The 57,671-nt window shown below is 69.4% G+C and carries 47 protein-coding genes and 3 pseudogenes; 26 read left to right on the forward strand and 24 right to left on the reverse strand.

From position 1 onward, the window contains the following. Positions 1 to 250: 250 nt before the first annotated feature. Complete coding sequence (locus KZQ38_RS34370; protein ID WP_219448200.1) at positions 251 to 1,312, forward strand: DUF4192 domain-containing protein; 1,062 nt, start codon at positions 251 to 253, stop codon at positions 1,310 to 1,312. A gap of 176 nt (positions 1,313 to 1,488) precedes the next feature. Here the strand turns inward: KZQ38_RS34370 and KZQ38_RS34375 are convergent, their stop codons facing one another. The 9 genes and pseudogenes from KZQ38_RS34375 to KZQ38_RS37565 all read right to left on the reverse strand — a co-directional run. Further along, positions 1,489 to 1,950, reverse strand: coding sequence for a helix-turn-helix domain-containing protein (locus KZQ38_RS34375; protein WP_219448201.1), 462 nt, complete (start codon positions 1,948 to 1,950; stop codon positions 1,489 to 1,491). A gap of 3,887 nt (positions 1,951 to 5,837) precedes the next feature. Further along, the gene (locus tag KZQ38_RS34380; RefSeq protein ID WP_219448202.1) at positions 5,838 to 7,982 is read right to left on the reverse strand and encodes a thiopeptide-type bacteriocin biosynthesis protein; all 2,145 of its coding nucleotides are present in this window, start codon (positions 7,980 to 7,982) and stop codon (positions 5,838 to 5,840) included. After that, positions 7,964 to 9,187, reverse strand: a complete 1,224-nt coding sequence (locus KZQ38_RS34385) for a lanthionine synthetase C family protein (protein WP_219448203.1) — start codon at positions 9,185 to 9,187, stop codon at positions 7,964 to 7,966. The genes KZQ38_RS34380 and KZQ38_RS34385 overlap by 19 nt, the downstream gene beginning before the upstream one ends. Further along, the gene (locus KZQ38_RS34390; protein WP_219448204.1) at positions 9,184 to 12,240 is read right to left on the reverse strand and encodes a lantibiotic dehydratase; all 3,057 of its coding nucleotides are present in this window, start codon (positions 12,238 to 12,240) and stop codon (positions 9,184 to 9,186) included. Before KZQ38_RS34390 ends, KZQ38_RS34385 begins: the two co-directional genes overlap by 4 nt. Before the next feature lie 76 nt (positions 12,241 to 12,316). Then, on the reverse strand, positions 12,317 to 12,523 hold the full coding sequence (locus KZQ38_RS37380) for an FxLD family lanthipeptide (RefSeq protein ID WP_219448205.1): 207 nt from the start codon (positions 12,521 to 12,523) through the stop codon (positions 12,317 to 12,319). A 9-nt stretch (positions 12,524 to 12,532) separates the two neighbouring features. Further along, positions 12,533 to 13,795 (reverse strand): methyltransferase, FxLD system, encoded by a 1,263-nt coding sequence (gene fxlM, locus KZQ38_RS34400; RefSeq protein ID WP_219448206.1) that lies wholly within the window; start codon positions 13,793 to 13,795, stop codon positions 12,533 to 12,535. A gap of 351 nt (positions 13,796 to 14,146) precedes the next feature. After that, positions 14,147 to 14,497: a hypothetical protein gene (locus tag KZQ38_RS36765; protein ID WP_257902920.1), complete on the reverse strand. Its 351-nt coding sequence runs from the start codon at positions 14,495 to 14,497 to the stop codon at positions 14,147 to 14,149. Between the two features lie 113 nt (positions 14,498 to 14,610). Beyond that, a complete protein-coding gene (locus KZQ38_RS36770) occupies positions 14,611 to 14,802 on the reverse strand; it encodes a hypothetical protein (RefSeq protein ID WP_257902921.1) in 192 nt (63 codons plus the stop codon). 217 nt (positions 14,803 to 15,019) lie between these two features. Then, positions 15,020 to 15,223: pseudogene (locus KZQ38_RS37565) on the reverse strand (DUF4254 domain-containing protein); the annotation flags it as partial. Here KZQ38_RS37565 and KZQ38_RS36775 point away from each other — a divergent pair. Both KZQ38_RS36775 and KZQ38_RS34410 read left to right on the forward strand, forming a co-directional pair. Further along, the gene (locus KZQ38_RS36775; RefSeq protein WP_257902922.1) at positions 15,173 to 15,487 is read left to right on the forward strand and encodes a hypothetical protein; all 315 of its coding nucleotides are present in this window, start codon (positions 15,173 to 15,175) and stop codon (positions 15,485 to 15,487) included. The pseudogene KZQ38_RS37565 and the gene KZQ38_RS36775 sit on opposite strands and share 51 nt — an antisense overlap. Positions 15,488 to 15,551: 64 nt before the next feature. Then, a complete protein-coding gene (locus KZQ38_RS34410; protein ID WP_219448208.1) occupies positions 15,552 to 16,919 on the forward strand; it encodes a helix-turn-helix domain-containing protein in 1,368 nt (455 codons plus the stop codon). Positions 16,920 to 17,056: 137 nt separating this feature from the next. Here the strand turns inward: KZQ38_RS34410 and KZQ38_RS34415 are convergent, their stop codons facing one another. Continuing rightward, positions 17,057 to 17,284, reverse strand: a complete 228-nt coding sequence (locus tag KZQ38_RS34415; RefSeq protein WP_219448209.1) for a hypothetical protein — start codon at positions 17,282 to 17,284, stop codon at positions 17,057 to 17,059. Between the two features lie 184 nt (positions 17,285 to 17,468). Here KZQ38_RS34415 and KZQ38_RS34420 point away from each other — a divergent pair, with 184 nt between their 5' ends. Continuing rightward, entirely contained in the window at positions 17,469 to 17,795 is a 327-nt protein-coding gene (locus KZQ38_RS34420; protein WP_219448210.1) for a hypothetical protein, read from the forward strand. A gap of 573 nt (positions 17,796 to 18,368) precedes the next feature. Here the strand turns inward: KZQ38_RS34420 and KZQ38_RS34425 are convergent. Continuing rightward, positions 18,369 to 18,779 carry a hypothetical protein gene (locus KZQ38_RS34425; RefSeq protein WP_219448211.1) on the reverse strand — a complete coding sequence of 137 codons (411 nt, stop codon included), beginning with the start codon at positions 18,777 to 18,779 and terminating at the stop codon, positions 18,369 to 18,371. A 720-nt stretch (positions 18,780 to 19,499) separates the two neighbouring features. Between KZQ38_RS34425 and KZQ38_RS34430 the strand changes: the two genes are divergently transcribed. From KZQ38_RS34430 to KZQ38_RS34445, 3 genes are all read left to right on the forward strand, one after another. After that, positions 19,500 to 19,922 carry a hypothetical protein gene (locus tag KZQ38_RS34430; RefSeq protein WP_219448212.1) on the forward strand — a complete coding sequence of 141 codons (423 nt, stop codon included), beginning with the start codon at positions 19,500 to 19,502 and terminating at the stop codon, positions 19,920 to 19,922. Positions 19,923 to 19,953: 31 nt separating this feature from the next. After that, entirely contained in the window at positions 19,954 to 20,355 is a 402-nt protein-coding gene (locus KZQ38_RS34435) for a hypothetical protein (protein ID WP_219448213.1), read from the forward strand. A gap of 588 nt (positions 20,356 to 20,943) precedes the next feature. Next, positions 20,944 to 21,126 (forward strand): hypothetical protein, encoded by a 183-nt coding sequence (locus tag KZQ38_RS34445; protein WP_219448214.1) that lies wholly within the window; start codon positions 20,944 to 20,946, stop codon positions 21,124 to 21,126. Positions 21,127 to 21,314: 188 nt separating this feature from the next. On the opposite strand, the gene KZQ38_RS34450 is transcribed toward KZQ38_RS34445, so the two are convergent. The 4 genes from KZQ38_RS34450 to KZQ38_RS34465 all read right to left on the reverse strand — a co-directional run bounded on the left by KZQ38_RS34450 (position 21,315) and on the right by KZQ38_RS34465 (position 24,509). Further along, positions 21,315 to 23,141 (reverse strand): helix-turn-helix transcriptional regulator, encoded by a 1,827-nt coding sequence (locus KZQ38_RS34450; RefSeq protein ID WP_219448215.1) that lies wholly within the window; start codon positions 23,139 to 23,141, stop codon positions 21,315 to 21,317. 243 nt (positions 23,142 to 23,384) lie between these two features. Beyond that, a complete protein-coding gene (locus KZQ38_RS34455) occupies positions 23,385 to 23,831 on the reverse strand; it encodes a hypothetical protein (protein WP_219448216.1) in 447 nt (148 codons plus the stop codon). A gap of 45 nt (positions 23,832 to 23,876) precedes the next feature. Further along, positions 23,877 to 24,080 carry a helix-turn-helix domain-containing protein gene (locus KZQ38_RS34460; RefSeq protein WP_504739576.1) on the reverse strand — a complete coding sequence of 68 codons (204 nt, stop codon included), beginning with the start codon at positions 24,078 to 24,080 and terminating at the stop codon, positions 23,877 to 23,879. A 237-nt stretch (positions 24,081 to 24,317) separates the two neighbouring features. Next, positions 24,318 to 24,509 carry a hypothetical protein gene (locus KZQ38_RS34465; RefSeq protein WP_219448218.1) on the reverse strand — a complete coding sequence of 64 codons (192 nt, stop codon included), beginning with the start codon at positions 24,507 to 24,509 and terminating at the stop codon, positions 24,318 to 24,320. Between the two features lie 1,631 nt (positions 24,510 to 26,140). On the opposite strand from KZQ38_RS34465, the gene KZQ38_RS34470 reads away from it, so the two are divergent. Continuing rightward, positions 26,141 to 26,929, forward strand: a complete 789-nt coding sequence (locus tag KZQ38_RS34470; RefSeq protein ID WP_219448219.1) for a hypothetical protein — start codon at positions 26,141 to 26,143, stop codon at positions 26,927 to 26,929. 201 nt (positions 26,930 to 27,130) lie between these two features. Further along, entirely contained in the window at positions 27,131 to 27,367 is a 237-nt protein-coding gene (locus tag KZQ38_RS34475) for a hypothetical protein (RefSeq protein WP_219448220.1), read from the forward strand. Positions 27,368 to 27,571: 204 nt separating this feature from the next. On the opposite strand, the gene KZQ38_RS34480 is transcribed toward KZQ38_RS34475, so the two are convergent. Continuing rightward, positions 27,572 to 27,751, reverse strand: coding sequence for a hypothetical protein (locus KZQ38_RS34480; RefSeq protein ID WP_219448221.1), 180 nt, complete (start codon positions 27,749 to 27,751; stop codon positions 27,572 to 27,574). Positions 27,752 to 27,913: 162 nt separating this feature from the next. Further along, positions 27,914 to 28,096: a hypothetical protein gene (locus tag KZQ38_RS34485; protein ID WP_219448222.1), complete on the reverse strand. Its 183-nt coding sequence runs from the start codon at positions 28,094 to 28,096 to the stop codon at positions 27,914 to 27,916. A 355-nt stretch (positions 28,097 to 28,451) separates the two neighbouring features. Between KZQ38_RS34485 and KZQ38_RS34490 the strand changes: the two genes are divergently transcribed. Next, positions 28,452 to 29,078, forward strand: coding sequence for a hypothetical protein (locus tag KZQ38_RS34490; protein WP_219448223.1), 627 nt, complete (start codon positions 28,452 to 28,454; stop codon positions 29,076 to 29,078). A 463-nt stretch (positions 29,079 to 29,541) separates the two neighbouring features. Here KZQ38_RS34490 and KZQ38_RS34495 read toward each other — a convergent pair whose 3' ends face one another. Next, positions 29,542 to 31,014, reverse strand: a complete 1,473-nt coding sequence (locus tag KZQ38_RS34495; protein WP_219448224.1) for an RICIN domain-containing protein — start codon at positions 31,012 to 31,014, stop codon at positions 29,542 to 29,544. 243 nt (positions 31,015 to 31,257) lie between these two features. On the opposite strand from KZQ38_RS34495, the gene KZQ38_RS34500 reads away from it, so the two are divergent. The 3 genes from KZQ38_RS34500 (at position 31,258) to KZQ38_RS34510 (ending at position 33,482) form a co-directional block, all read left to right on the forward strand. Beyond that, complete coding sequence (locus KZQ38_RS34500; RefSeq protein ID WP_219448225.1) at positions 31,258 to 31,716, forward strand: hypothetical protein; 459 nt, start codon at positions 31,258 to 31,260, stop codon at positions 31,714 to 31,716. 369 nt (positions 31,717 to 32,085) lie between these two features. Next, positions 32,086 to 32,253: a hypothetical protein gene (locus KZQ38_RS34505; protein WP_219448226.1), complete on the forward strand. Its 168-nt coding sequence runs from the start codon at positions 32,086 to 32,088 to the stop codon at positions 32,251 to 32,253. Between the two features lie 968 nt (positions 32,254 to 33,221). Then, complete coding sequence (locus KZQ38_RS34510) at positions 33,222 to 33,482, forward strand: hypothetical protein (protein ID WP_219448227.1); 261 nt, start codon at positions 33,222 to 33,224, stop codon at positions 33,480 to 33,482. 395 nt (positions 33,483 to 33,877) lie between these two features. On the opposite strand, the gene KZQ38_RS34515 is transcribed toward KZQ38_RS34510, so the two are convergent. Next, complete coding sequence (locus KZQ38_RS34515) at positions 33,878 to 34,318, reverse strand: hypothetical protein (protein WP_219448228.1); 441 nt, start codon at positions 34,316 to 34,318, stop codon at positions 33,878 to 33,880. Positions 34,319 to 34,804: 486 nt separating this feature from the next. Here KZQ38_RS34515 and KZQ38_RS34520 point away from each other — a divergent pair, with 486 nt between their 5' ends. The 3 genes and pseudogenes from KZQ38_RS34520 to KZQ38_RS37575 all read left to right on the forward strand — a co-directional run. Next, positions 34,805 to 35,197 carry a hypothetical protein gene (locus KZQ38_RS34520; RefSeq protein ID WP_219448229.1) on the forward strand — a complete coding sequence of 131 codons (393 nt, stop codon included), beginning with the start codon at positions 34,805 to 34,807 and terminating at the stop codon, positions 35,195 to 35,197. Positions 35,198 to 35,749: 552 nt separating this feature from the next. Beyond that, on the forward strand, positions 35,750 to 35,995 hold the full coding sequence (locus tag KZQ38_RS34525; RefSeq protein WP_219448230.1) for a helix-turn-helix domain-containing protein: 246 nt from the start codon (positions 35,750 to 35,752) through the stop codon (positions 35,993 to 35,995). A 763-nt stretch (positions 35,996 to 36,758) separates the two neighbouring features. After that, positions 36,759 to 37,447: pseudogene (locus KZQ38_RS37575) on the forward strand (nSTAND1 domain-containing NTPase); the annotation flags it as partial. Here the strand turns inward: KZQ38_RS37575 and KZQ38_RS34530 are convergent. Continuing rightward, positions 37,331 to 37,612 (reverse strand): hypothetical protein, encoded by a 282-nt coding sequence (locus tag KZQ38_RS34530; RefSeq protein WP_219448231.1) that lies wholly within the window; start codon positions 37,610 to 37,612, stop codon positions 37,331 to 37,333. The pseudogene KZQ38_RS37575 and the gene KZQ38_RS34530 overlap by 117 nt on opposite strands. Before the next feature lie 54 nt (positions 37,613 to 37,666). On the opposite strand from KZQ38_RS34530, the gene KZQ38_RS34535 reads away from it, so the two are divergent. Next, complete coding sequence (locus tag KZQ38_RS34535) at positions 37,667 to 39,889, forward strand: WD40 repeat domain-containing protein (protein ID WP_219448232.1); 2,223 nt, start codon at positions 37,667 to 37,669, stop codon at positions 39,887 to 39,889. A 228-nt stretch (positions 39,890 to 40,117) separates the two neighbouring features. On the opposite strand, the gene KZQ38_RS34540 is transcribed toward KZQ38_RS34535, so the two are convergent. Then, a complete protein-coding gene (locus tag KZQ38_RS34540; RefSeq protein ID WP_219448233.1) occupies positions 40,118 to 40,768 on the reverse strand; it encodes a 2'-5' RNA ligase family protein in 651 nt (216 codons plus the stop codon). Between the two features lie 3,421 nt (positions 40,769 to 44,189). Here KZQ38_RS34540 and cas3 point away from each other — a divergent pair. From cas3 to KZQ38_RS34580, 8 genes and pseudogenes are all read left to right on the forward strand, one after another. Beyond that, positions 44,190 to 46,916: a CRISPR-associated helicase Cas3' gene (cas3, locus tag KZQ38_RS34545; protein ID WP_308258735.1), complete on the forward strand. Its 2,727-nt coding sequence runs from the start codon at positions 44,190 to 44,192 to the stop codon at positions 46,914 to 46,916. Next, complete coding sequence (gene casA / locus KZQ38_RS34550) at positions 46,903 to 48,567, forward strand: type I-E CRISPR-associated protein Cse1/CasA (RefSeq protein WP_219448235.1); 1,665 nt, start codon at positions 46,903 to 46,905, stop codon at positions 48,565 to 48,567. Before cas3 ends, casA begins: the two co-directional genes overlap by 14 nt. Beyond that, positions 48,564 to 49,241: a type I-E CRISPR-associated protein Cse2/CasB gene (casB, locus tag KZQ38_RS34555; protein ID WP_308258734.1), complete on the forward strand. Its 678-nt coding sequence runs from the start codon at positions 48,564 to 48,566 to the stop codon at positions 49,239 to 49,241. The genes casA and casB overlap by 4 nt, the downstream gene beginning before the upstream one ends. A gap of 31 nt (positions 49,242 to 49,272) precedes the next feature. After that, positions 49,273 to 50,409, forward strand: coding sequence for a type I-E CRISPR-associated protein Cas7/Cse4/CasC (cas7e, locus tag KZQ38_RS34560; protein WP_219448236.1), 1,137 nt, complete (start codon positions 49,273 to 49,275; stop codon positions 50,407 to 50,409). Continuing rightward, on the forward strand, positions 50,406 to 51,170 hold the full coding sequence (gene cas5e, locus KZQ38_RS34565; protein WP_219448237.1) for a type I-E CRISPR-associated protein Cas5/CasD: 765 nt from the start codon (positions 50,406 to 50,408) through the stop codon (positions 51,168 to 51,170). Before cas7e ends, cas5e begins: the two co-directional genes overlap by 4 nt. Beyond that, entirely contained in the window at positions 51,170 to 51,835 is a 666-nt protein-coding gene (gene cas6e / locus KZQ38_RS34570; RefSeq protein ID WP_219448238.1) for a type I-E CRISPR-associated protein Cas6/Cse3/CasE, read from the forward strand. Before cas5e ends, cas6e begins: the two co-directional genes overlap by 1 nt. A gap of 882 nt (positions 51,836 to 52,717) precedes the next feature. Continuing rightward, a pseudogene (locus KZQ38_RS34575) lies at positions 52,718 to 53,581 on the forward strand (IS5 family transposase). A gap of 415 nt (positions 53,582 to 53,996) precedes the next feature. Continuing rightward, on the forward strand, positions 53,997 to 54,167 hold the full coding sequence (locus tag KZQ38_RS34580; RefSeq protein ID WP_219448239.1) for a hypothetical protein: 171 nt from the start codon (positions 53,997 to 53,999) through the stop codon (positions 54,165 to 54,167). Positions 54,168 to 54,322: 155 nt separating this feature from the next. Here KZQ38_RS34580 and arsB read toward each other — a convergent pair whose 3' ends face one another. Both arsB and KZQ38_RS34590 read right to left on the reverse strand, forming a co-directional pair. Continuing rightward, the gene (arsB, locus tag KZQ38_RS34585) at positions 54,323 to 55,399 is read right to left on the reverse strand and encodes an ACR3 family arsenite efflux transporter (RefSeq protein ID WP_219448240.1); all 1,077 of its coding nucleotides are present in this window, start codon (positions 55,397 to 55,399) and stop codon (positions 54,323 to 54,325) included. Further along, a complete protein-coding gene (locus tag KZQ38_RS34590) occupies positions 55,396 to 55,761 on the reverse strand; it encodes an ArsR/SmtB family transcription factor (protein WP_219448241.1) in 366 nt (121 codons plus the stop codon). Before KZQ38_RS34590 ends, arsB begins: the two co-directional genes overlap by 4 nt. A 184-nt stretch (positions 55,762 to 55,945) precedes the next feature. On the opposite strand from KZQ38_RS34590, the gene KZQ38_RS34595 reads away from it, so the two are divergent. After that, positions 55,946 to 56,353 (forward strand): arsenate reductase ArsC, encoded by a 408-nt coding sequence (locus KZQ38_RS34595; RefSeq protein ID WP_219448242.1) that lies wholly within the window; start codon positions 55,946 to 55,948, stop codon positions 56,351 to 56,353. Between the two features lie 625 nt (positions 56,354 to 56,978). Here KZQ38_RS34595 and KZQ38_RS34600 read toward each other — a convergent pair. After that, complete coding sequence (locus tag KZQ38_RS34600; RefSeq protein WP_219448243.1) at positions 56,979 to 57,347, reverse strand: hypothetical protein; 369 nt, start codon at positions 57,345 to 57,347, stop codon at positions 56,979 to 56,981. Positions 57,348 to 57,671 lie beyond the last annotated feature (324 nt).

Consider the following 57,671-nt stretch of genomic DNA (forward strand, 5'->3'; position numbering starts at 1 on the left):
GGGGGGGGGGGGGCCCCCCCCCCCCGGGGGCCCAAGGGGGTGGGGTGGGTGGGGGCGAACCAACAGCGTTCGCCCCCACCCACCCCACCCTGTGATCCGACCCCGGCGGCGAACCACGCCGACCTTCCAGTCCGGCGAAGCCGGAACCACCGAGCGCGTCAACAGGTCCCGCGAGACGGAGTCCACTGCGGATAGAGCGGTGGGTTACGTGTGGCCGCGTGCCGGTGACCGACACGAGAGGTGAACGCTCATGAGCGACACAACCGGGTTCGACGACCACGCCGCGACGTGGCGGCCCGCATTGGACGTGGGGCACGTACTGGCCGCGATCCCGCACCTGATCGGCTTCTACCCCAAGGACTCCCTGGTGCTCGTTATCCTCGACGACCAGGACCTGATCCTGGCAACGTACCGGGTCGACCTCCCGGAAAGTGGGCACCATCGCCGTGTCGTGGGCGAGTTGTACGGGAGGCTGACGCGGGACCGGGCGGCGCGAAAGCTTTTCGTGGTGATCGTCGGAGACGACGAGACGTCCGTGCCGGGCGGGCTCCATGCGCCGCTCGTCCGGGAGATGACGGCCGGTGCCGCCCGTGTCGGGTTCGGTATCCGCGCTGTCGGTGTCCCGGGGATCGCCTCGCAGGCCCGATGGTTCGAGTACGGAGAACACCGAGCCACCGGGCGGGTGCCCGACCCCGACGCGTCTCCGCTGCACCTGGCGATGGTGCTCCAGGGCATGGTCACCCGCGCCGACCGTGAGGACCTGATCGACCTCGTGCGAGCCGACCCGCGGGAGGACCTCGACCGCCGTGCGCGCATGTACCACGACGCACTCGGGTCCGCGTTCGACGAAGACGCGGAGCCAGAGCGGCCGAAGGTGATGGAGCAGCGGTACCGGGCGATCCTCCATCAGGTGGAACGTGCCGCCACCAGGGTCGAGCCGTTGACCGATGCCGAGATCGTCGAGATGGGCGTCGCGCTGACCGACCACGAGGTACGGGACTGGTGCCTGGAACTCGCGCTTGGCGAACACGCCGTCACCGCGGAGCGACTGTGGCTGGAACTCACCCGACGACTGCCCGATGCGGCCTGCGCGGAGGCGGCCTCTCTGGCAGCCATCTCCGCCTACGTACGTGGCGACGGCACACTCGCGCGGATCGCGATCGACCGCGCGCAAAGCACCCAACCCGACGCGGACCATCGCCTCACGAACCTGGTGGACGCTGCCATCACGGTCGGAATGGAACCGGCCCGGATGCGGCTGTTGTGCGAGAAGGCCCAACATCACCGCAGGCACTTCTCCGAACGCTCGTAGTCAGGCTCGGTCAGCATAGGGAGGCGTCTCGTACGTGTGTGGTTCTGCCTGATGGAGTTGTGGAAGTCCACACAAGCGCCTCGCAGTCGACGGACGACACCGAGATCACGGAGCCTCCGCCGGTGCCGGCGACAGTGATCGTTCGAACAGAACCCAACACCTGCCCGGAACTCGGGTCACCCGGCGGGTTGCCCTCGGCCCTTGAGGTGGCACCGTGAGCAGGGGATGAGGGTGCCGGTTCCGTCGTCGACGTACCGCTCGTGCGGCGCTTCACCGTCGCAGCGTCCGCACCAGGCGGGCCAGTCCACACCGCCCCTTTCGATCCTGCGGGGCTTCCGCCGACCGTGGGGGTGAGGAGGTGATGTCGGCAGAGGCGGTGGTGCTGTCGGCGTGGTCGACATCGCGATGGCGTAGCGGTTGCGCCGCCGACCGCCGACCGGCTCGATCGTGATGTGGCCGTCGCGCGCGAGCCGTTTCAGCAGGCGTTGCACCGTGCGCTCGTTCAACCTCGTCTTCTGGGCCAAGTCGGCGATCGACGGCCACGCGTTGCGGCCGTCATCGTCGGCTGAATCAGCGATGGCCAACACGAGAAGCAGTTCCGTACCGGCCACCGGCGCCTTCTCCCACGCCCACGTCATGACACGAATACTCATACGGACCAGTCCCGGGCGTTGACCGAATGGCGAGAGGGTGTGTCGCACGAAGAGAACGGGCACAGTCCTGGCGCGCCGATGAATTGGGTGGCGCACATGAAGTGGTGTTCCCAATGTCGGCTGGGTTCCGGTTTTCGTCGACGTCACTCGTTACACACCTCCGTTTCCCGTTGGGCATCCTCACATCGATCGGAGGGGAAGTCAAAATTTTCGGTTGATGGAACATCGACATCGACATCGACATCGAGCCGAGTGGGACGCAGGTGTTTTCGGTCGGTGGAATTCGCTCGTGCCGAACACCGGTGCGGGCTCATGCCGGCCGCCGCCCACACGGGTTGTCCACACCCCCGGCGGGTTGCCACCCCCGGCAGATCGCCACCGGTGACGCAACTACGCCGGGGCAGGGGTGGTGTAGCTGTGCCGGGGCTGCCCCGGCACAGCTACACCACCCGTTACGTCCTATTCCGTTCTATACCGTCCCCCTGCCGCGCCCGATTCCAGCCTGCTCACCCCGCACACCTGCGAAGTGATCGCGTCCCCAGCCCAGTTGTCCGTCAGCGCCGCTATGACTTGAAGCTGCTCGACCTGCCAGCAAGGGCGGGCCGTCCTTCCGAAGACCGGAGAGGGATCGGCGTGGCCCATTGAGCAGGCACCTTCAGCAGCGCGAACGCGCCTGTGCGAAGCCGGCGGATGCCGAAGACGGTGTCGCCCTTGGCGACTTCGGCCACCAAGGGCCGCTGGTGAGCTGGAGTCGTGGCCTCTGGATAGGAGGTGCGCAGCGTCGAGGACCCGCATTTCCCAGATAAGGCCGCTGAAGACGCTGCTGTCGTCCTGGGCGACAGCGGCCACCCAGGACCATGTTGAACGCTCGCTACCGGACCCGTTCCTCGGGCATCGCGCTCGGGGCGAGGTGAAGCCGTTCTAGCGCAGTTCCTTGCCGGGGTATTCCAGACCATTTGTGCGCGTGTGCCCGAATGCCGGACCATGCGCTCCGCGGTCGTAGGCCGCTGGGACTGCGTGTACGCTTTCCTCGCCAAAGCGCTCCTCAGCCAGCGCATTTGGGATCCGAAACGTCCCCGTGAAGCGTTGTGGCGACTAGATACTCCGCCGCCGGCCTTTCGCGGCAGTGGATCGGCGGAGAGCGCCCGGACTCGGTCCCGGGCATCGGCATGATCGCTGCTGCCATCCGGTCTCCCTCGGGCGGATGGGTCGGGATGCGGTGGGTTGCCACAGCCCCATAGATGCTCTTGTACCGCACATGATCGACGCTCCGTCCGGCTTTGACGGATGCCAGCTCGCACGGAACGTACTAGCCAGCGATTGATTCCATACTGTTCGGAATGGCGATAGATCGCAATCGGGCAATGCCGGATCCAACGATCGGACGGTCGTCGCATTCCACGCCTTCACGGCATTCCCCCAAGTCAGGCCGGTTTCGTAGGCGCGACGGCGATGTCGGCTGCCGCAAGGTGATACAGCGAGCAGTAAGCCCGGACGAGGGAACTTCCGTCGGAAGCGCCAACGGCCGAGAAGCTGGACCACAGGTCATGCCCCCGTGAGCCTCCCGGCCGCCGGCGTCGGATCGTCTACCGCTTGCGCAGTCGTTTGCCCGCTAAGTGGAGACCGAGACCGAGAAGCCCGGTGATCGCGTAAATCACCGGGCTTCCGTCGGTCAGAGCGGGACCCGTCAGGGTCACCACTTCCAGACCGACCGCCAGATGATCAATCGCCTGGACTGCTCGTGCCCGGGACCACCATCGCGGTAGCCGATCCTGGGCATCCTGTTCCTGGTTCAACGAGTGGTCGCCCTGCCCTCCTCGGCCGGAGTGGACCTTGAGGGGTCCTCCACCCCCGACCGGATCCGTGTCGGGGGTGACGCCGCGAGTAGCAGAAGACCAGCTCGAAACCTGGAGCCAGACACCGTGACCGGAGCCCTACCAACGAGCCACGCCGAAACTCGTTGACCCGCTGTCACCCGTCCAAGCCAATAATGGCCTCCCTTATCCATTCGTGAGCGATCAGGCACTACGGCGCCGCAGTTGTTGCCCGGTGCGGCGCGGTGAGGGGGTGACCGCGCCGCGATCGGCGGTGTCCATGGAATCGTTGTTCTTGTCGTCGCACCAGATGGCATCTGGTGACATATCAGCCGAACGAAGGACGCACGTAAGTGTGATCGTGACGATCACAGAGCCGCGTCTGGCACTGGATGCCCTGGTTACCGCAGTGAGACGACCACTCCCACGGCCGCCGCCGCAGCGGTGGCCCGCGCCACCAACGTCGCCGACGCTTCGGCGACCGCTCCGTCGCCACAGGACACCCTGCACCGCCGCTGCCAGTTCGGGTCCGAACGCCACCCCAACCGACACGTCGCCGCACCCCAGCAGCTCCACCGCCTCCGGCACACCGATTGCGGTCGCACCCCACCACCGCTCGCGCAGCGGCACACCCGGTCATGACTACCTGCCATGTCGCGAGGCTAGGACCAGCGGCGACGCCGCTTGTGCCAAAAATGGGTGCACGTGGAAGACCACCCGCCCGAGTGATCACCCTTGTCGCCCGGGAACCCCGACCAGCCCACCGAAGATCACCCACAGCAGACCTCGCCCGTCCACACCACTCCTCACAGCCGCCATGCGGGTGACGCAATCCCTTCCGTGCCTTCACCAGCCGCGACTACGTTGTGGCCGGGCCCGCACCGTGCGCCAGCGCTCACATGTCGCGCGCTCCGGCCAGCCGATCTCCAGGGCCGTCCGGGTGATCAGCGACCGACGACGCGGCGGAACCCGACGTGACGTCGGCACCCGAAGCGGTGGCAGTGCGTGACAGGCCGCGCGAGGCCTCGGCCGAGTCTGACGCTACGGCGACCCTCCCGGACCGCCAGCGATCCCTATGGCCGCGCCCCGGACCCACAGGAGGCCGACAGAAGCGACCCCTCGGCTCTGGTGCCCTGTCACCGGCCCTGTGGCCGGGCAGCCTTGGGAACCGCGCCCGTGGTGAACGATTCGCCCTGGACGGTCGGTGCGCCCGTCCAGTGGCATGGGTCACGGTCTGCCGGGCCACCAGCCTGGTTCTGCCGGGCGGCGGCGTCGAGCCGATCCCAGTTCGGGGGCGTACACGATCAGCGCGACGACCTCGCGAATACCGTTGGGTAGTCCCGCGGCGTCGGGCTCACCGTGGGGTGTCGGTCTCGCGCTCGTCGAGCCCGACCATGGGGTCCTTCGTATCCGGCGGGTTACCGCTCGCCCTCCGACGTCGCCGGACTCGCGTCGCCACCGGCGATCGTATGGCAGCTCAGCGGATGATCGCGGTCATCCACACGGCCCGTCGATCAGCGCCATCAGCTGTCGTGCCGCCACCTGCGAGACGTCGGTCCACCGGGCTGGGACCTGTCATCGGCGGCCGGTGAGTGGACGTCACCGATGGTCGGCACCGACGCGGCCGGTGCGGTCGAGGTCGTCGAGCCAGCCTGAGTCGTCCACCATGGTGCTCATGGGTCCACATCATCCCGGACCCACGCGGCCAGTCCGTCCGCTTTCGTTTACCCACAGAGGTGAAACCAGCGAACTATATCCAATGTGGACGATCTTCAGACCGCTCGCCGGCAGGGACGCCGGGCTTCGCGGTGCGCAGCGGTGATCAGGTCGAGTTGGCGGCACGGTGGCGCGGTGAGGCCGTCCTCGGTGCCGGTACCGGCAGTCGGCGGGCGCGCCCGACGAGGCCAGCTGTGCCCAGGAGACGGAGTCGGCGGATACAGGCCAGGCATGGTCACGATGCCGTCCGGGCCGAGGCCGCCCACGAAAGAGGAATCCCTGGCGCGGGGAACGGTACGCCGAGACCGTAGCCCATCGACCTTCGCGACCCTGGTCTTCGGTTCACGTAAGGGCATGTTCCAGGACGTCGGCAGCTTGGTGGGTAGCGGCATGCAGCCGCCTTCGAAGGTCTTCTGGGATCGTTCCTTGTCGTAGTCCGGCGGATGCAACGAGGTTCTTCAGCGTCGTCACATCGCGTGATGGCGGGGATTGCCTGCAGGCGTCGTCCTCGAGCACTTCGCGGGCCGCGTAGGCGTTGCCGGATCGGTGAGCGTCTTGTGCGGCTTCGGCGCGCAGGAGGTCGGCCTCGGGCCGATGGGTTGCCGCGGCGAGGTGTGCGGCTGCGAGGCTGATCCGGACGCGGAACATCGTCATGACCGGGTCGGCCGCTGCCGTGCGGGCGGTTTGGACGTTGGTGATCAGTGTGTTCGTCGTGGTCGGGTCGTGGTATCCGGCGGTGAGGTTCGTGTACGCGCGTAGGCAGGAGGCGATGGCGCGGTGCCACGGATGGGTGGTCGTGGCGGAGTCGATGAGGCGGAGCGCGTCATCGCGGTGTCCCGCGCGGGCGAGGGCGATGACGCGCGTCTGGCGTGCTTCATGCAGCAGCTCCGGCGTGTCGTCGTAGTGGGAGGCGTGGTCTGCTGCCTTCTTCCAGTCGCCCGCGGCGATGAGCGCGCGGGTTCCGTCTTCCCGCAGTGTTCGGCGTAGCCATGCCTTGACGGTGCCGTGGTCGCCGCCTGGGGCGATGAAGTCGGTGAACGGGATCTCCCGGCCCGCAATGCCAACGGCGGCGCCGGAGTCGACGGCGTGTTCGATCCGGACGAGAGCGTCGTAGGCGTGTTGGGGTTCGCCGGTGCGCTGGGCCAGTCGTGCGAGGTTCACCAGCGGTTGCAGGCCGGCGATGGCGGGGCGGCCGGACAGCGGCCACGACTGGTGGAAGATCTCGAACTGTGTGACACACAGTTCTTCGGCCAGGCTGGGGATGTCGCAGTCGGCGGCGATGAGGGCGGCGAGGTTCCAGGCGGCGGCTGCGGCGTTGATGCGCTTGTCGACGTCGTCGTAGCGGGCGCTGTTGGTCGCGTGTTCTTCGACGAGTCCGACGCGTGCGGGCAGGTCGCCGCAGAACTGGCGGCCTTGGTGGATCAGGGGAAAACGGATGATGGCCTGATCCAGGCTCGGCGTGGGTACCGGGGTTGCCGAGGCGGGGTGCGGGGTCGAGGACGATGGTGTGGTGGGGCCGAGGATCGCGTGGCGGGCGGAGTGGGCGAGGATCGCCTGGGTGCGGGCGGTGAGTCCGAGTCGGTTCCAGTGGAAGATCACGTGGTAGCTGAGGACGTCGCGAAGTCCGCGTGTGAGGCGTCCGGCACGGTTGGCGTCGGCCAGGTCGTGGCCGGTGTCGCGGAAAGCCGCTGCCCAGCCGGATTGCGGGGCCAGTGGTCCTCCTGCGGCGAACAGTGGTCCGTCGGGGGTGGTGTCGGCGAGGGCGAGGGTTCTCAGTGTCCTCGCCATGGCCGCGATTCTGTCGCTGTCGATGTCGGCGGGCAGGGGGCGTTCGGCGCTGACGCGGTCCCAGACGTCGCCGCGTTCGTACCATTCCAGTGCGGCGCCGTCGCGCATCAGCGTTCCGCACAGCAGGATGGACAGTTCCCTGCGTCCCAGCCCGGTTCCTCCTGCCGCCGCGAGTTCCAGAACGCCGCGGCTGTCCGCGGTGAACAGGTGGTGTCCGGCGTCGATGGCGTTCTGGCCGCCGAAGGCGGCGGTCTCGGCTTCGTACAGACCGGGCCACCAAGTGTCGATGTGGCCGGCTGCGGTGAGGTCGTCGAGCGTGGTCGCGAGTTCGCTGAGGGTGTCGTGCCCGTGGGCGGGAAGTATCCGGAGTCGCCAGCAGGGGTGTTTGCGCATGAACCACCACTGGGTGATCGCGCCGCTGTGTTCGGCGCGCGTCAGTGCTGGGAGCAGGTGGCTTGCCGCGGTGTGCTCGGCGCGGGTCCAGTCGTGGAAGCGGATGTAGACCTGGTGCCAGGAGTCGGCCCGGTGTGCGGAGAGGGTGTCGTGCCCGGCCTGCCGGTAGATGGTCGTCGCGGCCGTCAATTCCTCGGGGTCGAGGCCGGACATCTCTGCGGTGGTGTCGAGGTCGTCGCCGGCCAGGACGCGCCAGATGGCGGCTTCGACCGGGGAGGGTGTCCAGGTCAGTCGATGAGCAGGCATGCGTCCCATCCGGAGGTCGGAGCGGTGTCGGTGGCGGCGGTGTGCAGCGCCAGGGCGGTTCCGGCGGTCCCGTTGAGCAGGCCGGGACCGTGGGCATGGGGTCGGGCTGCGGCGGCGAGCAATGCGCCGGCCACGCACGGCACCTGTTCGCGCAGGGCGGGGGTGGCGGCGTCGGCGGCGGCGCGCCAGAGGGTTTGGAAGGTGCCCGCGAGGCCGTGGCAGAGCCCGGCGTCGGTGAGCCGCGCGAGCCGGGTGTCGTTGCTGAGGCACGCCAGCAACGCGCCCTCGTAGTGGTCTTGGAGTGCGTGGTCGCCGAGGGCGATGGCGGCCAGTTGTCCGGCGCGGGCAATACCGGGGGTGCCGTAGCACCAGCTGGGCCGGGTCGGCCCGGTCTGCTGGGTGCGCCCGGTTCGCAGTTCTGTGATGTCGACGTGTTCGGGCCACCATGGCTCGTCGCCATCAAGGCGCTGCCAGTGGTCCAGCCAGTGGCAGATGTCGGTGATCGCCTGGTGGTGGCCGTCGACGGTGATGCCACGGCGAGCCGCTTGGGCGAGCAGCGCCAGCGGTCCGGTGATGCCGTGTGCTGCGCCGAGGTTGGCGTGGCCGCGGTGTCCTGGCGGCGTTGTGCGGTGCGGGTCGTGGCCTACCCACCAGCCGGGCAGGGTTTCGTCGTCGACGGTCAGCGGCCGGGTGAGCGCGACCAGGTAGTTCAGGATCTGTTCCAGTGCGCTGCCGCCGGGATCGCGTCGCAGGAGCAGCGCGCCGAGTCCGGACAGGCCGGAGAAGATGTCGTATTCGGCGAACGTGGCCGGTCGCGCGGCGTCGATGCGGGCCAGGGCGGTGCGGACTCGGCGGTGGGCCAGTCGGGCGACCGGGGCGTCCAGGTCTGCCAGGCCGCTGCGGTAGCGGTCGCTGGTGCCGGCGGCGGCGTCCAGGACGAAGACCAGGGCCGGTGCGCCGAGGAACAGGGCGGCGGAGTCGTGGTCGCTGAGGGGTGTGGCGGCGGTGTGCAGGATGTGGGCGTGCGCGGTTCGCCAGTTGTCGAGTCCTGCCCTGGCTCGTTCGATGTGGGCCAGGGCGATTCCGGCGCTGCCGGTTGCGAGGTTCTGCGCGGCCCAGTCCTGTCCCGGTGTGCTCGGCGGCGGGGTGTGCAGGAGCCGCGCGTGGTGTTCGGCGGCGTGGGCGAGGCTGGCGGGGGTCGTCATCGCGAGGTCCTGCTGTGGGCTTGCTGGCGCAGGGCGAGGATTCGGGCCAGGCGGCCGATGACGGCTTCGGACTCGGGCTGGGTGCCGATGGCGCGCAGGTGGTGAAGGTGTAGCAGCGGCCTCAGCACGGTGATCGGGTCTCGTTGCTCCGACAGTGCTGCGGCATAGTCGGCGATCGCGTGCGTTCGCAGGCTCCAGGCGTGGATCACGGCCTGTCCTGCCTCTGTGCCGGCCAGTGGGTCGAGGCGGTCGGCCAGCGCGGTGGTGTGGTCGCGTAGTTCGGGGTCGAGGTGGCCGCTGGTCTGATCGATTTCGTGCAGTAGCCATGCCCGCCCGCTGATGGGGTCACCCGCCAGGGCGGTGGCGAGGTCGAGGAAGCTCGCCGCGGCGATGGCGTCTGGGGGAAGTCCGGTGACGCGGGCGGCCTTGATTTGGGTGAGGGCGGCGGCGGAGTCGGCGGCGAACGCGTGCAGCGCGGTGTTCAGGGCGGTGCCGTGGCCGTAGCGTCCGGTTGGCGGCTGCCAGTCGGCGAGGGTGAGGCCGGAGGCCAAGCGGACGCGGTGCAGTCGTCCTGCCCAGGTTGCGGCGTTCTCGGCGGCGTCGGCGAACCGCTGTGTGTCGGCAAGGTGCAGGAAGGTCGCGAGATGCTGGCTGGCGCGATGGTCGCTGAGGTCCCGGTGGCGGTGGAACCACCAGGCCGGCGGGTTCGGGCCGAAGGAGTCGAGAAGCGCTGGCAGGTGGTCGGTGATGATCTCGTCGAAGCGGTCGGGATGGGCGTGCAGGCGCAGCGCGAGGATGGACGATGCGGCCGGGAGATGGAGATCGGCGGTATCCACGACGGGCATCGGTGCCGTGACTCGCGGTGCTGTGGGCTTCGGTTGCCTGGTGCGGGACAGGATCAGCAGGATCTCGTGCGCGCGGCCGATCCAGGCCAGTTCGGCTGGGGCGGCGCACTCGCGCAACTCCAGGCGGCCTCCGCGGTTTAAGCGTGCGCGCAACAGCATCCGGTGCGCACGGTGCCGGAGATCGATCGGCTGCACGCGATCGTGGTCGACTACGGCGATGTGGTCGGGAACCCTCCAGCGCGTCAGCCATGTCGACAGCTCGGCGTCCCACAGTTCCCAGGCGGCACCGCGGGCGGGCAGTTGCTCTGCTGTGATCTGCCAGCGGGCCGGTGACAGGATGGTGCGGCGGTAGCGGACGCGCGGCAGGTAGGGCATCGCGCCGGCCGCGCCGAACGCGAAGGCACCATAGGTCGGGAAGCAGGCGGTGGCGACTTCGGACAGGAATCGGGCCAGCGGCGCGGTGTGGTTGGTGGCTTCCAGCGCGCTTGCGACGTGTGGGACGACCCGCTTGCCGGTGGAACTCTGGATCAGGTGGAGGTCCGGGCCGTCGGCGGTCACCGCGAGGTCGGCAAGGTCGATCACGCCTGGACCGGGTGTGCGGTGCTCGGCGATCGGGATCACGGCCGGGGCGAGCATGCTCGTGCGGGCGACGTTCTCGCTGCGGCGCCAGCGCGGGGCGAAGGACAGTTGCGCTGGGACGGTGTCCGGTCCGGTGTCCTCGAAGGTTCGGCGGATCTCGGCGAGGTCGGTCGCGGGAAGCAGATGAGCGGTCCTTGCGGCCATGCTGCTGGCCGGACGCGGGGTACCGGTCAGTTCCAGCACGAACCTCCCGGCTGCCATCTCCTCCGGACTGCCGGCGCGGATGCTGAAGGCCACCTCTGCGCGCCCCGGCAACCGCTGCGGATCGAGCGGTGCGCTAGCCAGGTGTTCGACGAGGTCGGCAGTGAGGACGATCTCGCCGCCGGTCATGCTCGCCTGCTGGACCAAGGTCAGCAGCTTGTCGTCGCGCTCGGACATCTGCCGGGGCCCGCGGTCGCGTCCGGAGCCGATGTAGCCGGCCGGGAGTCCCAGCCCGCTGTCTGCGACCAAGTCAAGGACCGGGACCAGCGCGCCGGTGCCATACCTGGCTCGGAACGCGGTCTGGTATTCCCGCCAAGCAGGGAAGCCGCCCAGGTGGGGCGAAAGTCGGTACAGCACGTCCACGGCGTCCCGGGCCTCGCGCGCCACAGCCTCGGGTAGCACTGCCTCGCAGTCGGCGATCGTGTCGACCAGCAGCGGCGTACGTCCTGTCGGGGCGATCGCCGTCATCCGGTTGGCGACCTCCGGGGGCACGGCAGCAACCGGACCGCCGGTCAGTGCGTCGCGGATCCCGTACAGCTCGGCGACCAGGCGCGCGATCTCGGGGATGTTCTCGGCGTCGGCGGCTTGCAGCACGTCGCATACCGCGTCGAGCGCATTGGGTTCTGTCATCGGGATGTGCAGCGCGGTGATCAGGAACTGCTGGTCGAGCAGGCCGTGCAGGACTGTGTCGACTTGAATGGAGGTGGCCGTCGGGAACCTGTCCGCCAACTGCCGGCGGAGGTCGCCGAAGATGACCGGTGTGGCTGCGGCCTTCAGCGCCACGATCGCGGGACGCGTGGCGCGTACCGAGACCTCGGTGAGCGCTTCGGCGCTCGGGGTGTCGTGGGGCACCATGCCGGGCACGACCAGCCGCCCGCCACGTACGGACGTCGCGTTGTTCGCAACCACTGGCAGCCGCTCCAGAAGCTCTCGGCAGCGGAACAGCCTCGCGCTCACCTCGGCGAGCCAGCCGCTGTCCGCGCGGACCGACAGGCGATGCGCGGCCCCGGTTCGGACCTTGGCCTGGTTGCCGATTCTCGCGGGCCCGATGCCGGCAAGCGGACCCAAAGGTGTCGAGCGCCGTTGCCAACGCAGCAAGTAGGCGGCCAGTGCGGTGGCAGCGCGGCGGACTCGGGAGGCGTCGGGGCCGGAGGCGGCGACGATGGCATCGATCTGGCGGCATAGCGCCGGGCTGACCGCGGTGAGCGCCATACGGATGTCGTCGCGGTCCCACACTCGCTTCATCCACGCCGAGGATGACGCAGCGTCGGAAAGGTCGAGGTCATCCGGCAGGTCCAGGTCGCCGGGGTCGGTGCTGACCCGCAGTAGCCCTACGCCATTCCACTGCCACCCTGCCGCCAACTCCACGATCGTCCCCTCGATCCGATGTCGACCGCACTGCCTCCCTGCCGCCGCGGGACGCCGCGACGGCAGGGAGTGCTGATCAGAACTGGTTGTTGTTCTGCGACGTGCACGCGCTCGCGCCGTTGGAGCAGGTGTTGCCGCACCCGTCGTCGGTGGGGCAGTCGTTGCTGTGCGGCGTCGCCTGGTGCGAGAGCACCGGGCGGATGTCCAGCTCGAACTCGTCCTCGACGGGCACTTCCAGGAGCGCTGTCGCACCGCCGGATGGCTCGATCGCTACTACGGTCACGGTTCTCCTCTACTGGTGATTGGGGTGTTGCAGGGTGTCTTGGCCGAGCGTGTTCGCGGGTCGCGGCCAAGAGATCAAGACCCGGCTGTGGCGCTTGCCGACGACGAAGTCCGCCTCAGGCAACTGCTCGTCGGGGGTCGACGCCGGGTAGACGAGGTACTGCGGCCCTGGGCCGCCGCGGTGGTCGCGGTCCCAGATGCGGAGCTGTTCGGCGACAACCTCGGCCAAGCCGGCGGGATTCGGGCCGTAGGCGTGGACCTCCAACGTGAGATCTTTCCCGCCGAGCCGGCGGGATGCCACGTACGCCAGGTTGGCGTCGTCGATGGCCGCCATGCCGGTGTAAATGCCGCCCAGCGGCCGGGGTGACGCCTCGTTCGCCTTGCTGTCGACCATGATGCGGCAGAATCCGGGAACGGTGGTGGCCAGCCACATCTGCATGGTCGCCCACGGCTCACCAAGGCGAAGCCCTGCCCCGCTGTCCACCACGATCGGGTCGTGGTTCAGCACGCCGTCCAGCCGCGACAGGTCGGTCGGGGACTGCTCGTCGAAGACCAGCCTGACACCCTCGCGCAGCACCAGCTCGGTGCTGTCGTGGGCACCGGCGCCCTGCATCGGCACAAACCCGAACAGCCGGGCCGACTCGCTGACCAGCCGATCACTCTCGCGTACCAGGGCCACGGTGCGCATCAGCCCCATGACCTTCAGCGGAACCACCAGCATGCCGCCGTCCACCAGTTGGTCAATCCAGGCCGGCGGTACGTCCCACGACCCGACAGTGACCAGGATGCGGTCGTAGGGCGCGTGTTCCGGCACTCCGTACTCGGCGTCCGCAAGCACCACGTTGACCCGCGAGTATCCGGCCTGCTCGAGGAACCGGGAGGTCCGGTCGGTGACGAACCGGTCGATGTCGACGGTCGTCACCCGGCCGGTCGGCCCGACCATCTCGGACAGGTAGGCGGCGTTCATCCCGCCGGAGCCGATCTCCAGCACGTTCATCCCGGGCTCGATCCGTGCCTGCTCCAGCATGTGCGCCTGCGCGTCCGGGGCGGACAGCGAACTCAACGCCCGCCCGCGATCGTCCTGCTTCGTCACAAGCCCGTTCCATGGCTCGTAGACCGCTTCGAGATCGGCCTCCGGAGCGAAGAACTCACGCGGAACCGCTCGCATCACGGCCTCGACGCGGGCGGAGACGATCGTTCCTGCCTCCTTGAGTGCATCGACGGTCTGGTTGCGCAGCTGGGTAGCTCGCTCACCGGGCGTCGTTCCAGTCACGAAATGTCCTTAGATGTCGTACTTCATGGTGGTTGCGGGCCGCGCTAAGCAGACGCGAGAGTACATACCGTAGTGGAATGACTACTCCACGCGACGTCCGGGAGTCTGCGGTTCCGATCGCTACGCGTGCGGTTGAGGTGTATGGCGCTTGGCTTGGAACGTGAAAAAAGCTCCTTGACGCTCCGGGCTGTCGGATTCCGTCGAACCGTATCGGCATAATCACGGGCCGCAATCTTGCGGTGGAGCTGCCTCTACCTGTCTTATCGCGGATTTGGCCGTCGAAACTTGCGTCTTTCGCAACCAGTGCTGTGGTCCGGGAGGTGGAGGAACGCCGCGGACGTTCCCCCACCTCTAGCAACCCGCCGACGGTGCGCCCGTTGTCTGGTCGGCGGGGGTGGCGTGTCGGGCCGCGCCGGTCGGGGGCACGGCGGGCTCGACGGCGATCAGGTGCCGGTGGGCGGTGGCCCAGATCCGGCAGCTCGAGGTGCGACCGCGTCGCCACCAGGGGCGGCAGGGGCAGCGGCCCTGGGAGTCGGGCCGGTGCTGCTCGATCAGGTCACGCACGGTGGCCGTCAGCTTCAGGAGTTCGCTGGCCAGGATCGACGCTCGGGTGTGGTCGTCGCCGAGGGCGAGCAGGCGTTCGAGGTAGTCCAGGCGGTCGGTGATGTCGCCGTGCAGGCTGGCGGTCAGGACTTCATCCATCTGCGGCTCCGGGCACGTCCGAGGTCTGCTGGTCAAAGGAGGCGGGGGCGGGCGACCACAGGACCGGGTGAAGGTCCCGCGGCACGAGGTAGCCGACGGGATGTCCAGAACCGTCAGGTCGCGGCCGCGCTGTCGAACGGGCCGCAGGGCCATGGCTGATCCCGACACACCGCACAGCGGGCGTGCTCTTCGGGCGGCGGCAGGTGCGCGGCGAGGGCATCGACAGCGCCGCCGGCTCGGCCCAGCGGGCTGTCGACGGCCACGGCCAGTGCCACGATTGCGCGCCACTGCTCGACCATGGCCATGGCGACTACAGGTCCGCAATTCCCGGCGGGGCGGCGGGCCGCCGACGTCGCCCGTTGCGCAGGTCGACCAGCAGGTCGTCGTAGACGTGGGACAGGGCCGCGACCTCGTCCATCGCGGCGTGCGTGGCAAGCCTGAGCGATGCGCGGCGGGCGCACCCCGGTGCAACTGCTGCCAGTGCGCCCAGGTCATGGCCATGCGGTCGACGGGCCAGCCCAGGGTCTTGCTGTGCAGCAGGGCTGCCGTCGGAGGTTCGGGCACGGTTTCGACAGCCCAGCGGTCGATCTGGTCGATCAGTGTCGCGCGAGCTTGTGCGCAGTCCGCCAGGGCCTGGGAGCAGGCCGCAAGCACGGCGTCGCTTGCCTGCGTCTCGTGGATCGTCCGGAGTGCTTCGGCCCGTTCCTGGTGGCGGCGGGCCAGCATCGTGACCACCACCAGGACGGGGTGGTCGTCGGTCGGGTGGTCGGCGTCGAAGGCTCCCAGGAGTTCACCCCCGGTGGGCAGCAGCAGCGCGTCGTTCGGGTGCGGTGTCGCGGTGACCACGGCGTCCACCTCCGGGTGAAGCGTCACAGCAGGTCAAGCGGTACGTCCTCGACGGTGCCGCACGTCGATGGGCCGATGAAAGACAAGAAGGTCTCGCGCATCGCTGATCTCCCGCCGATCAGCAGGGCTGATCGGCTTGGCTGATCACCGGCGGTACATCGGCCGCGGGTGCCGCTACGGTGACGGTGAACGAGCCGCGAGAGGGCCCATGAACGTCGGCAGCGGCGACGACCGGCCGATCGACCCGGTCGTGTGGCACGGCCGCGAGATGCGCGAGGCCCTCTCCCGGCGTGACATCGGCCGGGTCTACCGGCTCTTACGGCGGGTCGGGGTGTCCCAACGGCAGATCGCCGCCTGCACGGGACAGGGCCAGTCGGAGATTTCGGCGATCACCAACGGGCGCCAGGTCCAGGCATACGACGTGCTGGAGCGCATCGCCGACGGCCTGAAAATCCCCCGGGGGTACCTGGGTTTGGCGTACAGCGACGACGCGGTCGCGCGTGCCTTGTCATCTGGTTCGCACGGTGCGGAGGACGGCTTCATGGAACGGCGTGGTTTTCTCGGTCTGGTCAGCAAGCTGGTCGTGGGCTCGGCGCTCACCCCGGCGGAGTTGGACTTCCTGGCCGTGACGCCCGCGTCGACACCGGTGCCCGAGCACGTCGGCACCACCGACGTGGAGCAGGTGCGCACTGTCAGCGCCAAGCTGCGTGCGCTCGACGTCGCCCATGGCGGCGGTTCCTGCCGCGATGCGATCCTGGCCCACGTTGGGTGGGCCCAGTCGCTGTTGAACGCCCGGTGCGACGACACGGTGCGCGCCCGGCTGCTGTCCGCGGTCGCCGAGATCAAGACGCTGGCCGGGTGGAGTGCCCACGACCTCGGTCTGGCCGACGAGGCCCGCCGCTACCTCGGTCAGGCCGTGCGCGACGCGCAGGACGCCGGCGACCCTGCCCACACCGCGATCGTCCTGCACCACCTGGGCCGCGTGCCGTTGGACAACGGCGACCCGGGCGAGGCGCTGAAGGTGTTCCAACTCGGCGAGATCGCCGCCAAGGACTCCCGCTCGACAGTGGCCGTGGCGTTCCTCCACGCCAACCAGGCCGTCGCCTACGCCCACCAGGGTGATCAGGGGCAGGCGCTCACGGCGTTGCGCCGCGCCGAGGACGAGTACGCCCACGCCGGCCCGCACGAAGCCGATCGTGGGTTCACCCGCTTCTTCGACCAGGTCGCCCTCGACACCGCCGCGGCCCGCGTCCACAGCCAACTCGGCCTCATCGATCCCGGGCACCGCGCGGAGGCCATCACCCGCCTGACCCGCGCCCTGGCCGGCACCTCGGTCGGGCACGGCCGCCAACGCGCGTTCAACCTCGCCTGGCTGGCCACCTGCCTGCTCGCCGAAGGCGACCTCGACACCGGCGTCGAACTCGGAACACAGGCCCTGCACGCCGTGCGCGCCGTGCAGTCGACCAGGCTGCTCGACCACCTCAAGCCGCTGGAAGATCAGGCCGCACGGCACGGCGGCACCGGCGACGTGCAACAACTCCACCACGAGGTCCGACTACTGCGCTCGGTCGCCTGATCCCCGTCGGCCGAACGTCTCCGTACCAGAGCATGTCATGGCCACGTACATGCTGATTCTGTTGGACCAGCGTGGAGGCACGGCGGGGCGGGATCGGTCGATGCGGCCCGGTTCACGACGGGCGCGACCCCGCATCCTCACGACGACTCCGCCTCACCCGCCGGTCTCGTTCCCATCGCGTCCTGTGACGGCTTGACCGACGTCGGCGTCGAGTCGAGGTCGTCGAGTTGTCGCCGGGCACGTTCGGCGTCGGTGTCGCGGCCGTGGTCCCGGTAGAGCCGGAACGCCTCCCGCCAGATCGCGCGGGCTTGGATGTGTTGCCCGAAGGCGGCATGGGAGTGGCCCACGCTGTCGAGGGTGTCCACGACCTGGTGGATGTGACCGTGGGTGCGGAACAGAGAGACGGCTTGGTGGTAGCGGAAACCCCGTTGAACGTCGCGCCGTCGTGACGCAACACCCAACGCCGTTATACCCGCCGACCCGATTCGAACTATTTTTATATTGTTGCGATAAATCCCAACATATCCCACTCGGACACCTGGAGCAACAGTGACCCGATCGAAGCACGTTACCGTTTCCGACACTGCGGCAGACCCCGCGCAGGTGCTGCCCCTCGACGCCGAGGTTTGCGTGGAGTGGACCTTCACGGTCACCTACACCAGCTACATCCGACTCGGCGAACTGCTCGACCTGCTGAACAAGGACGACGACACCATCCCGTGCTTCGACCCGGACGGGCGACTCTTGCTCGACAACGTTGCCGACATGGCCCCTGGGGCGCTGGTGGACGAGCTGATCGAGCGGGAGCCGGAGTCCCACAGCCAGAGTGCCACGGATCTGGTCGGGGCGCACCTGCCAGCATGTGGTCGAAGCTGATCGCACGCGCGGGCTGCCGGGTGTCGCACCGCGATTCGGTGCGACACCCGGCAATCCGTCCCTCTGCCTGGCCGCCACGGGGCTGCCGGCTTCGACCCAGTTCGCCGTCCCTGGCCTGCGGGGTCGTCACCGCGCCACACGCCAAGGGCGGCACAGCGGTCGCCCTCGACTCCGCGGGAGCATCGCACCGACGGGAACAACCGGCCGTCGGACCCGACTCCACCGCCCGGCGCGCCGCCGACCGTCACGGCGTGGACAGCGGCGCCTGAGACAGGTTCGCCGCCGTCAGCACCCCGGTTCGTGTTTTCCTACCGTCGGTGACGCCACCATGACCAATCGCGGCGGGGACGTCGCGCGTACGGTTCCTTTCAGCCACGGCCCCCGGTCAGTTGCTGTCGCACCTTCGCGCGCCACGCGCACTTCACCGACCCGCGAACAAGCCGCCCGTCTGCAGGGCCGGGGCCCCATGACGTGACGCCGATTGCTCTGTCTTTCGAGGGCGTCGCCGCGGTGTGGTCGCGGCGGGTTTCGGGCCGGTTCCCGAGCGGGGCAGGCGGCCGATCGCCGGAGGCCTCACACCCGTGCCCGGACCAGGTAGTAGCCGGCCGTGCCGAACCCCTCGGCGACTCTGCGGTAACTGAACAGGAGCACCGCGCCTGCCCCGGCCCGGAACGCGGCCTGCCCGTCGAAGGTCAGCTCGGGATAGGGCTCGAACGACGTGCCCGACCGCCGCAAGGCCTCCAGGAACTCGTCCCGCCCGATCGCCTCCGACGGTTCCAGCGCGACGCTGTCCACACGCCCATCCGACACGCTCAACGCCAGGTCACCCCAGCGGTACGGATAACCCGACGCCCGCGACCCGAACAACACGATCGCCGGGTGCGGCCGACCCGGACCCAACAACTCCTCCGCCTCCGACAACGACATACCCACCCGCACCCGACCGATACGCCCGGTCGTCACAAGCGCCACCAGAACGTCCACCACAGACCACCTAAAGCCGTAGAAGCGGTCAAGTACGTAACCGACTCCGATCGCCTTGAACAGCAGGCTCGGTCCGGAGACGACGCGACCCGGCGCAAGCACACCGCGGGCGTCGCCTCCCCGTCGCACATCGACGAACGTATACGCCAGCGATGCGACCGCGGCGTGCCCTGGACGCGCGGCGCGTTCCACGCCCCGCAACCGGGCGACAGGCCGTTCTACACGCCGCGCCGGCACAGCTGCCGTCCCTCCTTCTCGGATCGCCACCTGGGTGGCCCTTCAGCGCGTAGCGCGGACCTCGCGGGCGTGTCTGCCGGAGTGTTGGCGCGGTGCGGTGCGGTGGTTCACCAACGGTTGCCGCACGTCGCTGCCGGCTTCCGAGACGTCCCACTCCCCACGCGCGGCAACCTCGACGAGGACAAGGGTCAAAGGTCATCCCCATCGGGCGGCATGGGTGACCGACGTGCACGTCGACCCGCGTCGGTGGTGTCAGTGTGTGAGTTCGAGGGCCAGGTCGAGTCGCGGGTGGGCTGCGGGATCGACGACCACCATCCCGCCAGTCCGGTCCGGACGGGGCGCCGGGCGGATGCGTCACGCTTTCATAGCAGTTAGCACACCATTGATCGCGCGTGCGGGACGGTAGAACCAGCTTCCACGCGGACGGTCGAATAGGCTTCAATTGCAAAGGAAGAAGCCACCCTCACGAAAAGCGAGCCGGACTTGTACTTCGACGAAAATGCCCACGCCGTCCTGCGCGAGATCGGCCTCGACCCGGCCGCGTTCAGGTCCGAGACGCCAGCCGGCACGGTCCTCGGACAGGCTGTCGTCTCCTGCACGCAGACCAAGCGCGACGCCCTCCAGGCGTTGTCGGACATGGCCCGCGCGGCCGACAACGCGCTCAAACTGCGCGACCCGCGCGCGCCTGGCACGGACTTCACCAAGCCCGCCCTCAAGCACGCGACGGCGATGGAGGCGATGGCAAGGCTCAACGGCGTCCTGTCCGCCGGTCGCCACGCCTACAAGCGGGAACAGGGCATCCCCGACGACCGCGACCACTGGCCCGACCCGGTCGGGAGCCCTGCGGGCTCCCGACTTCCCCCGACCGCGAACGCGGGCTGTGGACCCGCGATGACACCCTGCTGACCCGAAACGAGAGGGGTCCCCGGTAAACCCCGTGGTGCGTGACCTGCTCACCATCGGCCGCCAGATGCGGCGCGAGTCCAACATCGGCCTGTGGCCGGGCGACGGCACTGGTGAGCTGATCCGCCGCTACGCCGGCCTGCCGAACGGCAGCGCTGAGTGGAAGGCGATCGAGAACGCGCTGGACCCGCGCAACGACTTTCCCCACAACGGGCTGCGCGACCGGGGCGGCGACCCGGTGGACATGCCGGCCCCGCGCAGCGCGGCCCAGGCGACCTGGGGCTGGGTAGAGGGCCTGAACGGTGGGCCGCTGACCGACACGCAGTGGGCGCGACTGGTCGACGCCGCGCCGTTCTCGGGGGTGCGCGACGCCGTGCTGGAGATCCTGTTCCAGGTCGCGCCGCCCGCCATCGACGACCACGACCAGGACGACTGACCACCTCCGCCTCATCGGGACGGGCATCGGATTGGTGAGACGCGCGTGAACCAGTGGCTTGCGACCCGAGGGCCGAATAGGGTTATTGAAAGTGGAATTCACGGCGAACCCTCACGGAGCACCCCCCTGAAACGAGGGACGAGTCACGAAATAGCGTCACCGCGCAATTTGCCGCGACGAGAACCCCGAGTTGCTCTTCCCCGTGGACAACAGCGGCCCGGCGCTGTTGCCGATCACGGAGGCCAAGACCGTCTGTCGACGCCGCCCGGTAGTAGCCGACTACCCGACCTGGCATTGGACATCGGCGAGGACGCTGCCGGCGTGTAGAGAGCGCGCAAGCACGAGCACCGCTCGGTCAGATGTCGCAACACACGCACCCCCGCCCGCCCAAGCGCCTGACCTGCCTCGCAGGGGAATGCGCGCATCCCGGAAAACCGCCCGGCCTGCACGCATTCTCTCATATCAAGGGCACCGCACCCTGATTGCGCGTGCGGGCCGGTGAAACAGGCATCGGTAGGGGCGACGGAATAGGATGCGAAGCTGCGCCGCCAGATCGAGGAGACCGTCTCTAGCCTGGCCGACCGGCTCGTGCAGGTGCAGAACGAACTCGGCCTCAAGCAGCGGTGGAAGCCCAACCCGCTGGGTGGGGTGCAGCGCGCCGGTGACGACATCGACCGGCTATGCGTCCTCTACGACCAGGCCCGGCAGCGGCTGGAACGTCTACGCCTCCGCTGGAACAGGAAGCACGCGCCGGGTGCGCCGCAGGGCTGACCGCAACGCCGTCGGGCGCACCTTCGGGTCGGGTGCGCCCGACGGCGGCGACCCGATCCGCCGCACCGCGGCGTACACGGCCAGTGCCCGCACGACCTGGTGCTCCGTGTCCCGGGTGCCCGGGATGGTCTTCGTTCGCGGTGGTGGCCTGCGTCGACCGGTGTCGGGTCGTCCGGCGTTGTCGTTGATCACCGGTGGTGGCCTTGTCCGCCGTCCGGTTCGGACGGCTTGCCGGGTGCGGGTGGTGGGGTTGCGTCCGGGGTGTCCGCCGAAGACGTCCCTGGGCGCGGGAGGTAGCCGGTCGGGCGGGCTGCGGGCTGGTGCAGCGCCGCGTACGCCGCGATCGGGGCGGCGATCAGCAGGGTGACCGCCACCGGGATGAGGTCCGTCATCGCTCGCCCGGGGTGCGGGGGGGTGGGGCGCGCGGCGGGCGGGACGCTGCAGGGGGTCCGGCCGTGCGGCGCGTTCCCGGCGCCCTCGCGCCGTGCCCGGTCCGTCGGTGGGACGGGCGCGTCGTCCGGGACGCGGCTCGCTCGCTGCCGGGCGGCGGGGATGTCGGACCTGGGGATGACGTGGCCGTGGCTGCACTCCATGCCGGGGCTGCCGTGCGAGTGCCAGGTGTCGCAGTTGTGGCTGTTCTGGGTTTCGTACCTGGTGGCGGTCGCGGTCGGACGCCGGGTCATCGGGAACCTCCGGTACGGGTCGGTCGGGCGGCCCGCGGGGCTAGTGGTGTCCGTCGGCGGGTCGGGGGCGGACTGGTGCGCACGCGTGGCCTCCTGGGTGTCGGTGGGCCTAGCCCACCACTGCCGCCGCCGCCGAACACGCACAGAATCCGCACATTTCGGCCAGGCCCCGCTCCGCGCCGTTCCGCCCGGGACGACGTACCGCCGCACGCCCGTGCCGCCGGGGGCGACCGCGAACTCGGCGGGCGGCAGCGGGACCTGCGCGGTGCTCGGGACGACGTGCAGCGCGCCCGGCTGGTCCCGGCCCCACGCGGCGAGCAGGGTCCGCTGGTCGTCCGGGACACGCGTCAGCGTCTGCTCGGTGATCACCACCGTCGTCGCCCGGCACGCCCTGATCCGGTCCAGCGCGGCGTCCGGGACGCCGCGCGCCGCATACACCAGCACCGTGCGCGCGTCGCGCAGCCGCTGCGCGCCGGTGTCCCCGTCCCGCCGGTCCGCGAGCGGTGTGCCACGGTCCGGCGCGGCGTCGCGGGGGTGCCGCCGTCCGGTGTTCTCCCGCTCGACGCGCCCGGCCAGGGCGATCAGTGCGTCGTGCTCGTCCGGCGGCAGACCGTACGCGCGGGCCATCCGCGCCACGACGGCGACCGGAGGCACCCGTCCCCCGCTCTCGAACTCGACCACCGCGGTGCCGGTGACGCCTGCCCGGGACGCGACCTGCCGGGTGCCCAGGCGCGCCGTGTGGCGGGCGTCGGCGAGCAGCCAGCGCAGTTCCTCCCGGCCAGCCCGCGCCGGGAGCCCGGCCAGCCGCTCGTAGACGGCCTGGTAGCGGGCCACCTCCGACGCGGACGTCACCAGCAGCTCGTGGTAGCCGAGATCGACCACCACCCACAGCCCGTCGACGACGAACTCCGCCGGCGGCAGCTCGGCGGTCGTCCCGTCGGGCAGGACGCGCACCTCGCCGGATCCGGTCGGCCCGCCACCGCTGAGTTGGTGGCGGTGCCGCCCCGGCACCCGGCCCAGCGCCTGCCCGGTCACCACCAGCGACGTCGCCCGCTTCTCGGTGAACCGGTCGAGCAGCACGCCGGGCACCCCACGCGGCGCGTACATGCGCACCGTCTCCGCCGCGGCCAGCGCGCGCACGGGCGGCCACGTCGACCGGCCGCAGCAGCGCCGGCCGGTCGCGGCCCGCCTCGGGCACGCGCACCACCGCGCCCCCGGCCCCGGCCGCGTCGCGGTCGTGGCGGCGGGCGGGCGGCGGCCGCGGGCGGCCTGTGCGACCAGTTCCGCACGCTCGGCCGCCGACATGCCGTACGCGGTGGTCGGCCGCTCCACGACGTCGCGGGGCGGCCGGACGCGCCCGGCCTCCGCCGCGGCTACGGAGAGCCAGGTCGCCAGGCCCGCCGCGCGCGGCCTGCTCCCGCGTCAGCTCCGTCCGTTCGCGGGCCTTCTCCAACCGCCGACTGAGCGCGGCGAGCACGCCGCGCCGTACCGGTCGCGCCGGGCCCGACTCGGTCTCCGGCGGCCGGGCGAGGGTTTCTCCGTCGGACCCGGCGGACGCGGCGGACGTGCTGGTGCTCATGGAGATCGTCGATCCTCGGCGTGCTCGGGGGGTTCGGGGTGCGCGGTGTGCCCGGGTGTCCCCGGTGGTGGCGGTCGGTCCGGGTCCGGGGTGTCGGCCGCCGGGGTCCGGCCGGTGGGCGCCGCCTGCCGCAGCCGCGCCCACAGGGTCGCGTAGCGGTCCACCTCGGCCGCGGCGGTGAGCACGACGCTCCGATCGGGGAACAGCACCAGCGCGCGGCCCAGGACGACGAAGTCCACGACCGGGAGGGCGGGGTGGGCGGGACGCGCCCGGTCCGGGAGGATCGCCAGGTCGATGCCGGTATCACGGCCCCACACCGCCGGGTCGTCCCGCCCGCCGAACATGGCGCGCGCCGAGGACTCCGGCACGAGCATCCGGTACCGGTCGCGCAGGTGCGGGTCCGGTGGGAACGCCGGCACGCCGCCGATCCCGAACAGCCGCACCACGCCGGCGTCGGGCTCGGAGGGCGTGTCGGTGAACGCGGTGTGTCACCGGATGTCCAGGTGCTCGATCCAGCGCGTCCGGTCCAGCATCAGCCGGCGCGTGGCGGCGGAGATCCCGTGGGCGCGCGCCAGGCGCTCCACGTCCGCGGGGTGGGGTCTCGCGCACGCGGCGGTCTCCAGGGCGTGCGCCACGGCCGGGGGCAGCCCGGCCCGGTCCGCCGCGCGGGCGGTGGTTAGGCCGGTGGCCAGGCGCGCGCAGCAGCAGCAGCGCGGCCAGGTCGACCCGCAGCCGCCGCGCCGTGTCCGCCGCCTCCGCGGCGGCCTCCGTCCGGCGGCCGCGGAGGCGGACGACGTGCGCGTGGCGCAGCACCGCGGCCACGGCCGGGCGGGGCAGGCCCGTGGCGTCGGCCACCACCCGGATCGACGCGCCGTCGAGGTAGCGGCGCACCACCGACGCCCGTTTCCGCTCGTCCGGGCGCTTCCCGGTCACGTGCCCGCCCCCTCGTCGTCGTGCGCCTCGACGGCGGTGCCGGGCGGCCCGAGCACGGTGTACTCGTGGCGGTGCGGCGGCGCGGTGACGGCGGGCAGTGCTCCGGAAGCGCCGATCCCGGAACCGGGGGCGGGGGTGCAGTCGACGCATCCCGCGCAGGGCCGGACCACGGGCGCGCGACCGACCACGGGTGCCGCACCCGCTCGGCGTCCTCCACCGCCCGCCGCGCCTCCGCCACCGCCCGCTCGTGCAGGCCACGCGCCGCCCACGCCTCGGCGCGCGCCGCCCGCGCCGACGCCACCGCCGGATGCCGCGCCGCCGCCGTGATCCCCACCAGCAGCGACAACACCTCGTCCAGCACCGCGTGCGCGCCGCGCACCCGCAACGCCGGCACGCAGCCCTCCCCCACCGCCACCACCACGTCGACCCACCCCCGGTACGCCGCCCACCGCACCGTCACCAGCAGCGCCGGCCACTCGACGTCCACCCACGCCAACGCCTCCGCCGACCCCACCGCACCACTCCACCCCCAGGGCACCCGGCGTCCGTGGCGTCCGTGGCGTCCGACCAGCGGAACCCTGCGGGGTCCAGCGCCGCGCCCGCCGCCCGCGCCCGATCCACCACGAACGCCACGCCCCGCGCCACCGCGTCCGCCCGGTCGCCCCCGCACACCCCGCCGCACACCGCGGGTCCCGGGCCGGGCGGGTTCCACACGAACCTCCGCCCACCCCCGGCGTCCCGCGCCTCGACCAGGTCCCCCGACGCCACCAACGCCGCCAACGCCTCGGCGACCGCGTCGTCCCCGCCGGGCGCCCCAGCACCGCCGCCGCCAACTCCGGCCCGAACGCCATCCCGGCCGACACGTGCCGCCACACCCCCAGCAGCTCCGCCGCCTCCACCTTGACCGCGGTCACACCCCACCACCACCCGCGCGGCGCAACACCCCGCGTCCCACGGCTGGCGACACCGTGCGGCCCTCGCCGCGGGCAGCGTCCCAATCATGATCACCTGGCATGTCGCGAGGCTAGGACAAGCGGCGACGCATCCGGTCCAAAAAGTGACCACATCGGGAAGTCCACCCGGTCGAGTGACGCACCGTCGATCGGAAGCCCCGACCAGCCCACCCGGAGACCACCCACGGCGGGACCAGCACGCCTCCACCATTCCTCACGGCCGCCGTGCGGGTGACGCGATCCCGGCCGCGCGCTCACCCGCCGCGACTTCGGCGCGGCGAGGCCCTCACCGCGCGCGAACACCCATACGTCCGGGTCGCCGGCTGGTGAGGTCGTGTATTCAAGTGTCGCGGGTTCTCCGCAGAGGTGACGGTGTGTGGTCACGGGGGGCGTAGCCGTCCCAGGTGGCGCCGGCATCGCACGGCGCCGTGCCGAAGACCGCGTCCTGCGTCAGGACCGTGTCGAGTCCCGGTGGCCTGGCAAGCCGATGAGGACAGCCCGGCGGTCACGACCGCCCGGTCCCGCCGCGCCCTGGGGCCCGGCTGTGCGTCGGGTCGTGGAGGTGGTCAGCGTGGCTGGCGTCGCCAGGTCGCTCGGCCGGCCGGTTGGAGCGCGGTCCGGTCGACGTAGCGCCGAACGGCACGCGGCGCCGGTCGGGCGAGGATGCCGACCCACGGTTTCCGATAGTGCATCCGTGTTCGACAGGGAGCGGAAACAGGTCACCCACCGCAGTTCGCGACCTACCGTCAGGTGAATACGGGTACGCGAAACGGTGGCGGACACCGCGATCGGATCCCGCGACCGCGTCCTGCGCCCTTGACTTGGCGGCATTGCCCACCGCTGGCCGAAGCTTCGAGGGAACTGCGATGTCCACTCAACTCGATCACGTTGTCGCGCTGGTCAAGACCTACGCGGAGGATCTGGTCGACCGCTCCGGGCGGGCGCTGCCGTGGATCTACTGGCCCTGTGCCGTGCTCTGCGGGCTCGTCCTCGTCCTCGCCCTTCCGTGGGTCGGAATTCCCGGACTCGTGTTCCCCACCATTCTGTACTGGCGGACTCGCGTGGTGGGGCTCCACCAGGTCGCGTCGCCGTTGTACTACACGCCGTTCCTGTCGCTGCTCTTCACCGGGTTCTTCGCGGCGCACCACTACCTGCGCGAGGGGCCCACCGGCGTCGGCGTCGACCCCTGGGTTACGGTGGGTGCTGTGACCTTCGTGGTCACCACCTACGGTTTCGCGCCCATGCTCGAACGCGCCCACGAGGCATTCGAGCAGAAGCTGCAGGATGCTCTCGGCATGGGGCTCACGCCGCTCGCCGCGGACTACGCGGCGTACCGGTTGCTGTTTGTGAAGACCTTCGTGGCGACCACCGTGGTGTTCGGGATAGCCGACCGCATGTGGTCGCCTGTGGTGTTGTTGGTCTGCGTGTTCGCTTTGATCCGACGCAATGCGGGGTCCGCAGCCCTGGCCGCGCTGGTCGTGTTCGTCACCGGCGTGATCAGCTACAAGAACGGCCAATGGGTGTTGGTCGACTGGGTCGGGGTCGTCGCCGTGCTCGGTGCGACGGCACTGTGGATCAAGGCCGCCGCCAATCCGTTCTGGTCGGACGCCGACCTGCGTCGAGGCATCCTGTGGCAGCGTCCCGACGAGGCATGACAGCGAATCGGCGGCCGGTGGTCGATCCGACAGAGGGCGACCACACGAGCGGGAGTGTCACCCGGTCCGGCCATCGTGCGGAACCGGTGCCGGTCGCTACCGTCCCTCCGTGACCGAGCACAACAGCGACACCACCGACGCCGGTACGGGTTCCACGCACCGGCTCCTAAGTGAGAAGTTTTCCGATCCGCGACCGAGCACGTGCAGTTCGCCGACGACACGCCCACCGAACCCACCGAGGCCACCCACATCGGCTGGGCGCAGGCGTCGCTGCTGCGCGCGATCTACCACGAACTGCGCCACGGCCACGACCTGACCGAGCAGAACACCGCGGCGCTCAAGGACCACACCGCCGCCCTGGACGAGCACGCCGACGCGATGGACGGCCTGCGCAAGGGCATGTACTTCGAGGGGGACGCACACAGCCGGAAGCGGTGAGGTGACGTCGCGCGGCGTTGACCGACCGACTCCGGGCCGGGTCGACCGGTCAACGCCTCGTGCCGAACACCGCTTCGTCATGCGTGCGGCACAGCAGGCGCGCCTTGTGCCGGCGGTTGGGCAGCTTCTGCCCCACCACGGCGGGGCGTCCGCAGATCCAGCACCGGCCGCCGCAGCCCTCGATTCGCTGCACCCCCGCCCCCGTCATCGGTCCCGGTGCACCGCCCGGTCCGCGGCAGACTGCGCCCGCTGGGCGAACCCGGACGTGGCCGTGTCGCTGGCGGGGTCGCGGTCGGCGGCCGACTGGATGCGCGAGGCGTCCTCCTTGCCCATCGGCGTTCCCTCCGACCCGTCCTGTCCGGGGCTTCCGGTGTCGACGTCCACGATGCTCACCTCCGACCTCAGGGTCGCCCCGATGCCCGGCATCCGCGCGCCGACGTCACCCGGTCGGGGCCGGGGTTCGAGACGTCAGGCTCGGCATTGGCGAACGAACATGAGCACTTCTGTAGAGGTCTGCGGAGTCGGCCGCCGGCGACGTCGGCCTAGTCAGGTCGCGGCCCAGAACTCCGCCCAGCCCCGGCGCAACGCGTCCTCCGTCCACAGCTCCGGGCCGACGTCGTGCAGTTGCACCACCGGTTCCTCGCCGTCGACTCGGCGCACCGCGTCGACCTCGACGTCCCGGCACCGGTCGATCACCTGCTGCGCGGTGTCACCGGGCTCCGCGACCACCGCGTCGAGGTTGTACTGGCTGGACCAGGTCAGGCGCGCCGCTCGCTCCGTTCGTCGGCCGGATGGTGCGGCACACCGTGCCCGATTTGCGCCGCAGTACGGGTGTCGCCGCGCCGCGATGTCACGTTTTTAACATGGAAGGATTCAACGGGGCGTCGCCAGCCCGCTTCGTCCGGCCGAGATCGGGGGCTGCGCACCGTGGTATCCCCCCAATTTTCGGTCCCGATGGGGACCGACCGTCCTGAGTCCTGTTCACGTCCCAGTGGAGTCGAGTGGAATATTCGACCAACGCGGCCACCGACCGAAAGACGCCCCCACAATGGTCCTTGAACGGTCGACCGGAAGGGGAGCGAACATGACCGACGGGTCGGGTCCCTCCTGGGACAAGACGTCCAAAGTGATCTCCGTGATCGTGGGCGTCATCGGGATCCTGGCTTTCTTCGGCATAACGAAGTGGTCCGACATCAAGCCCTCGCAGCCCAGCACCACTGCCAGAAGTTCGGGCACGACGGCTCCTCCGCGACCGGTCGCCGGAGGGAACGACTCCCCGCCACAGCAGCCGTACAGGCCGACCACCACGACCGAACGCCGACCGCCACCGGCCAGTGCGGGGGACTGCATCGCAATCGACAGCGACGGGGATTTCCTGGGATTGGGAAACTGCGACGGAAGTGCGGGTACATACCTGGTGAAATCGGCGACCTACCAGGGAGAATGCGCCGACCCGGGAACACCTTCCATCACGGTGCACGGATACCTCTTGTGCTTGCGACTCCACCTGGTGGAGGACCGCTGTTATGTGATCCCGGAGGGACGGGGCTGGGTCACCGGCGCGCCAGCGTGTCGCGCACCGGGAACCGTCGCCGTGGTCGACGTCGTCCGAGGGGCCACCACCGGTGCTGAATGCACCCGCAAATACCAATGGAACCGCTGGTACGCGGTCAACGACCCGCAGGTGGTGTACTGCGTCATGGTGTTCTGAGGAACAGCCCGTCATCCGGTCAACCCACCTGCCGCCGGGCCCGGCCGGCGCGTTGGCGGCAGGTGGGCCCGCAGTAGAGCCGAGGCCGCCGAGCGCACCTCCTGCCCGCAGCCCGGAGCGGCGCAGCGGTCCGTCGCCAGGCCAGCTTCGACCAGCAGCCGGTCGGCCAGGGTCGCGTGGGGTGTCGATTCCCGCAACGCGGATCCTCCCGCGAACGCCGAGCCGCCGACCCCGGGAGCCGGCGGCCGCGACGCACCCCGGGGGAGGCGAGGCCGCCACCGGCGACGCCACCCGCCCGGACGCGTCCAGCACCTCGTCACTGGTGATGTAGTCCTCGTCGGCCACCAGGCCGTCGTCGTCGGACTCGTCCAGCGCCGGACCCACCGGCCGGTACCCCACTGGCAGCGCTGCGGCCTGACGCTCCGTGGCCCGTGCTGATGACCGCGGCCCGCCCTGTCCGGGGTCAGTAGCGGCCAGCGCAGTTGACGATCGGTGTCCTGGGGGCGAGTTCCGGGGTGTAGGTGACGCAGATGCGGAAGGCGACGTCGCCGGTGCCGTCGTGGTCGAGGTCGCGGGGCAGGGCGAGGGTGGCGGGGCGGCCGTGTTCGGTGGTGAACCGGGTGGCGCAGGTGTGCCAGCCGCCGGGGCCGGGCAGGGTGGTCCACTGCAGGGACATGGTGAACCGGTCGGGGGTGAAGTTCACCCAGCCCTCGGCCCAGTAGAAGGTCTCCTCGCCGGTGGCGGTGGTCCTGTTGGCACGCAGGAGTTCGACCGCGCCGAACGCCTCCGGCCCGAGGGAGACCTTTCCGCGGGTGCCGGCGGTGGCTTCCTTGCGTATCTGCCACGGGGTTTCGGCCCAGGTCGTGGTCTTCGGGTCGAGTTGCGGTTCGAGGCCCTGGCAGGGCTGGTCCTTGCCGCCGCCGGGGTACTCGGCGGGGTCCGGTCCGACCTGGCCGGGGACGATGCCGCCGGTGGTCGTGGGAGCGCTCGACCCGGTGGGAGTGTCGACCGCGGTGGTCCGCCACTGCTGGAGCGGCGCGCGTGTCGGGTCGCACTCGCGCTGTGTGGCGTCCATACCGGCGTAGGGCCGTGCTCCGGCGACGGTAAGGCACTGGCCGGTCTTGGCGTTGACCCAGCGCACGGTGCCGTTGTCCTGGGGTTCGGGTTTCCAGTGTTGGTGGTGTTCGCCGTTGCAGCCGTACTGCTGCACCGTCGCCCGGTCGGCGTAGCTGCCTTCCAGCACTTCCATGCACGCCAGCAGCCGTCCCGCGGGACGCAGCTGCCAGAAGTCGGGGTTGTCCCGGTAGGGGGCGACCATCTCCCACCTGGTGTCGGCGGTGCCGGTGTCGGCGAGCCGAACGCGGGCCACGGGCGACTCGGGAGTCCGGTCGACAGCCAGGCGCAGTTCCGGGTCGGAGGCGAGGGTGATCGACAGCCGGGCCGGGCCAACCATCGGCACCGCCGGTGGTCCGTCGCCGCCGAGGGCCGACCACGCCACGGTGCCAGCCGCGAGCAGCACCACCACGATCACCGCGGCCAGAAGCCGACGTCGTGCCCGCGACCCTCCCAGTGTCGAGTGGACGCCGGGTCCGGCGGCGGGCGCGGCGGGTTCGGGAGCCGGGCGCAGCAGACGTTCGAGTGCCGCCAGCCACGGCGCCGGGTCCGCGCCGAGCGCGGTGACCAACTCCCGGACGAACACATCCGGATCACGCATCCGGGAGAGGTCCTGGCGGTTCTCCAGCACCCGGTGCATGGTCGAGCCGCTGACCCTCGGCACGCCGTGCTCGTCGCGGGTCCTGCGCTCCAAGGTCCGCTTGTAACCGGGATTGCCGGCCTGCTCCCGCAGTCGCCGCAGCAGACCGACGAACGCGGCGAGATCGGTCGCCTTACCTGGGTCTGGCGGTTCGGTGATCACGGACGAGGCGTCCCCTGCCATCGACACTCCCTCGTCCACACCGACAGCCGGTTCCTCGGTCCCACTTGCCCTGGCTGAGCTGTGTCCCAGCCTGTCCCATCGTCCCGACCAGCCGCAACACCTGATGGTGGGACACCCCGACGGCTTAGAACAGGGTCGTCACGCCGGACCGACAGGGAACACGAAACCCGGCGGACGAACCGAAAGGCCAACACCATGTGGAAACAGACCTCGTCCCTTCGCCCGCGGCGACCCGGGTCGGCCGTGTTGATCCTGGGCGCGTTGACACTGGCCGTCATCGGATCGGGCCAGGCCCAGGCGGCAGGCGGTGGCCGACAGGCCGCCGACCAGCCGGTCGAATCGGTGGCCGCGCAGCCGACCTGGGACAGCAGCCAGCCTCGCGGCGGCTGCGTGCTCAATGTCTGCGGCACCGTGAAGAACCAGTCGGGCAGCACCATCCTGGTCACCACGAACTGGTGCCAGGAACCGGGCCCCGGTATGCCTCCCGGCCCCGGCCCGTGCAGCAACAACGACATCCAGGAACTGAAATCCGGGCACACCACTCCGCAGAAAACCGATTTCGACGGGTACAAGTTGTCGAAGCGCTTGAAGGTGACCTACGACGGAGCCCGACCCTGGGACGTCCATGAGCACTGCAAAGGGCCCGGCTGGCACAAGTTCGAGACCAGCTTCGTCGTAACGGTGTCGAACCGCTCCTGCTGAATCCGGCCAGCACGACCGCCACTCCTGTCCCACCCGGAAGATGCGTGCAGGCACCCCGCCCGGTCATCGCTGATCGGTGCGGGGTGCGAGCCGGGAACGCAAGGCACCCCGAAGCGGTTCCGGCTCACCGGTGGTCGAACCGGGCATGACCGCCACGCCCCGAAGGTGGCCCGAGCGCGAGCCCGTCGGGGTCCCCACCGGCACCTAGTCCGCCATCGCCTACCCGGCGAACAACACCAACACCGTCATCGTTTTCTGGGATCACTTCACCGTGCGCCTGACCTGACCCGCGTGCACCATGACGGCGGCGATGCGGAGGTGCGGCGTTGGCCTGGGACGCTGGGACAGCGATCCCGATCGTGGGATACCGTGGTCATCGCCGTGCGGGACACCGTCCCGGCGGCCGAGGACGCTCGGGTCGTGCTGCGTGATCTGCACGAGGCCGAAGATCCACCGGTGATCGGTGCCCCCGGCATCGTCGAGGTCGCCGAAGGACTTGGCCGGGAACGATCACCGTCGCCCTCGTGCGCGGCGTAGCCGGGGATCCCCGACCGGCCGCTCACCACCACCGCCAAGCGCAGCGCGGCCGTCGCCGCGGGGCTCCAACAGGAGTTCATGATCCATCACCACACCACCGCCCCGATCCGCCGGGAGCACTCCCACCCGGCGCCGCCTAGGGTGCGCGACGGCACCGTGGTGCGGCGGAGTCCGTCCGACGACACGCTGTTCTGACCACTGGACCCGGCAACCGGGACGTGGAGCGGTTCTAGTCCTCGGTCGGCGGACTTGACCGCCTCCACCGACATCACGTCCCGACCGACCTCGCCCCGGCTTACCGTCATGCGGGAAACACGAGCCGATAGGGCACCGGCCACAGGCCGGGAGGGCGAAGCGCGACACCCGCGGACTCACGACAAGCCTCACTCGGGACACGACGGGCCGACGGCCCCGGAACACGACCGGACGATGCTGCGTATTCGGGGTCCCGTGGTGACTACAGGGACCCCTGGACGTTGTCGCCATCGAGTTCGAGGAGTGGGACTCGGAGCAGTCGGACACCACTCGCACGGCACTGGGCGAGTTGCCTGCGATCTCGACGGCCGGCTGACCCGATCGTGGACCTGGTGTCGCTGCCATGCTGACCGCCATGACCACGCCGATGCCGCTACTGCTGTCCCATGTTCCCGACCTCGACCAGGCCGTCGAGGCGGTCACCGGTCTGCACGCCGAGCACGCCCGACTACTCGAACGCATCACCGCGGCCGAGGACGACTACATGCGGAGGATCGCCGCAGCGCACAAGGCGGGACAACTGGACTGGCGGGGCCTGGCCGCCGCCTACGACCAGGTGCGCGAGTGGAGCAGGAACAACGGCCTCGGGTCCTTCGTGGAGCGCTGGACCGGCCCACATCGATTACGACCGCAACGCCCTCACCCGCTTCGCCAGGGCGGTGCCCAACGGCGAGGACGGCAGGAGTTGGACCGGGAACACCGGGTGGGCCGGCATGGAGGAGGCCAAGGACCTGCCGCCGCGCCGCCTCGCGGTCGGGTTCGCGCTGATTGGCAACGGCGGCGTGCCCGTCCACATCGGCTTCACCCAGCAGTTCCGCAACCGCGTGAAGTCCCTGCACCGCGAGGGGCTGGTGTGGGAGTCCTGGGTGGCACACCTGTGCGACGACCGCCAGAGCGCCGTCGAGGTCCGCCGCGATCTGATCAAGAAGTACGGCGAGCCGAACGTGGCGGCCCAAGAGCCCGCGGTGGGGTAGGCGCAACGCGTGGACGGTCGTCGGGACATGATTACGTCCCGCCCGGCACCGCGACCGGAACAACCACGGTGCGCGGGGTGACAAGCGCCTTGACGGTCAAGATCAGACAGGAGTACGGACACGGAGATCCTGGAACCGGCTGACACCACCTACGACGGCTAAGTCGGCGCGGCGGACGCGGACGACAGCGTCATCATCGGCAGCGCCTCCATGCCCTGACCAAGTCATCCGTTCAGGTAGTCCCACACCCTGTGGGACAGATCCTGGCCAGTGCGTTCTTAGCATCGCGGCATGAAGTGGATGGTGGTCACCGCCCTGGATGTAGCAGCCGTGGGCGTCGTGGCGTGGCTGGCAGTGCGGGTCCGGCTGGGTGAGCTGTGACGGGCGAGTATCTGCTACATCGCGCGCTCGACGCCTTCGCCGGTGCCGGCTATCCGGTCTTCACCTACGGCGCAGGGCCTGGTCGACTCGCTGACCCGGGGTAGTGCCGAACGATGGCGCAGACCCGCGCGCTCGCCGCCGAGGCGGGACTTCCGGCCGGTGTAGTGCACACGATCATGGAGCGCGTCGACCATGCCGCCGTTCACGGCGGAACGCTCGACGACCTCCTCGGTTACCTCAACGCCCGCCGGGCCGACGGCCGCGACGACTGGTCCGGCGAACCGGTGCTGCTCATCGCCGCAGCGGCCTGTCCGGAACTCTCCGCCGCGCCCGACCGTTCGACCGAGCCCGCCGTGCCTGTGCTGAAAGCGCCTGCTCGGTGCGCACGTCCGGCGGTGTGGTCGATGGGTCGTCGGGAACGGACGCGGGCCGGTCGTGATGAGGATGCCGGTCATGACGTGCAGTACGGCGCGGGTGGTGTTGGTGGGTCCCCTGGCACGGGGACCCACCGCGCGCGGGTGCTCGTCCGGCCTGGAGGAGAGGTACCCGGTCGGTGTCGGCGGCTCGCGGCCACCGGACCGACGGGGCAACTGTGGGCCTACAACCGTCGGATAACCACATCACGAATCGGCATTTTGGGACAGCTTCTCACCACCCTGACTAGGGCGAACTGTCGCCGACCTGGAAGGGCTAGCCACTAAAGCCGGTGTTCGTGTGTGATGCGCAACACTACGGCCGGTTCGCTTTTGGGACGCCTCCGATTAGGAGTAGCAGTCATGGCCGCTGGATCATGTTGTTGTCGGGCTCCTTCCGGCGGTCGCTTCGCTGAGGCGGGATGGCACTCCCGCCGTACGGCGCATACGACCCCTTTCCCGGAGCTGGTGTACACGACAGCTCGTCCGGCCTGGACGACCCGTTACCGACTGAGAGGTTCAGCATCGATGATGCAGTTCAACATGCGCGCGTACGCGGGCTTCGGGCGCCGCTGCGGGTGCGCACCCGACAGTGCCCGCCTGCGCACCAACGGTGTGGTGTGCGTGCTCGTGATCGTGGTGTGGGTGGTGCTGCAGAACATGGGTGTGGACCCGTTCGCGGCCCTGGGCATGGTCAGCGCGGCTGGCTGGGTGACCGCGGGCCTGGTCCCCAGTCTGCTGGGGACCGCCCAGCCAACGGCCATGCTCCAGGCACCCTCCGCGTCGCGGATCCGGGCGATGGGGTTCCGGGCGCCGCTGTCCCGCTTCCCGGTGCCCGAGGCGAGCACCAATCCGGCGCGCCGTTCGCGGGTACTCCCGCAGCCGCGCAGGATGGGCCTGCGACGGGCCGGGCGCGGCTGACCCGCTGATGACCGCGGCGCCGATTCCGTCGCCCCGGCAGCACGCACCCCGGAGGGCCGTCACCACCGTGGCGGCCTTCCGGGCAGAACTGCTGGCGCTGTGCAACCGAGGGGGCCACCCTCTCACGGTCGCGGAGATGTTCCGGCGCACCGGACGTCCCACGGCGTTGTTCGACCACTTCCTGCTCGGTGGGGAAACCCTGCCCGACTGGCACACCGTGCAGGCCGTCCTCACCGCCGCCCGCGAAACCTCCCCAGAAGCCACCTGGGCGTGGAAACGCCGCTGGAGCGCCCTGCGGCGGGAGAACACCGCTCGGGCCGGTGTCCTGGCTCACCGATACCGCCGTCGCCGCACACGACCGTCTCGCGACTACGCCCAGTACACCGACGCCGGCACCTACGCCACTGACGCTCCCACCCCCTGGGCGCTCTTCCCCCGGCCCCCCACACCGTCCTCGATACCTCGCCTACAGCCGGGACCACTCCCAAAGGCTCCGACACACCACTCAACAACGCAGTCAAGGCCACCACCGCGCAGGGCTACATCGCAGCCTTGCGGCAACTGCACCAGCAGCAGAACCTGTCCTACCGCGACGTCGCCCGCAATAGCGGCGACGAACTGGGCAAGTCCGGTGTCGGCCGCATCGTCACCGGCAACCGGTTGCCGGCCAAGAAGTCCACTCTGACCGCCTACCTGAACGGCTGCGGCGTTACCAACCCCATCGAACGGCAGCTGTGGATCAACAAGTGGACCCAGCTGCGCAACACAGCACCACGCTCACCGGCCCTGCTCCTGTAAGCCCGGTTCCGCCTGAACCGACCCAGGCCCGGCGGCTGCTGCCGCGCTGGCTGGTACCCGCCACGACCACCCTGATCAACGTGCCGGACGAGATCCTGCAGTACAGCTTGATCCAACGACATCGACAGCAGCCCCGACCCGACCCGATGGGGTCACGCCCGTACCGCGCCGGAGCTGGGAGGCGATTTCTGCACGCCTTCACCGCCACGGTCCAGGACCTACACCATTTCGTTCCACCACAGTCAGCCACGATCGTTCGCTACAACGAGTGAGCTACATATCCAACACCCGCCACACGTCCACACCGCAGCCGACCGTCCGTTGCAGGGCTGTAGCGTATGGGTCCCATAAGGGTCTGGTGTCGCGCGGCCACGAAGCGCTCGTGGCCGCGCGACATCCAGGCTGCGGTCCGGGCTCACAAGGCCGGTCAGCCTTCGGTGACTCCAAGGGCACGGGCCAGCTCCGCAACTGGGCGCGGACAGCAAACTCGTCGGCCGCCCGCGCTCGTTCCCTTCGACACCAGCCCGTTCCACGGTTCGTAGACCGCGTCGAGATCGACCTCCGGAGCGAAGGTCTCGCGGGAACAGGGCGCATCACCACCTCGACGCCCGCGGAGACGATCCGGCCACCGGATCGAAGGTAAGGACGTCGGGACCAGGGGCAGGGTGGCTTGGAGCATCCGTTCGCGGACGATCTGCTGTCGGTGCTGCGTCCGGTCGCCGTGCCCGGTGCGGTGCTCGTGGTGGATCAGTTCGAGGAGGTCGTGACCACTGACCCTGCCGCTGCGGGTCAGGTGATGCGCCTGCTGGACGAGTTGACCGCCGCACCGGACGGGCCGCGGGTCGTGCTCACATTGCGCGCGGGATCCCTGGACGAGCTGCTGGGCACCGGTGGTGTGCCGGGGCTGGACGACGCGACGATGTTCCCCGAACCCCTGCGCGGCGGTCGATTGCGGCAGGCTGTGGAGCGGCCGATGGCACTCACGCCCGGTGTGTCCTACCAGGATGGTGTGGTCGACCGGGTGCTCGCCGACGCGCAGGCCGGGGCGGGTCTGCTGCCGTCGGTCGAGTTCGCCCTCACGGAACTGTGGGAGACGAGGCAGGCGGGACTGCTCACCCTGCGGGGTACGACGCGCTCGGCGGGGTCACGGGTGCGTTGGCCGGTCACGCGGAGCGGTTTCACGCCGGTCTCGACCCGACCGAACGGAAACCGGTGCGGCGGTTGCTGGCGCGCCTGGCCCGACCGACCGACGACGGCTTCGCTTCGCGCCCCATCCGGGTGGAGGAGGTACCCGAGGAGTTGCACCGGGTGGTGGACGTGCTGCTGGGGGCACGGCTACTGGTCGTACGCGAGGGGCCGGGCCAGCCGCAGGTGCTCGCGCTCGCCCACGAAGCGCTGCTGCACAACTGGCGGACCCTGCGTGGCTGGCTGGAGGCCGACCGCGAGTTCCTGGCGTGGCACACCCAGGTGCGCGACCAGGCGGGCCAGTGGGAACGCGGTGGCCGCGACCGGAGCCTGGTGCCGCGCGGGGTACAGCTCACCGCGGCACGGCAGTGGCTGGACCGGCGCCCGGACGATGTGGGCCGGCTCGAACGCGACTACGTGGCCGCGGGACACGCCGCGCAGCGCCGGTCGACTCGGAGGTGGCAGGCCGTGACGGCGTCGCTGGCCGTGCTGGTGACGGTGTCCGGTCTGCTCACCGCGCGCACCGTCTCGGCCAACCAGGAATTGGACGCGACCGTGCGGCGGCAGGGCGCCCAACTGTTGTACGACCTCGCCGAACGAGAGGCCGGGGTTTCGCCGATGAGCGCGGTGCAGTTCGCGCTGGCGTCCTGGCGGCACGACCAGGCGGTGGGCTACGGCGCGCTGCTGCGCCAGCACGCCGTGTTCCACGACGTCGCCGAGGTCGACATCGACCGGTACGCCGAGCCGATGGACGTGGTGGCCACCACTCCGACCGGCCATGTCGCCGTGTCCGCTACAGCAGCCGGTGCGCTCACCGCGTGGCGCGACCCGTGGGGCGACACGCCGGAGTCGTGGTCACTGGGCACAGTCAAACAACTGAAAGCCATCCGCGTCAGCGACGACGGCACCAAAGCCGCGACGATCGACACGTCGGCCTCGATCCGCGTGTGGGACCTGGTGGCACGCCGGGAGCCGGTCCTTGTGCGCCCACCCTCGCCGGAGTCCGACTTGACCCCGTTGGATTACGCCACGATGGAGATCTCCCCCTCGGGACGGCACGTGGTCCTAGCCAACGACACCGGTGACGGCTCTCTGGTGGAGGTGTGGGACGTGGCGCGGCGGTCCCGGCTTACAGGTTTCGCGCAACCGCCGGGTGACGTGAGCGGTGTCGCGGCGATCGACGACGAAAGCGGCACGGTGGCGTTGTTAGAGGCGACCACCAGCGGGTCGATGTACGTGGTGAGGCGACTCGATACCGGTGCCGAGGTCCGCATGACCAAGGGACCCAAGCAGAACGAGGGCACCGCCCGCCAAGGACGCATGGCGCTGAGGTGCGAGGGTGACGTGCTCACCGGACGGGACATGTTCACCGGCGAGGAGGTGTTCCACCACACCGTGGGCGCCTGCGCCTCGGTCGCAACAGACCTCACCGGCGAGTTCCTGGGGGTCAGCCCGGCTGGCGAGTCGGGCAGCTTCAGCTCGGTGACTTACTTCGACCCGCGCAACGGCCGGGCCTACCAGTCTTCGACCCCCAACTCCGCCTTGACCGCGGCTCAGAATTCCGCCCCGAGCGGCGGCGCTGTCGTGCTGCGGTCGGAGGACGGCACCCCCGTCATCCTTCACATGCGGGGCACTGCGGTGGTGCGGATGAAGCCACCGCGCCCGATCGAAGAGGCCGGTGGCCATAGCGTTGACTTCTCTGGTCACGCCGATCCGGCCAACCCGACCTACAGCGCGGACGGTTCGTTGATGGCCGTGGTGGATGGACCGAGGGTGTCTTTGTACGACACCCGCACCCGTCGCCGGGTGGTCACCGCGGAGGGGAGGCACCGGAGCTACAAGGCGTTCCTGGCGTTCACCCCGGACAACGCACGCCTGCTGACCTTCGACGACGAAAACCTGCTAATGCTCGACACCCGTGACCTGGCCGAGTCGCGCCGCATTCCCCTGCCCCGGCCCCCGCAACTCGCGGGGCAGAAGAATCACCTCTGGATACGCACGGTAGCCGTCGCCGACGACCACACGGCCGTCACCCTGTTCGCGGGTCTGCTGACCCGGTGGAACCTCGACAACGGCGCCGCGATCGGCGAACCTCTCCCGGTCGCCACCACCGCGCGAGACCTGGCTCTGGCCGCGGACAAGAGCACCGTCCTGGGCACTCCCGACCGCGACCGCGTCCTGGTCAACGTTCCAGAAGGCCAGCGGTGGTGGAACCTGCGAAGCCGCACCGGCGGTGACCTGGTCGCCCCCGAGCCCAACTCGCAAATGATCGGCGCTGCGCTCAGCGGCACGCGACTGACCATCCAGTACATGTCCGGCCGCGCGTACGTGCACGACCTGGTGTCCGGTGTCACTTCCAAGCCGCTTCCACTCACCGCGCACGTGACACCCATCGGGTTCACCCCGGACGGGAAGCTCGTCGGCAAGCGGGCCAAAGACTCGCTATTCGGCGGAGACGGGGAACTGATCGAGGTGTGGGATCCGAAGGACTCCGTACGGCTCGGCGAGTTCCGCCTACCCAACGGCTCCACGAGTCCCAAGATGATCGGGTCCCGCCTGGTCGCGGTGAACAAGTACGGCTTCATGTGGATCGACCTCGACCCGGCCGACTGGTTCCGGTCCCTCTGCGACGCCGCCGGCCGCGACTACACGGCGTTCGAGCGCGATCGACTGCCCCAGGGCACAGACCACGGCAATCCCTGTTCGTAAGACCAATGCACTGGCGTAACCGAAGGCGGCGAGTGCTGCGGCGTCGTCGGACACGTGCTCTCCCAGTGGCTGGAGATGCGGAGAACATAGCGCAGGCCAGCGACCTGGTTGCTGGCCGGATCCGGTCAACGGGTTGAGCAGCAGACGGGCGCGTCCGGGTCGAGACACCCAGCCAGGTGGACAAGCGGCGTGCCGCCGCTCCCTACAGGTGGAAGCGACAGCCCGGCCCTACTCGATGGGTTTGTTGGCCTGGCTCGGTCCTAGAAGCACGGTCGCCACGTCGGTCCACTCGTAGGCTTTGTGGTCCCGGTTGGGGTTGATCAGCGATACCGAAGAGACGACGACCTCGCCGGTGTGCCCGCCATGCGCGTCGAGCGCTCGGGCGACCGGTTTCATGGGACCCGCGGTGTTCGAGTAGCCGAGACTGACGTGCGCGCGGAACCCGGCTTCGGCTTCGGGGACGTTGTCGGTTCCCCGGACGTCGCCGATTGCGGCGCGGATGGCCAGGCGCAGGTCCGCCAGCGGCCGCAGGGGGCGGGCGGGCATCTGGATGCTCTCGGGGTCGACGTGCGCGGGTCCGATGGTGACGGTGATCGGTTCGAGTTCGGCGCAACGCTCGCGGGCGGCGTCGACGATGAGGTCGATGTCGTGGAGGTCGACTTCTTCGGTGAAGCCGATGCCCGGGAGCGTCAGGTGCAGCCACCGGACCGGAATCGGATCGATCTGGGGAAGCGCGGCCAGCACGGGGGCGTAGTCGTCGACGAGGCGCTGCGTGCCGGGTTGGTCGGCGAAGGTGATGTGCCAGGTGTAGAACGACCTGCCGGTCTCCCAGCCGGGCCTCCACCACCAGTGGTCGCACATGCGGTCCGACTCGGTCACGCGGTCAACTCCTTGGTCACGGTGTCGCCGCGGAAGTCGGTGACGGCATCGAGGATCCGCCTGGTGATCGTGTTTCCGGGTCCGTCGGTTTCCGCCGCTCGTGCGTCGACTTCGGAGACGCGCCGCACCAGCGGTCGGACCCGTTGGTCGGCAGGGGTGTCCAATACACAGGTTGTAGTGCGTCCTCGGCCGCAGTGGGGTCACCGAGAACCAGGTGCGCTTTGACATGTTGGAGGCGGGCCATGCGTTCGGAGCCCTGGTTGCGGTGCTCCTCGGGGGTCACCTCGAAGGTCGCCACCGCCCGGTCGGCGAGCGCCAACGCGTCACCGGCCCGGCCCAACGCCAGTTCGGCGTCCGACCACAACGACCCGGCGCGGTCCACCGAGCACGTCAGTGGTCCACTCAGCTCGTCCTCGACGCGCCCGGTGGTCTCCGCGCTCCGTCGCGCGCGGGCCAGTGCGGTTCCGGCGCCCCCGCACGTCGCCGGCGCGGGCCAGGTCCAGCGCGAGCGAACTGGACAGGAAGAGAGTCGCGGTGCCGCTACCGGTGTAACGGAGACCGTCGACCGCGTAGCGGCCGGCGGTCTCGTAGTCGCTTTGCCAGAACGCCGTGGTGTGGTTTTCCCTGCGAGCGGGGATGCTCCGATCATGCCTGAGGGCGAGACGGGCCTGCTCGTGGCTTCTCCGCGCGAGCGGGAATGGTCCTGCGGCGTGCTGCCAGCTCCAGGCGCGGCGCAGGTCTTCCCCGCGCAAGCAGGGATGGTCCAATCATCGGTGTGCAGCCGTGGCTGCTGGCTTCATGGTCCCACGCGCGAGCAGGGGCGGTCCGTGGAAGGGTGACGAGGACGGCTACCTCCCTGAGTCCTCCCCACGTGAGCAGGGATGGCCCCCGCTGCTGGTTTTGGAGAGCTGCGCGATTGAGTGGGTGGGGGGGTGGTCCGAGCAGCGGCGGGGATGGGATGCCGCAGGCGGGGCGCTTCCCACGTGAGCAGGGTGTCGGCCCAGCCAACTCCTCGTAGGTTCCGACGTACTCGGCCCGACGCGTGACTGGTCGCTCACCAGGCCGCGCAGTATCGGGAGCTGATCGACGATCAGACAGACCAGAGTTCCAGGAGTATCGACACCGTCTTGGAGCACCCTTGCGCCCATGCTCTAGGGAGGACTCGCAGGTCAGCTACCCGTTCGGGTTGGTCAGGTACACCGGCATGCCGTCCACGCGTCCCGACGTACTACGGTAGGCCAGGTCGCACTACTACATCATCGCAGTAATACATGTTTGGGATGATGTGCCGGTGCGGCTCGGCGGACGTGCCGAGGATCGCAGTCCCCGGCACGCCGTCTACCGATCCCGGTCGCCGAATAGTGCTATCAGAAGTCTGGCGATCGGGGCAGAGAGCCCAGCAAGGGCTCCGAGTCGGTCGGATGTGAGGATCCGCCTGACTCGGTATTGCAGCTCCCTGCCGCGTCGTGCGTTGTGCCGTCGCGGCAGGGTGCAGCGACGGTCCTTGCGTCTCTTACGTCGACGTTTGCCCAACAACCACCTCCGAGCCGGCTGGACATGGGCATGTCGGGTGCCGGCATTTCGACCCGACCGGTCAGGGACGGGAGGGACGAGTTGAGCTGTCGACGTTGTGCTGTGACTGGCTCGCCGCAGCACGGGATTAATGTATCCGGCCCCAGGCTGACACTTTCAGGTGACCGCCCAATCACGAGACCACCCCGCGTGCGTAAGGCCGTCCGGACGGTAGCTATTCGTTTCAGTCACAGAACCACTCGAATGAGTATTTCCGCTCCACGATAGAGCCATACGTGGTTACGGCGGGTAAGAGCCGCTGGCACGACCTCGGCAACGAGGATCCCCGTGAGCCACTGCCTGCACCGCAGTCATCACCGGCGAGCGCGACGCGGCGCCCCGGTCGAGGATTCACTGGCCAATTCCGAGCCACACTGGATGTTCGAACGACGTCCCGACCTCTGGACGCGGACCTCGCCGGAGCGCGCCAACCGTCTCGGTGTCGTGTCCCGACAACGAGTGCCTCACCGGTCGTGTAGATCGACGCGGAACGCTCTTGAGCCGGTGAAGTACCTGATCAAGAGGCATCCTGCCCGCACAGGAGGGGATGGTCCGGTGTTGGCTTGGCCGTGAACGGCAACCCAAACGTCTCACCCCGTGTGGGCGAGCGGCCCCAGCCAGGCCATACTATTGCGGATGTCGGCCCTGTTTCCCCGCGCGAGCGGGGGTGGTCCGAGCTATGAATGCCGGAGGATCGACTCGCGCAAGTCTTCCCCGCGCAAGCGGGGGTAATCCCACCCCTGGGTCTCGCCCGAGCTACTGGAACTGGCCAGCCAGCGGTTGGGCAACAGGAATCGTGGTTCAATGCACCACGGCTTGGCGGCGGCGCAATCTTCGAACGCGGTAGCGGTGCCCGGTGCTCCAGTACAGGCTTCGTGCGACCACCCCCCTCCTGCTGCGCAGCATGGTGAAGCACGATGGGTCGCAGAAGCGTTGCCCGCTGTCCACCAGCAGGTCGAGGGTTCCGCGGTCGGGTCGAGCACGGTGACGGTGTGCCGCTGCGAACCCGGGACCAATGGGAGGCGTCAGCCGGTGCTGTCCGCGCGGGTGCCACCACAGGCTGCCCGGCGATCAGGTTTCGCGTGAAGTCTGGATCATCGGCACGGTCAACGGCGAGTGCGGTTCGCCCCACTGGATGTCGGCGACATCGGTGGGACACCGGCCGGTCCGCCGGATGGGCTGGCGAGGGTGTCACACGACGACATCAGGAGGCCCTCTGGTCTACGCATCCCAGATCCCTCACCTATCTCAGCCTAAAGCAGACAATTGAACCACTCAATGAATTTCCTCGGACATCTATCACCCGATCAAAGTGTTCCGGTTCAATGGTTTCAGAACGAGGCACGGCGAGCGCCTCCCAGAGATGGAGATACCGACATTAACAATCACCCCAGACCGGAACCCTGTGGACCTATTACGCACATACAAGCGCCTCGACGACATCCAAGTCCATACGGGTGTTCACAATATCGTTCGACGGGCGAGAACGCCTCGAACGTCGGCCGGGTTCGGTTTCGACGGACGCGAGTTTTCGCGGACGAATGGTCACGCAAGGAGGTCATGACGCCCGGACACTGTCGACGTTGCCCGCTATCAGTCGCGAGTCGCAAGTGACCGACAAACAGGCATATCGGCGATATCGCCTCCTCGCTCGGCGACAGCCGATACCGTCGACGAACGCCCATCCTTATTTATGCGGTTTCAAGCGGTACCACTACTGCTCCGAACGGGTGCCTTCAGGGCGTGTCGGTATAGCGTCTTACGGCCGTGCCAGTACCCTCTTCGTGCCCTACAGGCAGACCGCCGTTTACAGGAAGGAGTCGTGGTCGTGAAGATCGACTGGCGCTGTGTGTGGGCGAAGTCGGTCCACGATCGCCGGAGTCGTGTGTTGACGCACTGGCTGCCCTTACAGCAGCACCTGGATGACGCTGCGGCGGTCGCCGGACGTCTGGTCGATGAGTGGTTGTCGCCTCAGGTGCTCGATCGGATCGGGCGGGATCTTCCCGATGGTCATGACGGTGTCCGAGCTTTGAGCTGTTGGCTTGCCGGAGTGCATGACGTCGGCAAGGCAAGTCCTGCTTTTGTGGTCCAGGTTCCGGAGCTCGTGGTCCGGATGCGGGATGCCGGCCTGGTGAACTGGTCGGTTCCGCCTCATGGTGAACGTGGGCTGGTACGGCACGAACTGGTCAGTCACCTGGCGGTCCGCGGTTTCCTGGCCGACAGATTCGGCTCTGCCAGGCTTCCGATCGTCGAGCAGTTGGCGAGTGTGGTAGGTAGTCACCATGGCGTGCCGGCTGAGCGGCTCGCGCTACGCAAGGTCGGCGCTGAGCGTGAGTTGGTCGGCGAGGGTGTGTGGGAGCGGGCCCGGTTGTTCTTCCTGGAGCGGGCTTCGACGGGTCTTCAGTGGGAGCGGTATCGCGGGGTCCGGTTGAGCAGGCCCAGTCAGGTGCTGCTGGCCTCGATCGTGGTCCTGGCCGACTGGATCGCGTCCAATGCCGACCTGTTCCCGCTGCTGGAGGCGCACGAACCGCCGAGGGACTTCGACCTGGCGTCCCGGCTGGAGGACGGCTGGCGGAAGTTGGGGCTTCCCACGCGGTGGCGTCCGCGACGGATCGGGTCGGATGTCGATGCCGCCTTCCGCGCCCGGTTCAACGCCGAGGCCGTCGGTGCACGTCCGGTGCAGGTCGCCGCGGTGGAGATGGCGGCGGGTATAGCCGAACCCGGGTTGATGATCATCGAAGCGCCGATGGGGGCGGGCAAGACCGAGGCCGCGTTGTTGGCCGCGGAGGAGCTGGCCGCCCGGTTCGGTGCCGACGGGGTCTTCATCGCTCTGCCGACGCAGGCGACCACCGATGCGATGTTCGGGCGGGTCCACAAGTGGGTGAAGGCGCTGCCGGGGCGCGAGGGCGCGGTGAGCGTGATGCTGGCCCACGGCAAGGCGTCGTTGAACGACGAGTTCGTCGGTCTGGTTCGGCGGGGACCGTTCGCGCCCACGGGCGAGCAGGACGAGACGCCGGCTGTGGCGCATTACTGGCTGCGTGGCCGGAAGAAGGCTGTGCTGGCGTCCTTCGTCATCGGCACGATCGACCAGGTGCTGTTCGCCGGGTTGAAGAGCCGCCACCTGATGCTGCGTCACCTCGGTTTGGCGGGCAAAGTCGTGGTGATCGACGAGGTGCACGCCTACGACGTGTACATGTCGCAGTACCTGCACCGTGTGCTGCACTGGCTGGGCGCCTACCGGGTGCCTGTGGTGCTGTTGTCGGCGACTCTGCCCGCCGAACGTCGGGCCGAGCTGCTGGCCGCCTACGACGGCGGAACCCACGAGGTCCAGCGCGATCTCCGCTATCCGGTGATCAGCACGTCGGGTGACGGGCCGGTTCGGGAGCTGCCGCTGCCGAAGCCCGGGACGAGCGTGGTGCTGGACCGGCTGCCCGACGACCTGGACACGCTGGTGGCATACCTGGACAAGCACCTGGCGGAGGGTGGGTGCGCGGTCGTGGTGCGCAACTCGGTCAAGCGGGTGCAGCAGGCCGCTGATCGGCTGGTGGAGCACTTCGGCGAGGACAACGTCACCGTCAACCACGCGCGGTTCCTGGCCTGTGACCGGGCGGAGATCGACAGGAAGCTGCTGGACATGTTCGGGCCGAAGGGCGAGCGGCCCGGTCTGCACATCGTGGTCGCCTCCCAGGTGGTCGAGCAGTCCTTGGACGTGGACTTCGACCTGATGGTCACCGACCTCGCGCCGATGGACCTGGTGTTGCAGCGGCTGGGCCGGTTGCACCGGCACCAACGGACCCGCCCCGACCCGGTGACTCAGGCGCGGTGCGCGCTGGTCGGAGTCGACGACTGGGCCGCCGAGCCGGTTCGGGCCGTGCCGCAGTCGCGAGGTGTCTACGGTGATCACCTGCTGTTGCGCTCCGCGGCGCTGCTGGCCGACGCCGACCGTGATGTGCTGGAGTTGCCGGACGACATCGCACCGCTGGTGCGGCGCGCCTACGACACCGCCCCGCTCGGTCCCGCATCGTGGCGGTCGGCGATGGTCGACGCCGCCGCCAAGGCCGCTGGTGAGGCGGTGAAGCGGGTGGACGCGGCTCGGGCGTTCCTGCTCGACGAGGTCGGCTCGGACACGCTGTCGTTGATCGGCTGGGTGTGGGCCGGGGTCGGCGACACCGACGACACCCCGCAGGGTGCGGCGCAGGTCCGCGACGGCGAGGAGTCGTTGGAGGTCCTGGTGGTGCAGGGTGCCGGCGCGCGAGGACTGCGAACCCCCGACTGGATCGGCAAGGACGGCGGGATGTCGATCCCCACCGACCGGGACATCGGCGAGGCACAGGCCCGGGTGATCGCGGCGTGCACGCTGCGGTTGCCGCGGGCGATGAGCAAGGCGAGCGTCGGGCTCGACGTGGTCGAGGCCCTGAAGCCGAACCACGTTCCCGGCTTCACCTCCTCGCCGTTGCTGCGCGACCGACCTGTGCTGGTGCTCGACGACAAGGGCAAGGCCGTGATCCGGCACGGCAGGACGCACTTCGAACTGACCTACGACCTGCGCAAGGGACTGGTGCATGACACACGATGAGCCGGGGTCGTTCAACCTGGTCGACCAGCCGTGGCTGATCGCACGCACGGTGGACGGTGACCGGGTCGACCTGTCGTTGGCCGAGGTGTTCCGACGCGCCCATGAGCTGACGGGCCTGCTCGGTGACGTGCCTACGCAGGTGTTCGCGTTGACGCGGCTGCTGCTGGCGGTGCTGCACCAGGCGGTGGAAGGGCCGCGCGATAAGCAGCACTGGGCGCAACTCTGGGAGGACGAGGACGAGAACTTCGCCACCGAGGCGTTGAAATACCTGGAGCGGCATCGTCACCGCTTCGACCTGCTCAACCCGGAGGCGCCGTTCCTCCAGGTCGCGGGGCTTCGCACCAAGAAGGGCGAGGTGTCGGAACTCAACAAGCTGATCGCCGACATCCCCAACGGCCACCCGTTCTTCACTACCCGGCTCGGTGATCGGGTGTCGTTGTCCTTCGCCGAGGCGGCCCGGTGGGTGGTGCACTGCCACGCCTACGACCCGTCCGGGATCAAGTCCGGTGCGGTGGACGACGACCGGGTCCGCAACGGCAAGGGCTATCCGATCGGCACCGGCTGGGCCGGCTACCTCGGCGGCGTGTTGCCCGAAGGAGCCACGCTGCGGGAGACGCTGCTGCTCAATCTCATCCCCGACGAGTCGGAGACGATGCCCCGCTCGCACACGATCGACCTGCCGGTGTGGGAACGCGACCCGCTCGGTCCCGCGGAGAGCGATCTGCTGCACCGCCCCACCGGGCCGGTAGACCTCTACACCTGGCAGAGCCGCCGCCTGCGCCTGGTGCGCGAGGGCGACAAGGTGACCGGCGTGCTGATTTGCAACGGTGACCGCATCACGCCGCAGAACCGCAACCGTGTCGAGCCGCACACCGGATGGCGACGCAGCAAAGCCCAGGAGAAGAAGCTGGGCGAATCCCGGGTCTACATGCCACGCGAGCACGAACCGCAGAAGGCGGTGTGGCGGGGTCTGCAATCGATGCTTCCGGGCGCGGTGGCCTCCCAAGACCGTGACGCCGCACCGTTCCTGGCACCGCGGGTACTGGAATGGATCGCCGAGGCCGAGGACTTCCTCGACGCCGATCTGCTAGTGCGGGTGCGCACCATCGGCATGACCTACGGTGCCCAGAGCGCGACAACCACCGACATCGTCGACGACGCGCTGTCCCTGCGGGTGGCGCTGCTGCGCCGCCAGGACACGCGACTGGCCGACATGGCGGTGCGTTGTGTGCAAGTCGCCGAGAAAGCCGCTCAAGCCCTCGGCAAGCTCGCCGAGAACCTGGCCGCCGCGTCCGGCGCGGGCCAGGACGAACGCGAAGGACCACGCAGCAGGGCCATCGAACTGGCCTACGCCGAACTCGACCAGCCGTTTCGCACCTGGCTGCGCGGCATCGGCCCGGACACCGACGTGCGGGGCGCGGAGACCGACTGGCACCTGACCGCGAACCGGATCGTGCGGGACCTGGGATCGGAGCTGCTGCGGCAGGCTCCGATGAAGGCGTGGTCGGGCCGGGTCGTGAAGGGCCAGCTGGTCACCTCGGCACACGCGGACCGGTGGTTCCGACGCGCGCTGCGCCTGGCGTTGCGCTACGCGTACCCGGACACCGGTGATGGTGATTCCGATACGGGAGAGGACAAGGTCGCGTCGTGACCGTCGTGGATGAGCAGCCTGCCGCTGCGCCGAAGCAGCCGAACCAGGCGAGGTGGGTCGAGCTGACCGAGGTCGGCCAGGAGGTGCACACTCGCATCCTGTCGTTGCAGGAAGGTGTGCTGGCCAACCGGTCGGCGGCGGTGGCCGCGCTGGCGCGGCTGCGGCGCGGTGTCGGCAAGCCCGCGGGCAGCGTGAACGAGATCCTCCAGTACACCGTGTCGGAGAAGTTCGCCGGCCCTGGTGCCGGTGACGCCCCAACCGCGGCGGAGACCGCCGCGCACGTGGCGCTGACCCTGTACGCGGTGCACCAGCAGTCCCAGCGTCAGCGGATGCACCAGCGCGGCTACGGCCTAGGCCGCGCGGTGCGGCTGCTGCACCCCGACGACTTCGGCGCCGTCGTACCGCCGGTGCTGCGCCGGTTCCAGACCCTGGGCACCGCCCAGAGCCTGGACGAGCTGGTGCACCACCTGCGCGGCATGGTGCAACTGCTGCGAGGCCAGGCCATCCCGCTGGACTACGCGCTGCTGGCCGACGAACTGATCCTCTGGCAGCGCCGCGGCGGCGCGTCGACCGTGCGCCTGCGCTGGGGACGCGAGTTCTACCGCACCCCCGCCTCCACCGGTGACACCGCCGAAGGCCAGGCCGACACCGGCCAGGCAACCGACTCCGAGTGACCCTCCTCTTCCCGTCTTGAAGGATCCGTTCATGTCTCGCACCATCGTCGACATCCACGTCATCCAGACCGTGCCGCCCAGCAACATCAACCGCGACGACACCGGCAGCCCCAAGACCGCTGTCTACGGTGGACGGCGGCGGGCGCGGGTGTCCAGCCAGGCGTGGAAGCGCGCCACCCGCGACGCCTTCGAGCACCTGCTCGACCCCGCCGAACTGGGGGTGCGCACCAAGCGGGTGGTGGAACTGGTCGCCGAGGAGATCACCCGGCAGCGCCCGGAGCTGGCGCAGCGGTCGGCGGAGCTGGCCGAGGCGGTGCTCACCGCCGCCGGGATCAAGATCACCCCGGCGCGGAAGAAGGAGGCACTGCCCGAGTCGGGCTACCTCCTGTTCCTGAGCACCCGACAGATCCAGGGCTTGGCCGAACTCGTGATCGAGGCCGCCGAGAAGGCGGGTGAGGGCAAGCCGGACATCAACAAGGCCGACGCGCGGGCGCGGGCGGATCAGCAGCACTCGGTGGATGTGGCGTTGTTCGGGCGCATGGTCGCCGACGCCACCGACCTCAACGTCGATGCCGCCTGCCAGGTCGCCCACGCGCTGAGCGTGCACACGGTGGACAACGAGTACGACTACTTCACCGCCGTCGACGACCACAAGAAAGCCGACGCCGAGGACGCCGGTGCCGGGATGATCGGCACCGTCGAGTTCAACTCCTCCACCCTTTATCGGTATGCCACCGTCGACGTCGACCGGCTCCGCGACAACCTCGGCGACGTCGGAGGCACCCGGCGGGCGGTGGAGGCGTTCGTGCGCGCGTTCGTGTCCAGCATGCCCACCGGCAAGCAGAACACCTTCGCCAACCGCACCCTGCCCGACGCCGTCCTGGTCGTCGTGCGCCACACCCAGTCGATCAACCTGGTCGGCGCGTTCGAGGAAGCCGTGCCCGACGACGCCGACGGCGGCCGGGTAGTCATGGCCGTCAGCCGCTTGGCCGAGCACGCTCGCGAGCTGCACGAGGCGTTCGACGAACAGCCCGTGGACGCTTGGGTGTTCGGCGTGGGCGAGAAGAAGGTCGCCCCGCTGGCCGAGCTGGCGCGGCGCAGCACCTTCGACCCGACCGTGCGCGAGGTGGGCGCACTGGTCGCCGACCGGCTCGGGGAGAAGGCGTGACCACCCTGCTGCTGCGGTTCGCCGCGCCGCTGCAATCCTGGGGCACCAGCAGCCGATTCACCCGCCGCAACACCGACCGCGTCCCCAGCCGCAGCGGCATCCTCGGCATGCTCGCCGCCGCACAAGGACTACAACGCACCGACCCGCTGGGCAGACTGCTCGACCTGCGCATCGGAGTCCGCGTCGACCAAGCCGGCCAACTGCAACGCGACTTCCAGACCGCACGCACCCGCGACGGGTCCACCTCAATGCCGCTGTCCTACCGCTTCTACCTCGCCGACGCCGTGTTCGCCGTCGCCGTCGAAGGCGAACAGGCACTGCTGGAAAGCCTGGAGCGGGCGCTGCGCAGCCCCGTGTTCCCGCTGTTCCTGGGGCGGCGATCGTGCCCACCGGCTGGCAAGCTGCTGCACGGCCTGCACGAAGGCACACTGCACGAACTCCTGGCCCAACACCCCTGGATGGCCTCTCCGTGGGTCCAACGGCGCCACCGCCACGCCACGATCGACCTGGACGTGATCGTCGACTCTGCCGCTGGCGACGAAGGCGCGTCAGCGTATGACGACCCGCAGCACGCCGAGGACGGCATCGTCGTGCGGGACGACCCGATCAGCTTCGACCCCCGCGAACGCCAGTACGGATGGCGCACAGTGCGCCGCTACCCGGTCACTGTTCCCAACCCGGCCCACCGCCCACCCGCTCCCAGCCCGAACCCTCCGGACGACCCGTTCGACCCGATGGCGGCGTTCGTGGAGACCGCCTGATGCACCTGACCCGCTTCCAAATCAACGCAGCCCGCCGCGCTTCCCGCTCACTGCTCGCCTCACCGCAGAAGCTGCACGCCGCGGTCATGTCAGCCTTCCCTCCCAGCGCGCCCACGCCGGCCGACGGCCGGGTGCTGTGGCGTGTGGACCGCAACCAGCACCAAGTCCTGCTCTACTTGGTCAGCCCACACCGTCCCGACCTGACCCACCTGGTCGAACAGGTCGGCTGGCCCACCACCCACACCTGGGACACTCGCGACTACCAACCGCTGCTCGACCGGATCAAACCCGGCCAGCAATGGGCCTTCCGACTCAAAGCCAACCCCGTCGGCAATCGCCGCAAAACCTCCGACTCACCGCGCTCGCAGCGCTTCGGACACGTCACCGTCGCCCAACAAACCGACTGGCTACTCACCCGAGCCGAACGACACGGATTCGCCGTGACACTCGGCGAGCACAAGGAACCCGACGTCGCCGTGCGCGGGCGCGAGCAACTGGTATTTAAACGACAGAGCGCCGACGTCACGCTGTCCACCGCAGTGTTCGAAGGACACCTGGAAGTCACCGACGCCGACCTGCTACGCGCCACCCTGATCAACGGTATCGGCCCCGCCAAAGGTTACGGCTGCGGCCTGCTCACCCTCGCCCCCGCCCGCCATGCCTGATAACCGGCAAGGGCGGCATTACTATGTCGTCGCTCGTCCATACCTTCAGGTGTGCCGCCACTTCTTCATTCGGAACGCTGTGTTGCCCAGCACGAAGACAACCAACGCACAGCCGTCAGGATCAAACCGCTGCCAACCTGCACCGCGTCCAGCAAACCACAAGGTCAACGAGTGTTGTCCCGCGTGCGGAAGTGCTCCGGGCTTCTACCTTCAGGATCTGGACGATGCCATGTCGTCCCCGCGTCTGCGGGGGTGGTCCGAACGGCAAAACGCAGCTCGCCGCAGCCCTGGCGTCTTCCCCGTGCCTATGGGGATGCTCCTATCATCGACCCGATGTTACTGGATTGCCAGCGGTCTCACCGGAGAACAGGAATGGCTCGACGTTGTCCAAGCTGGTATGCAGATGGCAGTTGCCTCCCCCGCGCCTGCGGGAATGCTCCGGACATCTTCAAGTAGCGCGACTCGTTCGGCCCGCCTTCCTTGCGGGTGCGGGGATATTCCGACCTGAGGGAAGACCCAGCGCTCGTCGCCGTCATCTTCCCCGCGCGAGCGGGGATGGTCCCTGGTTGCTGACCAGGACCTTCAGGCCTGGGGCGTCTTCCCGCGCGAGCCGGGATGGTCCGGGCGACGACTGCTGCACCAAGCTCACGCCGAAGTCTTCCCCCGCATGAGCTGGGGTGGTCCGTTGATCGCCCAGTAGTGCACCGTGCCCATGTCGTCTCCCTGCGCGAGCGAGGATGATCTCCAAGTGGCGGACCCAATCGTCATCGCGGGGGCGTCTTCCCCGCGAGCGGGATGGTCCGCGGAACACGCTCAACAACGACTGGCTGTACTAGGCGGTGTCCTGTAATTGATCAGGGTGTCTGGTAGTTCTGGTGCATGGTGGGTCGTGGTGAGCTGACCGATCGTGCGTGGGCGGTGATCGAGCCGCTGTTACCTCCGGTGTCCGGGCATGGCCGCAGGTGGCGGGATCACCGGCAGGTGATCAACACGATCCTGTGGAAGCGCGCACCGGCGCACCCTGGCGGGACCTGCCTGAGCGGTACGGACCCTGGAAGACCGCGCACGAACGGCTACGCCTGTGGGCAGCGGACGGCACCTGGCAGCGCATCCTCGACCGGGTGATCGTCAAGGACGACTCCGTCGGCGAACCGGAGTGGATCGTCAGCGTCGACTCCAGTGTCGTGCGGGGCCCACCAGCACCCCGCCGGGCCCGGAAAAATGGGGATGCGCCGCCGAAGTCGAAGCCCTCGCCGTCGACGGCGAAGGACTCGGACGCTCCCGGGGCGGACTGAGCACCAGAATCCACATCGCGGTCGACGGGCGCGGACTGCCGATGCGGATCCTGATCACACCGGGCCAGGCCGGGGACAACCCACGGCTGCTGCCGCTGCTCGGCGGCATCCGCGTCACCCGCCCCGGACCCGGACATCCGCGCGTCCGACCCGAGGCGGCCATCGCCGACAAGGCCTACTCGCACAAGTCGACCAGGCAGGCCCTGCGGGCCCGCCGTATCGCGTTCACCTGCCCGGAACGCAGGGACCAGAACGCCCACCGCGCGGCCCTGGGCTCACGCGGTGGGCGACCACCGGCCTTCGACGCCGAACGCTACAAGCAGCGCAACGTGGTCGAGCGGTGTTTCAACCGGCTCAAGCAGTCCCGCGGCCTGGCCACCCGCTACACCAAACGAGCCGCCTACTACCAGGCTGAACTCCCCTCGCCGCCATCGTCCTCTGGCTCCGATGACTTACAGGACAGGCTCTAGCCGTCCCTCGCCGGTCGGTACGTGTTGAACAAGCGGGGCAAGCTGAGGGTGCCGGTCGGGCTGCGACGCTGGTGCGGTTTCCCGGTCGGGAGCAGGTCCTGCTGGTGGGGGTGCCGCAGGTGTCGGCGGTGATCCTGCACGGACTGGAGAAGTTGGCCGAGGCGCTGCCCGATCGCCGCGGCGTGGTGCGCGACGCCCGTCCACCGTGTGGGCGTCCTGACGTCGATCGCGCCGACGGATCCCGTCGGGTCCGGGGCCGCCGGCCTGACCGGTCCCGATGTCGACCGGGTCGGGTACCGGCCTCCCCGGGGAGGCCGGACGTGAGCGCCGGGATTCCCGCAGCGAGTTCAGGCCGGGCGGCGCTGCAACGGGTGCTGGGGGCTGTCCGCGTCGTTCATGTCCCAGCCGATCGAGGTCCGCCAGACCCACGCCGACCTGCGCCGCTCCCTGGGCGGCTCGATCGTGCCGCAAACCGTGTTGCGCATCGGGTTCGGCCACCCCACGCCGCCCAGTCCGCGCCGAGACATCACCGACCTGTTGCCGGAACCCGACCCGTCCAGGACTTGAGCCTGGTGCACGAGCACATGCCACGGAAACTTCGAGAGCGCTCTTCCTGCGAACGTTCTCCGGAACGGCGTCTTCTGTCGACCGCGTCGCGGGATCGCGCGCCACCGGAGGCGGGTGTACACCGGGCAAGGGGAAGGACCGACGAAGCACGGGACCTACGCGCGAGTGGTGGTAGACCGGCGGCGCAGCGCCAGGGAGACGTGAACCAGGCCGACGAGCACGGGCACCTCGATCAGCGGGCCGACGACCCCGGCGAGGGCTTGGCCGCTGGTCGCGCCGAACGTGGCGATGGCGACCGCGATAGCCAACTCGAAGTTGTTGCCCGCAGCGGTGAACGCAAGCGTCGCGGTGCGCTCATAGCCCAGCCCGATCGCACGGCCCAGCGCGTACGAGCCGACCCACATGAGGGCGAAGTAGACCAGCAGCGGCAGTGCGATGCGGGCCACGTCCGACGGTCGGCTGGTGATCTGGTCGCCTTGCAGCGCGAACAGCACCACGATGGTGAACAGCAGCCCGTACAGCGCGACCGGGCCGACCTTCGGCAGGAACCGCGTCTCGTACCAGTCGCGGCCCTTGGACCTCTCGCCCAGGGTGCGGGTGAGGTAGCCGGCCAGCAGCGGGACGCCGAGGAAGATCAGGACGCTCTTGGCGATCTGCCACCCCGACACCGCGAGGTCGGCCTGCGGCAGGCCCAGCCAGCCGGGCAGCACGGACAGGTAGAACCAGCCCAGCAGCCCGAAAGCGATCACCTGGAACGCCGAGTTCAACGCCACCAGCACGGCGGCGGCTTCCCGGTCCCCACACGCCAGGTCGTTCCAGATGATCACCATCGCGATGCAGCGCGCCAGGCCGACGATGATCAGGCCGGTGCGGTACTCGGGCAGGTCGGGCAGCAGCAGCCACGCCAACGCGAACATCAGCGCCGGACCCACCAGCCAGTTCAGGACCAACGACGACCACAGCAACCGCCGATCGCCGGTGACGCCGTCCAGTCGGTCGTAGCGGACCTTGGCGAGCACCGGGTACATCATCACCAACAGCCCAAGAGCGATCGGCAACGAGATCCCGTCCACCGCCACCGCGTTCAACACCGCGTCCAAACCCGGTATCCACCGCCCGGCCAGCAGCCCGAGGGCCATGGCCGCGCCGATCCACACCGGCAAGAACCGATCCAGCGGGGACAGCTTGCCGACCACTCCGGCGTCGAGGGTGGCGCCATCGGTCGTGGTCACGCTCCCACCTCTGTGGGCAGGGAATCGCCGGGGACGAGTACGGTCGACAGTTGCGCCAGAACCTCGGGCACCGCCCGGTAGAAGACCCAGGTGGCACGCCGCTCGCTGGTGACCAGACCGGCTTCGCGCAGCGACTTGAGGTGGTGGGAGATCGTCGGCCCGGTCAGGTCGAAGGCGTCGGTCAGGTCGCACACGCAGGCTTCCCCGCCTTCATGGGAGGCGATCAGCGACAACAGCCGCAGCCGCACCGGGTCGCCCAGCGCCTTGAAGAGGCGGGCGAGTTCGACAGCCTGATCGGAGGACAGGGGCTCACGGGCGAGTGAGGTGGAACAGGCGTCCACCAACGGCAGCGACTTCGACACCGGATGAGGTTGACACTCGTCTAAATAGAAGTCAATCTAAGCAGGTGTGCGGGGCGTCGATGCCGTTGCGGTGCGGCCTGACCGTGGATCGCAAGGTCGCCCCCCTCCCAGGGCCTTGCCGTGACCAGGCGGCGCTGTGGCCGTTGAGAGCGCCCTTACCCGCCACCTGCTGAAGGAACACCCGTTGAACGCGAAGCCCGAAGTCCTGTTCGTCTGCGTCCACAACGCCGGCCGCTCCCAGATGGCCGCCGCGCTGCTCCAGCACTACGCCCTGGGACGGGTCGCGGTCCGCTCCGCAGGCTCCGCACCCTCCGACGAGGTCAATCCCGCCGCGGTCGAGGCGTTGGCCGAATCGGGGCTGGACATCACCGCTGAAGTTCCCGCCAAGCTCACCACGGAAGACGTCGAGGCGTCCGACGTCGTCATCACGATGGGCTGCGGCGACACGTGCCCCGTCTTCCCAGGGAAGCGCTACCTCGACTGGAACCTCGACGACCCCGCCGGCCAGGACATCGCCGCCGTCCGCCCCATCCGCGACGAGATCGACCGCCGGGTTCGTGCCCTGCTCGCAGAACTCCTCGACGTCGACTGACCCCGCACCGGGCTCGCGGTCCCGCTGGTCGGTCGGCTCGCCGAATCCGATCCCTCACCGCTGTGAGGCAGTCGTCCTGCCCTGAAATCCTCGGAGCACGGCCGGCCGCGGCTCGGTCCTCACCGACAGGTCGTGCCGTACGTTGGCCATGGTCGGTATGGGTTACCGCTGCTTATGCTGACACCCCGATCGGCGCTTCGGGCTCGAAGATCTACTTCGTGGCCATCGAATCCGAGGAGTGAGGGGTGCGGTGGTGGGCAAACGGGCAGTTGCGCCGAAGCCTCCCTCCTGCGTCGAACGGCTTCTGACCTAGCTGGACGATATCCACGTCGCCTACCAGAGGTCCTGGCGCGGCCTCGGGTACCGTCAACATCACCCCTGACCGGCGTGGCCAAAGCCGCGTGGTGTTCATCGGCTTTCCCAGCCGGGGTTGGGCTACCAGCGACACCACGCCGGAAGCAGCGCGTATGAAGCTCCTGTCCCGAGTACGGGACTGGGAGCACGACACACGCTCCCACCATCGGTGCCAGGTACATGGCCCACCTGCTGCCGGTGGCACTCCGGGAGATCGACGACGCCAAACGGGCAAGCCGGAACCAGGACCTCCGCGACGCCGCCCAACGGATCACATCGCGATCGCTGATGCGGTCGAGCACAGTGACGCCGCCGGCGCGTCGCGCCAACGCTCGCTTCGGATGCGGCCCGGCGTCAACGAGACGGTAGCCGTAGGGCGGTCTCCGCCGAGGTAGCGGCCCTGTTCGACGGTCTGCCTGCGCATGGCGGTGACGACGCGGTGGCGGAAGCGAATCACTTCCGTCTGCGAGCGTGCGGCGAGCACCAGCCCTTGTGCTTCCGGCAGCCACAGCTGCGCCCCGTACCGCTCCAGCACCGCCCGAAGTTCTCGTACCTGGGCACCGTCGAGGAGAGCGCGCTCGTACTCGCCCATCACCATCGCGGCGACCCGGTCCGCGTTGGCCGCGATGTAGCGCAGCATCGCCGAAGCCCGAGGCCGCAGGTGCAGAGGAACCTGACGAGAGCACCCGGCTCGAAATTGGAACAGGAACCGCGGATCTCGGGCCGGAGAGGCGTCGACAACAGGGATGCCCGGCAGGATGGTGGCGGCGGGACACTCGGCGAGCGCGGTCGGGCGAGGCGGGGCGGGCACCGTCCTGGCGCGGTCCTCGACAGGGAACTGGGATCTGAGTGCCGGGTGACGAGGCATCCACGCCGCGATGACAAGGGTTTCCGGAGATACGCCCGGAGACCACTGCTGTGGTCCTCGCTCGTTGATCGGGAGGTGCTCGTGGATCGTCGGGCT

The organism is Saccharothrix obliqua, from assembly GCF_019375475.1.
Taxonomy (GTDB): Bacteria; Actinomycetota; Actinomycetes; order Mycobacteriales; family Pseudonocardiaceae; genus Actinosynnema; species Actinosynnema obliqua.

Excerpts from the sequence above, each read along its gene's own strand:
- KZQ38_RS34370 (WP_219448200.1), top strand. The coding sequence starts at position 251 with ATGAGCGACACAACCGGGTTCGACGACCACGCCGCGACGTGGCGGCCC.
- KZQ38_RS34375 (WP_219448201.1), bottom strand. The coding sequence starts at position 1,950 with ATGACGTGGGCGTGGGAGAAGGCGCCGGTGGCCGGTACGGAACTGCTT.
- KZQ38_RS34380 (WP_219448202.1), bottom strand. The coding sequence starts at position 7,982 with ATGCCTGCTCATCGACTGACCTGGACACCCTCCCCGGTCGAAGCCGCC.
- KZQ38_RS34385 (WP_219448203.1), bottom strand. The coding sequence starts at position 9,187 with ATGACGACCCCCGCCAGCCTCGCCCACGCCGCCGAACACCACGCGCGG.
- KZQ38_RS36765 (WP_257902920.1), bottom strand. The coding sequence starts at position 14,497 with ATGGATGAAGTCCTGACCGCCAGCCTGCACGGCGACATCACCGACCGC.
- KZQ38_RS36770 (WP_257902921.1), bottom strand. The coding sequence starts at position 14,802 with ATGGCCATGGTCGAGCAGTGGCGCGCAATCGTGGCACTGGCCGTGGCC.
- KZQ38_RS34410 (WP_219448208.1), top strand. The coding sequence starts at position 15,552 with ATGAACGTCGGCAGCGGCGACGACCGGCCGATCGACCCGGTCGTGTGG.
- KZQ38_RS34470 (WP_219448219.1), top strand. The coding sequence starts at position 26,141 with ATGTCCACTCAACTCGATCACGTTGTCGCGCTGGTCAAGACCTACGCG.
- KZQ38_RS34490 (WP_219448223.1), top strand. The coding sequence starts at position 28,452 with ATGACCGACGGGTCGGGTCCCTCCTGGGACAAGACGTCCAAAGTGATC.
- KZQ38_RS34495 (WP_219448224.1), bottom strand. The coding sequence starts at position 31,014 with ATGGCAGGGGACGCCTCGTCCGTGATCACCGAACCGCCAGACCCAGGT.
- KZQ38_RS34510 (WP_219448227.1), top strand. The coding sequence starts at position 33,222 with ATGGAGGAGGCCAAGGACCTGCCGCCGCGCCGCCTCGCGGTCGGGTTC.
- KZQ38_RS34515 (WP_219448228.1), bottom strand. The coding sequence starts at position 34,318 with ATGACCGGCATCCTCATCACGACCGGCCCGCGTCCGTTCCCGACGACC.
- KZQ38_RS34520 (WP_219448229.1), top strand. The coding sequence starts at position 34,805 with ATGATGCAGTTCAACATGCGCGCGTACGCGGGCTTCGGGCGCCGCTGC.
- casA (WP_219448235.1), top strand. The coding sequence starts at position 46,903 with ATGACACACGATGAGCCGGGGTCGTTCAACCTGGTCGACCAGCCGTGG.
- cas7e (WP_219448236.1), top strand. The coding sequence starts at position 49,273 with ATGTCTCGCACCATCGTCGACATCCACGTCATCCAGACCGTGCCGCCC.
- cas6e (WP_219448238.1), top strand. The coding sequence starts at position 51,170 with ATGCACCTGACCCGCTTCCAAATCAACGCAGCCCGCCGCGCTTCCCGC.
- KZQ38_RS34580 (WP_219448239.1), top strand. The coding sequence starts at position 53,997 with ATGTCCCAGCCGATCGAGGTCCGCCAGACCCACGCCGACCTGCGCCGC.
- KZQ38_RS34600 (WP_219448243.1), bottom strand. The coding sequence starts at position 57,347 with ATGCTGCGCTACATCGCGGCCAACGCGGACCGGGTCGCCGCGATGGTG.